A 48996-nucleotide genomic window follows, 5' to 3' on the forward strand; every position below is an offset into this window, starting at 1 on the left:
CCCCCATCGAGGGCGCTCCGGCGCCTTGCGATCGCACGCACCAGACGCCGCCGGGCCCGCCCTTCGGGCGGACGACGGGAATTTGACGACAGGACCTAGGCACTGCCGTTTGGATCATCCCGGCGTCACCGGGCCTGACGCGCCCGGCGAGCCGCGTCTGTCACATCTCCGCTCCGCGATCCGTCAAGTCAGCGACGGCCACATGACCACGGGCCCGCGACGAGAGGCTGTGACGGACCGATGAGCGACACCGACTTCCTTGCCCGGCGTTTCGAGGCGCACCGCGGTCATCTGCGTGCCGTGGCGCACCGCATGCTCGGTTCGGCCGCGGAGGCCGAGGACGCGGTGCAGGAGGCATGGTTCCGGGTGAGCCGCTCCGACACCACCCGGGTGGACAACCTCGGCGGCTGGCTGACGACCGTCGTCGGCCGGGTCTGCCTGGACATGCTCCGCTCCCGCAGGTCCCGCGCGGAGGAGCCCCTGGACGCCACGGCACCCCCGCCCACCGCGCCCACCGCCTCCGCGACCGTGCCCGACCCCGAGCAGGACGCCCTCCTCGCCGACTCGGTCGGCGCCGCCCTGCTCGTCGTACTGGACACCCTGACCCCTGCCGAGCGGCTGGCGTTCGTGCTGCACGACCTGTTCGGGGTGTCGTACGGCGAGGTGGCGGCCGTCGTGGACCGTACGCCGACCGCCGCGCGGCAGCTCGCCAGCCGGGCCCGGCGCCGGGTGCAGGGCGTCGACGCGTCCGAGGCCGTCCGGGCCGGGCAGTGCAGGCAGCGGGAGGTCGTCGACGCCTTCCTCGCCGCCGCGCGGGAGGGGGACTTCGAGGGGCTCCTCGACGTCCTCGACCCGGACGTCGTCGCGCGCACCGAGGTCGGGGTGACCACGGGCGCGGCGGCGGTGGCGCGGGGCGCGGCGACGTTCGGGCCCCTCGCCGGGGTGGCGCGGCCCGCGCTCGTCGACGGCGTGCCGGGGGGCGTGGTGTTCGCCGAGGGCCGGGTGGAACGGGCACTCAGGTTTGCGTTCGTACGGGATCGGATCGCCGTGATCGACATCGTGACGGACCCCGCGCGGGTGGCCCGGCTCGACATCAGGACGGTCTAGGGCGGCCGGTGCGTCCGGCTGGTTCGGTGCGACCGGTCCGGCCCCGTCGCTTCAGCCCGGCAGGTCCAGCTCCAGCACCCCCACCGTCTCCCCCTCGCTGGTCTCGCCGTCGGTGCGGAAGCCGAGGCCGAGGTAGAAGTTCTCGGGGCCGTTCGGGCCGGGGTGCCAGGTGACGTACAGCCGGCTGCCGCCCCGGCGGCGGATCTCCGTGGCGACGGACTCGACCGCGAACCGGCCGTATCCCCGGCCCTGTTCGTCGGCGGCGATGTTCAGGCGCCACAGCCCCGAGCGGAACAGGGTGCCGTCGCCGCGCCAGTCGATGTCGAAGAAGGCCATCAGGAAGCCGACCGGGCGGTCGCCGTCGACGATCAGGCGGGGCCAGGCGACGCCGGCCGGATGGACGTATGCCTCGGCCAGTGACTGCATCACGGGGGAGACCGCGAATTCCTGGTCGGGGCGGACCCGTATGGCGGTGGCGGCCTCGAAGTTCGCGGGTGTGATTTCCTCGAGGCGGAGTGCTGAAGTGGTCGACGTCATCCCGGCACGGTATGCCGGATGATCATTTGCCCGCCATGGAATTGTCTGTCGGCCCGGTCCGTCGAGTTCATACCGACCGTTGAGTTCTCCCAACCGCCGATTCATCCCAACTGCCGGTAACGGCCCCGGAAATACGTCAGCGGTCCGCCCTCCGCGCTCGGCAGTGAGGCCGACAGGACGCGGCCGATCACCAGGGTGTGGTCGCCGGCCGTCACGCGTTGCTCGGTGCGGCACTCCAGGGTGGCCAGGGCGCCGCCCACCAGAGGAGCGCCGGACTCCTTGCCGCGGACGTAGGGGATGTCGGCGAACAGCAGACGGTCGCTGACGCGGCCCTTCATGGCGAAGCGGCCGGCGATGTGGCGCTGACTCTCGGAGAGCACCGAGACCGCCCACAGGGGCTGTTCGGCGAGCAGGTCGTCCATGCGGGAACCCTCGCGCAGGCTGACCAGCACCAGCGGCGGGTCCAGGGACACCGACATGAACGCGGTCGCCGTCATGCCGACGTCCTCGCCGGCCGGGGCGTGCGGGTCGTCGGGGTCCAGCGGTGGCTCCAGCGCTGTCACCAGGACCACCCCCGCGGCCAGTCGCGACATGGCGGCCCGGAACTCGTCGTTGCTCACTCCCTCAGCATGCCCGGAGCCGCTCCGGGAGGCGGGGAGGACGGCGGTCACGGGCGGCGCGGGGGGAAGGGAAGTGTTCGGCACGCCGAAGACGCTAATGTCACACCCGCGCTCCGCACATCGGCCCTCCGCCCGAGAACGGACCTAGGACCGCGGACGGACAGCGGACCTTTCGCCGGCATCTCCACGGGCGCACAAAGTTTGCGTTCAGTAAACGCACAGGAAAAACGCAGAAACACCGCTCAATTGTTCACGTTTACCTGTGACTTGAGTCACAAGGGCCATTAATTGTTGACCCTGTGTACCGAGTGGGCAGCGCGCTGTGATTCAGTGGCTGGGAACTAGCAAGGGACGTTACGCCGAAGTAGAACCCTTGATTCGCTGCGAGGTCTCGGGGGGAGGGCGAGCATGGAGACCGAGTCGGAGCCGTATGTCCGTCTTGCGACCCTGCGACAACTGCACCAGGTCATGGCTGACATGAACACGGCCCGCAGCCTGGCGGACACACTGCAGACCGTCGCCGACGGTGTCGTCACCGGCCTCGGCTACGAGCTCGCGTGCGTCAACCTCGTGCGCCCCGACGGCGACCTCGTCGTCGCCGCCTTCGCCGGCAACCCCGCCGCCGAGGCCCTCATCACCGGCCGCGTCGGCTCCCGTGAGTCGTGGGAGCGCCGGCTGAGCATGGGCGAGCACTGGGGCGACCTGGTCTTCATCCCGCACACCGAGGGCTGGATCCTCGACGACGACGACGTCCCGCAGTGGTACACCGACGGCCCCGCGCCCCGCTTCGAGGACGAGTGGCATCCGTCGGACCGCCTGTTCGCGCCGATGTACACGCCCGGCGTGCAGGGCGGCGCCTGCGGCGAGCTGATCGGCGTCCTGTCCGTGGACCGGCCGCGCAACGGACGGCTGCCGGGCGCGTGGGGGCGCGAGGCGCTCCAGATGTACGCGTTCCAGGCCGCCATCGCCATCAGCAACGCACGTCTACGCGCGAATATGCAGCGGGCACTGGTCAGGCTGGAGCGCGACCAGCAGGCCCTGCGCGCCAGCGAGGAAAGCTTCAGGCAGGCCTTCGAGTACGCCCCCTCCGGCATGGCCATCGCCGAGATGGGCGGCGACCAGCACGGCCGGATCCTGCGCACCAACGACGCCCTGTGCCGCCTCCTCGGCCGCCCCGCCTCGGCGATGCGCCGCTACTCCTTCTCCGACCTCGTCCACCCCGAGGACATCGGCACGCTGCTGCGGACGTCCGCCGAGGGCGGCCGCGCGGAGCTCCGGCTGGGCCGCCGCGACGGGACGTACGTCTGGGTGTCGTTGCGCAACAGCGTCGTCGCCGACGCCGCCGACGGTCCCCGCTTCCTGCTCACCCACGTCGAGGACATCGAGGACCGCAAGCGCCGCGAGCTCCAGCTCGCCCACCGCGCCTCGCACGACTCCCTCACCGGCCTGCCGAACTCCGCCGAGCTGCGCTCCCGCCTCGCCTCCCGGCTGTGCGAGCGGCCCACCCACGCGGGTGCCCTGGAGTCCACGGACGCCGCCTACGGTCACCCGGCCGTGTACGACGCCAACGGCCACGGCTTCGACTTCCGGCCGGGCGCGGCGGCGTTCGACGGCTACGACCACCACGTCCACACGGTCGCGCCGGACGAGCGGGAGGGGCGCGACGACGGGACGAAGGGGCTCGCGGTGCTCTTCTGCGACCTCGACGGCTTCAAGTCGATCAACGACCGGTTCGGGCACAACGCGGGTGACGCGGTTCTCATCGAGGTCGCCAGGCGCCTCTCCCGCGGGGTCCGCGACGGCGACACCGTCGCCCGGCTCGGCGGCGACGAGTTCGTGATCCTCGCCGACGGACTCGGCCGGGCCGACGCCCAGGACCTCGCCGTACGTCTGCGCAACGAGATCATCCAGCCGATCCGGGCCGAGGGACGGGCGGTCCGCGTGGGCGCCAGCTTCGGCATCGGGTGGGCACACTGCGGCATGACTGCGGACGAAGTGTTGAAGTCCGCTGACGAGCGGATGTACGTAGAGAAACGATCTCGTCCCAAACAGCACAGACGCGCCGGGTAACGCCCAGGTCAGCGAGCTGATGCGATCCGGGTCACCCGTTTGAGGCAGCAGGAGCGGGTAGGCTCGCCATTCTTCAGACCTATCGCATCCGCCCGCACCTGGTGAGGAGTACCAAGGGATGACGTCCGGCAACAACGGCGCCAGCACGCCCGAGGACGACGACCCGTTCGGCTACCTCTACGCCGACGGGCAGGCCAACGGCGCCCAGCCGCCGTCCGGTGGCGGAGGCTACGGCTACCCGGGCTCGGTCAACCGCGTGCGCGCGGTCGGGCAGCGCCAGTACGGCCAGCAGCAGGCGACGGCGCCCCACGGCCAGGTACCGCAGCAGCAGGGTGCGTACGGCCAGCCGAACGCGCACTACGCGGCTCCGGAGACGTTTCCCGGCGGTGCCCCCACGGCCCAGCAGCAGCCGGCGTACAGCGGCGGCAGCGGGTCGGGTGCGGGGCGTGGCGGGGGCCCCAACACCAAGGGACTGCTGATCGGGGCCGTCGCGGTCGTCGCGGCGGTCGTCATAGGCATCAGCGTGGCCATGATGAGCGGCAACGACGACGACAAGGACAAAGGCAACGAGGCCCAGTCGACGCCGACGCAGTCCCAGCAGAGCACCGCGCCCAGCCCGTCGAACAGCAACAGCGCTGCCGCCGAGGACGACCTGCCGACGATCGACGCCAAGGCCCTCGCGCTCGGCGGCGGTGCCACCACCGCGTCCGACATCAAGGGCGCCAAGGCGGACGGCGGCGTCTATGTGACCGGCTTCAACGCGGTCGGCTCCTCGGTCACCTGGACGGTCAACGGCATCCCCAAGTCCGGCAAGTACACCGTCTACGTCGGCTACAGCGTCCCGGGCAAGGACCAGAACGCCACCCTTGCGGTCAACGGCACGCCGGCCAGTACCCCGGTCGACCTGAAGAACTGGGCTCACGGCCCCGAGGGTGACTACGAGAAGGGCTGGACGAAGACCTACAACTGGATCCAGCTCAACAAGGGGACCAACACGATCAAGGTGTCCTGCGAGCAGGGCAACCAGTGTGACGCCCTCATCGACCAGATGTGGCTGGTCAAGGGCTGGGTCAAGTCGTAGCCATCAGGCGGCGGTGACCTCGGCGGTCACCGCTACTTGCCCCAGCAGCTCGTCGTAAGCGCCCCGGTCGAACTCCCCGGCCACGGGCGCCGCGACGCTCGCCGCGCTCAGCGCCGCCGCGCGGGCCAGCCGGTCCGGCCACGGCAGCCGTTCCACCAAGCCCGACAGCAGACCCGCGACCGCCGCGTCGCCCGCGCCCGTCGGGTTGCCGCGGAGCCGGGTGGGCGGGGTGGCGCGCCAGCGGCCCTCAGGGGCCAGGGCGAGCAGGCCGTCCTCGCCGAGGGAGGCCACCACCGCTCGGGCGCCCCGTCGGCGCGCGTCCTGTGTCGCGCGGGACGGCTCGTGGGAGCCGGTCAGTTCGGCCAGTTCCTCGGCGTTGGGCTTGATGATGTCCGGCCGGGCGGCGACACCCCGGCGCAGCGCCTCTCCGCTGGTGTCCAGCAGTACGGGCACGTCGGCGGCCTTCGCTGCCCGCACGAGACCGGCGTACGCACCCACCGGAACCCCGGGCGGCAGGCTGCCGCACAGAGCCACCGCGGACACCGACGCGAGCAGATCCACGTACGCCTCCTGGAAGGCGGACCACTCGGCGGCGCTGATCGTCGGGCCGGGTTCGTTGAGCTGGGTCGTGTCGCCGGTGTGCTCGTCGACGACGGCGATGGTGCGCCGGGTCGCTCCGCTGACCGGGACCAGCGCGTCCACCACGCCCGGTGTGTCGGTGAGCCGGTCCTGGACCGTGCGTCCCGTGGCACCGCCCGCGAAGCCCGTGACCGTCACCTCGTGGCCGAGGGCCGCCAGCACCCGGGCCACGTTCAGGCCCTTGCCGCCGGGGCGTTCGGTCACCTCGGAGACGCGGTGGGACGCGTGGGGCCGTAGCGCGCCGACCCGGTAGGTGATGTCGAGAGCGGTGTTCAGCGTGACCGTGAGGATCACCTGGGCCGACCTCCCCCGAAGTTCGGAATGTGTTCGCCGTCTGTCTGCCGGACGCTCCGCCCGGAGGCCTTGATCATGCCAAACGGGCGGCGGCCGTCCCAGTCTCGCAGGACAACCACCGCCCCCAACAGCCGGACACATCACCCCAGTTGCGGCTCAACCACCCATTCGCCCCGGCGCATCACGCCCTTGAGGTCGAAGTCGGCGTCCAGGATCACCAGGTCGGCGTCCTTACCGGGCTCCAGGGAGCCGATGCGGTCGTAGCGGCCGAGCAGCTTGGCGGGGTTGGCGGACAGGGCCGCCACGGCGTCCTCGACGGGCAGCCGGTCGATGGTCACCGCCCGCTTGAAGGCGCGGTCGAGGGTGAGGGTGGACCCGGCGATCGAGCCGCCCTCGACCAGGCGGGCCACACCGTCGGCGACCTCGACCTCCAGCGGGCCGAGCATGTAACGCCCGTCGCCGAAGCCGGCCGCGTCCATCGCGTCCGTGATGAACGCGACCCGGTCCGCGCCCGCGTGATGGAACGCCAGCTGCAGGGAGGCCGGGTGCAGGTGGGTGCCGTCGTTGATCAGCTCGACCGTGATGCGCTCGTCCTCCAGCAGGGCCGCGATCGGGCCCGGCTGGCGGTGGCCGAGCGGCGGCATCGCGTTGAAGAGGTGGGTGGCCACCGTCGCGCCCGCCTCGATCGCCTCCACCGTCTCCTCGTACGTCGCGTCCGTGTGCCCGATCGCCGCGATGACGCCGTGATCGGCCAGGAGGCGAACGGAGTCGATGCCGCCCGGCAGTTCGGTGGCGAGGGTGACCATCGTCGCGTGACCGCGCGCCGCGTCGATCAGCTTGCGGACCTCCGCCGGGTCCGGGTCGCGCAGCAGCTCCTCGGAGTGCGCGCCCTTGCGGCACGGGGAGATGAACGGGCCCTCGAAGTGGATGCCGGCGATGTCGCCCTGCTCGGCGAGCTCGGAGAGGAGGCCGGCCCGCTGGGTCAGGAAGTCCATGTCGCCGGTGACGGTGGAGGCGACGAGGGTGGTGGTGCCGTGCAGGCGGTGGGTGTGGATGCCGGTGACTACGTCGTTTGGCGTGCCCGAAGTGAACGAGGCCCCACCGCCGCCGTGGTTGTGGATGTCCACGAAACCGGGGACCAAGTAGTGGCCGGTGAGCTCGATGCGGTGGGCGTTCTCCGGGGCTGTGCCGGTGATCTGGGTGCCGTCGATGACCACTTCGCCGTCTTTGAGGGTTCCTGTGGGCATGACCACGTTGGCGCCGGACAGGACGAGGGGCACCTGGCTCGTCGCGGGCTGCGAGTGCGTTGTGGCTGGTCGCGCCCCGCGGCGGAGCCGCATATTGGCGCTGTCCCGCGCCCCTGGGTCGGCTGCCATTAGGGGGTTACCTCCGTACGGTCGGTGTTGTCGAGGAGATCCCAGGCGAGGAGGCCGGCGCCCAGGCACCCTGCCGTGTCGCCCAGGGCCGCGGGGACTATGGACGGCAGCTTCTGGAAAGTCACCCGCTGCCGGACCGCGTCCCGCAGGGGTGTGAACAACGTTTCCCCCGCCTCCGCCAGGCCGCCACCGATGATCAGTGTGCGTGGGTCCAGCAGGGTGAGGGCGGTGACCAGGCCGTCGGCCAGGGCGTTCACGGCCTCCTGCCAGATTCGTACGGCGTTCGGGTCGCCGGACGCGACGGCCTTGGCGCAGTCGGCGGCGTCCGCCTCGGGGTCACCGCAGGCGGCGGCCCATGCCTCGCTCACCGCCGCGGCGGAGGCGAACCGCTCCAGGCAGCCGCGCTGTCCGCACGGACAGGGGGTACCCCCGGGCCGTACGACGATGTGGCCGATCTCGCCGGCGAAGCCGTGCGCGCCCGCCTCCACCCGGCCGTCGATGCCGATGGCGCCGGCGATGCCGGTGCCGAGCGGGACGAAGAGGAAGCGGTCGGCGCCCCGGCCCGCGCCGATCCGGCCCTCGGCGAGACCGCCGGTGCGTACGTCGTGGCCGAGGGCGACGGGGGCGCCGCCGAGCCGTTCGGTGAGCAGCTCGCGCAGGGGCACGTCGCGCCAGCCCAGGTTGGCGGCGTAGGCGGCGATGCCCTGCTCCTCGTCGACGATGCCGGGGACGGCGACGCCGACGGCGGCCGCGGGCTCGCCGAAGTGCCGTTCGCCGTACGCGCGCAGCTCGACGGCGAAGTCGAGGATGCCCTCGACGACCGCGTCCGGCCCGCGCTCGCGGCCGGTCGGGCGGCGGGCCTGGTGGAGCAGGGCGCCGCTCGCCCCGGCCAGGGCGGCCTTCATCCCGGTGCCGCCCACATCGAGGGCGATGACATGTCTCACGGGGACAGTGTGTCTTGCGCACCCGCGAGAGGTCTAGTCCACTTACGTGGTGTAGACCTTACGGAGGCAATATGTATGACGTTTCGAAAGTTTTCGAACGTGGGTGTGAGGCGGTTTTGCGTGCAGCGGCGTAGGCGTACGGGACGTACGGGGCGTACCGGAACGATCGCGGCGGTGTCCGCGCTGGGCCTGACAGCGGTTCTCGGTGGCTGCGGGGTGACCGGTGGCTCGGACGAGGTGACGCTGAAGCTGGTCGCCGCGGACTACGGGGACAGCCCGGCGAACAGCTCCCAGAAGTACTGGGACAAGCTCGTCAAGGCCTACGAGGCCGAGCACCCCGGCGTCTCGATCGACGTCACGGTGTACTCCTGGAACGACGTCGACGCCAAGGTCAAGGCGATGGTCGACGCCGGGGAGGCGCCGGACATGGCGCAGATCGGCGCGTACGCCGACTACGCCGCCAAGGATCTCCTCTACCCGGCCGACGACCTGCTCTCCATCCCCGTCCAGGCCGACCTCGTCTCCCAGCTCGCGGATGCGGGGCAGGTGGACAGCGTGCAGTACGGCATCCCCTTCGCCTCCTCCACGCGCCTGCTCTTCTACAACAAGACCCTCTTCGAGAAGGCCGGTCTCAACCCGCCGACCACCTGGAAGGAACTGGCCGCCGACGCCGCGGCGCTCAAGGCGGAGGGCGTGAAGTACCCGTACGCGCTGCCGCTCGGTCCCGAGGAGGCGCAGGCCGAGACGATGCAGTGGCTCCTCAGCGGCGGGGGCGGCTACACCGACACCGACCTCGGCACGTACAGCATCGACTCCACGGAGAACGTCGCCACCTTCGACTGGCTCAAGAACAACCTGGTCGGCAAGGGGCTCACGGGTCCGGTGGCGCCCGGCGAGCTCAACCGGGCCGACGCGTTCGCCGCCTTCGCGGCCGGGGACGTCGGCATGCTCAACGGCCATCCCTCGCTGATGCAGATGGCCGAGAAGAAGGGCGTGAAGTTCGGCATGGTGCCGATGCCCGGTGTCGAGGGGCCCACCAAGATGTCCATGGGTGTGGCCGACTGGATGATGGCCTTCAAGCAGAACGGGCATGCCGAGCAGGTGGGCGAGTTCCTCAACTTCGTCTACGACGAGCAGAATGTCCTGGACTTCTCCCGGGAGTACGACCTGCTTCCCGTCACCAACTCCGCGTCCACGGTGATGACCGCGGCCAAGGAGGACGCCGATCTCAAGCCGTTCCTGGAGGAACTCCCGCTCTCCGAGCTCTACCCGGTCGGCCGGACCTCCTGGGCCGCGGTCAGCGCCGAGATCAAGAAGCAGATCGGCACGACGGTCACGTCCGGCAGCAGCCCGTCGCTGATCCTGGGGCAACTGCAGTCGACGGCGACGCGGGCGGAGAGCGCGGAGTAGTCGCCGGTTGTCAGTGGTGGGGGCTACGGTGCGGCACATGAACCAGGACCGGCCCGAGCAGGCCCTCGCCGACCGCGAGCGGAACATCCTCGCCCTGGAGCGCCGGGGCTTTCCGGGCCCCGGCGCCAAGGAACGCGCGATACGCGAGGAACTCGGCCTGGCCCCCGTCCGCTACTACCAGCTCCTGAACGCCCTGCTGGACGACCCGCGGGCCCTGGCCCACGATCCGGTGACGGTGAACCGGCTGCGGCGGGTACGGGAGGCGCGGCGGGCGGAGAGATGAGGGAGGGGTACGCCGGGTGCTCCCTGGATAGGGTCGGCGTATGGGCAGTCACAAGGATCGTCTGAAGGATCTGACCGGCTCGGACTCGGCCAACCGGGACTCGACCAGTTCCGTGGACCCCCTGCCGGAACCCTCGACCCAGCCCGGCCGCGACGGGCTGGCCGCCATCCTCGCCCGTCCCGCGCGGGCGCTGGTCGCGCTCGACTTCGACGGGACGCTCGCGCCGATCGTGCCGGACCCGGAGAAGGCCCGGGCCCATCCCGACGCCTTGCCGGCGCTCGCCGCGCTCGCCCCGCAGGTCGCCGCCGTCGCGGTGATCACCGGGCGCCCGGCCGACGTCGCCGTGCGGTACGGCGGTTTCGCCGGGGTCCCGGGGCTGGAGCACCTCGTCGTGCTCGGGCACTACGGCGCCGAGCGCTGGGACGCCGTCAGCGGTGAGGTCACCGCGCCCGACCCCCACCCCGGCGTCGCCACCGTCCGTGCCGAACTGCCGGGCGTCCTCGATGCAAGCGGTGCCGGACAGGGCACCTGGATCGAGGACAAGGGGCACGCCCTCGCCGTGCACACACGCCGCGCGGCCGACCCGCAGGGCACCTTCGACGCCCTGCGCGAACCCCTCACCGACCTCGCCACCCGCAACGGCCTCATCGTCGAGCCGGGCCGCATGGTCCTCGAACTGCGCCCCCCCGGCATGGACAAGGGCGTGGCGCTGACCGAGTACGCCCGCACCCTCGGCGCCGAATCCGTCCTCTACGCCGGCGACGACCTCGGCGACCTCCCCGCCTACGCCGCCATCGACAAACTCCGCTCCGACGGCACCCCCGGCCTCCTGGTCTGCAGCGGCAGCGAGGAGGTCACCGAGCTGTCGGAGCGGGCGGACGTCGTGGTCGACGGGCCGGAGGGGGTCGTACGGCTGCTGCGGGCGATCGCGGATCGGGCGAGCTGACGCACCGATCGGCGGCACGGGCGGGCCGACGCGGCCACCCGTGGCACGGGGCGGGTGACGCAGCCACCCCTGGCTCGGGCGGGCTGACACAGCCCCCCTGGCTCGCGCGGGCTGACCGGCACTCTGTTGGGCCCACCGTGCTCAGGCGGGCTGACCGGGCTCCGTCAGGTTGCCGGCCGGTTGGGCTCAACCGTGCTCACCGGCCGTCCCCGGCTGGCGGGCCTCAGCTGGGCCGGTCGCGCTCAGGCGGGTCCACCGTGCTCAGGCGGGCCGGCCCTCCGCCCCCTCCTCAAGCGCGTGCAGCTGGTCCAGGAACCACTGGGCCGGCGGAAGGGCGGTCGCTGCCGCTGCCAGTCGCTTCGAGCGTTCCGCCCGTTCCTCCGGCCGCATCGTCAGCGCCGCGTGCAGCGCCCGCGCGGTGCCCATCACGTCGTACGGGTTCACTGCGATCGCGTCCTCGCGCAACTCCTCGAAGGCCCCGGCCTCCCGCGACAGCACCAGCACGCACCCCTCGTCGGAGACGACCGGCACCTCCTTCGCGACCAGGTTCATGCCGTCCCGGATGGGGTTGACCAGCGCCACGTCCGCCAGCCGGTACGCCGCCAGCGACCGTGCGAAGTCGTCCTTGACGTGGAGCACGACCGGGGTCCAACCCGGCGTCCCGTAGCGGGAGTTGATCTCCTCCGCCAGCCGCTGCACCTCCGCCGTGTACTCCCGGTAGACCGCCAGGTCCTGCCGCGAGGGGTACGCGAACGCCACGTGCACCACCCGCTCGCGCCACTCGGGGTGGTCGTCGAGCAGTTGCCGGTACGCCAGCAGGCCGCGCACGATGTTCTTGGACAGCTCGGTGCGGTCGACCCGCACGATCGTCCTGCGGGCCGTGCCGTCCGGGGCCGAGCCGATCTCGTCCCGCAGTGCCGCCATGCGCTCGGCCACGTCGGCCTCGTGCGACCTGGCCCGCAGGAACTCCGCGTCCGCTCCCAGCCCGTGCACGCCGATCCAGGTCTTGCGCAGGGGCGGACGCCCGGTCGGGGTGTGCTCGATCCAGCGCGGCTTGCTCGGGACCGGGACCATCGGGACGATCCGCTCGCCGTCCACGGCGCCCGCGCAGTTCATGAAGGCGTACGCCCACCGCCAGGTCAGGAATCCGAGCCGGTCCGCGCCGAGCATCCCCCACACCAGCTGCGCGCGGATGTCGTCCGGCAGCATCCGGAAGTACTCCGGCGGCGCCCACGGCGTGTGCGAGAAGTGGCCGATCCGGACGTCCGGCCGCAGCTCCCGGAGCATGCCCGGCACCAGGCACAGGTGATAGTCCTGCACCAGCACCGCCGCTCCCGGCGCCGCCCGCTCGGCCAGCGCTTGCGCGAACGCGCGGTTGTACGTCTCGTACGACGCCCACCGGCGCCGGAACTCCGCGTCGAAGACCGGCTCCAGCGGCGTCTGGTAGAGCATGTGGTGGACGAACCAGAGGACCGAGTTCGCGATGCCGTTGTAGGCCTCGGAGTGCACCTCCGCCGGGATGTCCAGCATCAGCACGCCGTCCTCGCCGACCCCGCGCCGCACCGCCTCGCGGTCCCCGTCGGACAGTGCCGAGCACACCCACAGGGCACCCGCGTCCGGCCCGATCGCCGACAGCCCGGAGACGACTCCGCCGCCGCCCCTCCTCGAGTGCAGCGAGCCGTCCTCGCGCACCTCGTACGAGACCGGGCCGCGGTTCGACGCGACCAGCACCCTGGCAGCACCCTGCGCATCCTGCGTGGAAGCCATACGCCTCAACCTAGCCCGGCCCGGAACCGCTCAAACGTGCGGTTCACCTCTCTGGCAGGGGCCGTATACGACCTTCGGAATCTTCAGGCCACCTTGCGGGAGGCGTACTCCGCGATCTCCACCATCGGCGGCCGCTCCTCGGTGTCCACGGAGTACGTACGCGGCTCGAACCCGTCCTCGCCCCGCTCGAACTGGGTGAGGGAGGGGCGGACGAGGTGACCGCGGGCGAGCCTGAGCTGTGCGGTGCGGTAGATGGCGGCCGACATCCGGCCGAGCGCCTGCCCGTCCTGGTGCCGGTGCTTGCGGACGCCCACGTCCACCTGGGCCAGCGCGTCCAGGCCCACCAGGTGCAGCGCGTCGATCAGCATGCCCAGCTCGACGCCGTACCCGACGGGGAACGGAAGCTGTTCCAGCAGGCTGCGGCGGGCCGCGTACTCGCCGCCGAGCGGCTGCACGAACCCGGCCAGCTGCGGCCAGTGCATGTTCAGCAGCGGGCGGGCCATGAGTTCGGTGACGCGTCCGCCCTGGCCGGCAGCGCCGCCGAGGGGGCGGTCGTACATGCCCTTGACCAGGTCGATCCCGGGGTCGGTGAGCAGCGGGCCGACGATGCCGGAGACGAAGTCCGAGGAGAACTCCTTCAGGTCGGCGTCGATGAAACAGACGATGTCCCCGCTCGTGACGAGCAGGGAGCGCCACAGGACCTCGCCCTTGCCGGGCACGGTCGGGACGCGTGGGAGGATCTCGTCCCGGTGCACCACGGTCGCGCCCGCGGCGGCGGCCACCTCGGAGGTGCGGTCGGTGGATCCCGAGTCGACGACGACGATCTCGTCGACCAGCGGAACCTGGTGCATGAGGTCATGACGGATGATCGCGACGATGTCGCCGACCGTCTCCTCCTCGTTGAGCGCGGGCAGCACGACGGAGACCGACTGACCCGTACGCTGTTTGGCGGCCAGGAGCTGGTGCGGCGGGCGATCGGTCACGGACCAGGAGCGGGTGCTCAGCCAGCGCTCGACTTCTTCCAGCACAGTCTGCGGCTCCTCACTGTTCGTGATCACATCTGCTAACCGTGTGATCCATCTCGCGGTTCGGACGACTATCTCAACTGTCCTGGCCTTCGGTTACAGTCTTGAACAACGCGGATGACCATCGCATGTCCGGGGTCAACCGTTGTTAACAACCACATACAGCTCATCCAGAGGGGCAGAGGGAAACGGCCCGATGAAGCCCCGGCAACCCTCCAGCCGGTCTCGTAGATCAGTGTTGATCGTCGTCGATCACAGTTGATCGTCTCCGCGAGGCTCCCGGCTAGGGAAGGTGCCAAATCCGTCTCACGGCGAGATGCGTCGTGAGGAAGATGAGGAGAAAGGGCCTCGCCTCACATGGCTGTGCAGACTGTTGCAAGCACCACCGACTCCACCGTAGACCTCGGTCCCGCCGCGGCGCTGTCCTGCCGCGAGTGCGGTCACCGGGTACCTCTCGGACCGGTCTTCGCGTGCGGGGAGTGTTTCGGCCCGCTGGAGATCGCTTACGACTTCTCGGCCTACGACACCGAGGAGCTCCGCAAGCGGATCGAGGCGGGACCCGCGAACATCTGGCGTTACGCCCCCCTGCTGCCCGTCCCCGCCGACGTGGCCACGAAGCCGAACATCAACCCGGGCTGGACCAAGCTCGTCAAGGCCGACAACCTCGCCCGCGAGCTGGGCGTCACCGGCGGTCTGTATGTGAAGGACGACTCCGGCAACCCGACGCACTCCTTCAAGGACCGCGTCGTCGCCCAGGCCCTGGAGGCCGCCCGCGCCTTCGGCTTCACCACCCTCTCCTGCTCCTCCACCGGCAACCTGGCCGGCGCGGTGGGCGCCGCGGCCGCCCGCGCCGGCTTCCGCTCCTGCGTCTTCATCCCGCACGACCTGGAGCAGGGCAAGGTCGTCATGGCCGCGGTCTACGGCGGCGAGCTCGTCGGCATCGAGGGCAACTACGACGACGTGAACCGTTTCTGCTCCGAGCTGATCGGCGATCCGGCCGGCGAGGGCTGGGGCTTCGTCAACGTCAACCTGCGGCCGTACTACGCCGAGGGCTCCAAGACGCTGGCGTACGAGATCTGCGAACAGCTCGGCTGGCAGCTCCCGGACCAGCTGGTCGTCCCGATCGCGTCGGGTTCGCAGCTCACGAAGATCGACAAGGGTCTGCAGGAGCTGATCAAGCTCGGGCTCGTCGAGGACAAGCCGTACAAGATCTTCGGCGCGCAGGCCGAGGGGTGCTCGCCGGTGTCCACGGCGTTCAAGGCCGGCCACGACGTCGTACGCCCCCAGAAGCCGAACACCATCGCCAAGTCGCTGGCGATCGGCAACCCGGCGGATGGTCCGTACGTGCTCGATATCGCGCGGCGCACGGGCGGTTTCGTGGAGGATGTGACGGACGAGCAGGTCGTGGACGCGATCAAGATCCTGGCCAGGACCGAGGGCATCTTCGCGGAGACCGCCGGTGGTGTGACGGTGGGTGTCACGAAGAAGCTCATCGAGGACGGGGTCCTCGACCCGACCAAGACGACTGTCGTCCTCAACACCGGCGATGGGCTCAAGACGCTTGACGCGGTGGCCGGTACGGGGCTGACTGCGACCATTCGTCCCAACCTGGACTCGTTCCGCGAGGCCGGGCTCGCATAGTCGTTTGTCTGCGGGCCGGTGGGGGCTGCTCGCGCCCACGCGGCGGTAGCCGCACATTCAACACAGCCCCGCGCCCCTAGGCCCGTTTACCTGACCGGAGGTTCCAATCGTGAGCGTCACCGTCCGCATCCCCACCATCCTGCGCACCTACACCGGCGGGCAGGCCGAGGTCGCCGCCGAAGGCGCCAACCTCGCCGAGGTCATCGCCGACCTGGAGAAGAACCACACCGGGATCGCCGCCCGGGTTCTCGACGACCAGGGCAAGCTGCGGCGGTTCGTCAACGTGTACGTCAATGACGACGACGTTCGTTTTGAACAGGGGTTGGAGACGGCGACGCCGGACGGTGCGGGTGTCTCCATCATTCCGGCCGTCGCCGGTGGCTGACACTGACCGACTCTGACCGAATGACCGATCATTACCATCGGTAACAGCGGTCACTAAGGGTTCATCGAATTGCCCCCTCCGTGAGAGAAGCGGAGGGGGCAATTCTGTGTGGTTGAGCGAGGTACAGTTGGGGAACGCGTCGCCGATCCACGGGTCGGCAGCCTTGATAAGCCTTTGATTTCTGCCGCAAGCCCGACAAGAAGTAGCCAAAGTGTGCGGGTTTCTTGCGGCTTTTGTTCCTTTTGTCAGGTCCGACTTGACCTGAAGTCAGGGGAATTGTCCCCACATTCCCGACCGGTCGTGCCCGGATTTCTCGTCCGATTGACCTGTTGCAGACGGCAGTTGGGCAGATACATTCAGCCGCGGTCGACGCGTTCCGGCGCACGCCCCCGACCGATGGGGGGTGAGGTCTGACCCGGATCCGCGAAGTGTGGATCTGTGCAAGGGCCAGTAATAGGGGAGTTAGGCATGGCTCAGGGCACCGTCAAGTGGTTCAACGCGGAGAAGGGGTACGGCTTCATCGCGGTCGACGGTGGTGCGGATGTTTTCGTCCACTACAGCGCGATCCAGATGGACGGCTACCGCACCCTGGAGGAAGGTCAGCGGGTCGATTTCGAGATCTCGCAGGGCCAGAAGGGGCCGCAGGCGGACATGGTCCGTCTGGCGACCAGCTGAAGCACGCGTCGACTAACAGCAGCGACGTTCTTCTTCGAAGGACCCGCACCCCCCGGGGTGCGGGTCCTTCGCCATCTCCAGGGCCTGGACGAGAGCTGTCCGGCCCCTGTCCGACCGCTGCCCGGCCCCTGTTCGCGCCGGGCCGAGCACCCCGCCCGATCCCCGAGAGCCGCTTGCCCCCGCCCGTCACCCGACCACCACCCCTCAACGAGCGCTCGCTTCGCGAGCGCGCCTTGCACTCTCATGGGTCGAGTGCTAATCATTGCGTTAGCACTCTGAAGGTGAGAGTGACAAAGAAGGACCGGGTCGGTGAGGCCCGCAGGCCGGGTGGGGCAAGGAACCACAAGGCAGGCGAGCCGTCCGTCGCGGGCGCGGGCGCGGTCCGAAGGAATCACCCCCAGTCCTGGAGGGACCACTTCACATGGCCAAGATCATCGCGTTCGACGAGGAGGCGCGGCGCGGCCTCGAGCGCGGCATGAACCAGCTCGCGGACGCCGTGAAGGTGACGCTCGGCCCCAAGGGTCGCAACGTCGTCCTCGAGAAGAAGTGGGGCGCCCCCACGATCACCAACGATGGTGTCTCCATCGCCAAGGAGATCGAGCTCGAGGACCCTTACGAGAAGATCGGCGCCGAGCTGGTCAAGGAAGTCGCCAAGAAGACGGACGACGTCGCCGGTGACGGTACGACCACCGCGACCGTGCTCGCCCAGGCCCTGGTCAAGGAAGGCCTGCGCAACGTAGCCGCCGGCGCCAACCCGATGGCTCTCAAGCGCGGTATCGAGAAGGCCGTCGAGGCCGTCTCCGCCGCCCTGCTCGAGCAGGCCAAGGACGTCGAGACCAAGGAGCAGATCGCCTCCACCGCCTCGATCTCCGCCGCCGACACCCAGATCGGTGAGCTCATCGCCGAGGCGATGGACAAGGTCGGCAAGGAAGGCGTCATCACCGTCGAGGAGTCCCAGACCTTCGGTCTGGAGCTGGAGCTCACCGAGGGTATGCGCTTCGACAAGGGCTACATCTCGGCCTACTTCGCCACCGACATGGAGCGTATGGAGGCCGTCCTCGACGACCCGTACATCCTGATCGCCAACTCCAAGATCTCCGCGGTCAAGGACCTGCTCCCGCTCCTCGAGAAGGTCATGCAGTCGGGCAAGCCGCTGCTGATCATCGCCGAGGACGTCGAGGGCGAGGCCCTGTCGACCCTGGTCGTCAACAAGATCCGCGGCACCTTCAAGTCCGTCGCCGTCAAGGCCCCGGGCTTCGGTGACCGCCGCAAGGCCATGCTCAACGACATCGCCATCCTCACCGGCGGCGAGGTCATCTCCGAGGAGGTCGGTCTCAAGCTCGAGAACACCTCCCTGGACCTCCTGGGCAAGGCCCGCAAGGTCGTCATCACCAAGGACGAGACCACCATCGTCGACGGTGCCGGCTCCTCGGAGCAGGTCGCGGGTCGCGTGAACCAGATCCGCGCCGAGATCGAGAACAGCGACTCGGACTACGACCGCGAGAAGCTGCAGGAGCGCCTGGCGAAGCTCGCCGGTGGCGTCGCCGTCATCAAGGCCGGTGCCGCGACCGAGGTCGAGCTCAAGGAGCGCAAGCACCGCATCGAGGACGCCGTGCGCAACGCCAAGGCGGCCGTCGAGGAGGGCATCGTCGCCGGTGGTGGCGTGGCCCTGCTGCAGGCCTCCGGAGTCTTCGAGAAGCTGGAGCTCGAGGGTGACGAGGCCACCGGTGCCGCCGCCGTCAAGCTGGCGCTCGAGGCCCCGCTGAAGCAGATCGCCGTCAACGCCGGCCTCGAGGGCGGCGTCGTGGTGGAGAAGGTCCGCAACCTCACCCCGGGTCACGGCCTGAACGCCGCGACCGGTGAGTACGTCGACCTGGTCGCCGAGGGCATCATCGACCCGGCGAAGGTGACGCGTTCCGCGCTGCAGAACGCCGCGTCGATCGCCGCGCTGTTCCTCACCACCGAGGCCGTTATCGCCGACAAGCCGGAGAAGGCCGCCGCGCCCGCCGGCGGCGGTATGCCGGGCGGTGACATGGACTTCTGATCGGCGTCGGGGGCTTCGGCCTCCGGTTGATCAACGTCCTTACCGAGGGCGGTACCTCCTGTTGCGACAGGGGGTGCCGCCCTCGGTGCGTTGGCGGGTGCGGGCCGGTGGGGGTCGGTCGCCCCCACGCACCCGCAGCCGCCTGCGATCGGGAATGTGCCGTAGCGCATAGGCGGTTGCTTAAGTAGATGCAAGAATGCGCGCGCACATACCAACCGGTTAGCAGCGCCATCTCCCAAGGAGCCCTCCACGTGACCGTCACCGAGTCCGCCGCCTCCCGCGCGGCCCAGATTCTGTCCCGGCCGACCACGATCAACGGCCTCACCGTCCCCAACCGCATCGTGATGGCGCCGATGACCCGCATGTTCTCCCCGGGCGGCGTCCCCGGCGAGGACGTGGTGTCGTACTACTCCCGTCGCGCCGCCGCGGGCGTCGGCCTGATCGTCACCGAGGGCACCTACGTCGGCCACGATTCCGCCGGGCAGAGCAGCCGGGTCCCGCGGTTCCACGGTGAGGAGCAGCTGGCGGGCTGGGCGAAGGTGGCCGAGGCGGTGCACGCGGCGGGCGGCACGATCGTCCCGCAGCTGTGGCACATCGGCATGGTGCGCAAGCAGGGCCAGCCGCCGTTCGCCGACGCCCCCGCCGTCGGCCCCTCCGGTCTGCGCATCGGCGAGACCGTGACCACCGGCAAGGCGATGACCCGGCAGGACCTGGACGACGTCATCGGCGCGTTCGCGGAGGCCGCCGCGGCCGCCGAGCGCATCGGCTTCGACGGCGTGGAACTCCACGGCGCCCACGGCTACCTGCTCGACCAGTTCCTGTGGGAGGGCACCAACCGCCGTACCGACGCGTACGGCGGTGACCCGGTCGCCCGTACGAAGTTCGCGGCGGAGATCGTGGCCGCCGTACGCGAGAAGGTCTCGCCCGACTTCCCCGTCATCTTCCGCTACTCGCAGTGGAAGCAGGAGGCCTACGACGCCCGGCTCGCCGAGACCCCGGAGGAGCTGGAGGCCATCCTCACCCCCCTTGCCGCGGCCGGCGTCGACGCCTTCCACGCCTCCACCCGCCGCTACTGGCTCCCGGAGTTCGACGGCTCCGACCTCAACCTGGCCGGCTGGACGAAGAAGATCACCGGCAAGCCCACCATCACCGTCGGCTCGGTCGGCCTCGACGGCGACTTCATCGGCGCCTTCATGGGCGAGGGCTCCACGGTCAAGGGCATCGACGACCTCCTGGACCGCCTCGAAGCCGAGGAGTTCGACTTCGTCGCCGTCGGCCGGGCGCTGCTCCAGGATCCGGAGTGGGCGGCGAAGGTCCTGGCCGGCCGCTTCGACGAGCTGGCGCCGTACGACGCGGCCTCGCTGAAGACCCTGAGCTGAGCCCCAACTCGCGGCTAATGTCGGAGAGATGAGAATCCTTCATCTCTCCGACACTCATCTCGAACGCACCGACACACCCAATAAGTACGGCGTCAACGCCACCGATTCGCTGCGGCTGATGCTCGCCGAACTGCGCCATCTCCGGGACGTGGGCGCGGTCGTCGTCACCGGGGACATCGCCGACGACGGGGCCGTGGAGGCGTACACGGCCGTACGGGATCTGGTGGGCGAGTTCGCCCGGCGGCTTGGGGCACCGGTGTTCTACACGACCGGCAACCACGACGAGCGGGACGCCTTCGGCAAGGTGCTGGGCAGCGGGCACCCTGAGCCGGTGCTGGTGCTGGAGTCCGAGGCGTCGGAGCGGGCCGCGGTGAGCACGGTCGGGGGCCTGCGGTTGGTGACGCTGGACTCGCTGGTGCCGGGGAAGGTGTACGGCGAGCTGGGCGCGCGCCAACTGCAGTGGCTGAAGGGGGTGTTGAGCACCCCGGCCGAGCGCGGGACCGTCCTCGCCTTCCATCACCCGCCGATCAGCCTCGACATCTCGGCGACCCAGCCGTTCTTCGGATTGCGGAACCCGGGCGAGCTGGGGGAGGTGATCCGGGGCAGTGACGTACGGGTCGTGCTGACCGGGCACTACCACCTCCAGCTCTGCGGGCTGCTGGAGTCGGTGCCGGTGTGGGTCACGCCGGGCGTGGTCAACCGCATCGACCTGACGGCCGCGCCCGGAACGGAGCGAGCCGTGCGCGGGGCGTCGGCCTCGCTGGTGGAGCTGGACGGGGCGGCGGGGCCGATGTTCCACACCTTCCATGCGTGCGACCCCCGGGCCCACGAGACGGTGTACGAGCTGGGCGAGGAACAGGTGGCGGCGTTTGTGGAGCGGGAGGCGTGACCTGCGTCGCTTGAGTAAGTCAATCAACTGACTTAAAGTTGCCCCGTGCCGGGCAGGTGTGCCCCGCGCTCGTACGCCGACGGAGGCACCGCCATGTCCGAAAGCCCTGCCCCTCCCGCCGAGGCCGGGGGCTCGGCCCCGCCGCGGCCGAACGCCGTGGTGGCGGTGCTGGCCTTCGCCGGGATCGTCGTCTCGCTGATGCAGACGCTGGTCATCCCGATCGTCCCGGAGCTGCCCGGGCTGCTCGACGCCCCCGCGTCGGACACCGCCTGGGCGGTCACGGCGACGCTGCTCGCGGCGGCCGTGGCGACGCCCGTGATGGGACGGCTCGGGGACATGTACGGCAAGCGGCGGATGCTGCTGGTCAGCGTAGTGCTGCTGGTGAGCGGCTCCGTGGTCTGTGCCCTGAGTGAGTCGCTGGTGCCGATGATCGTCGGACGGGTGCTCCAGGGTCTGGCCTCCGGTGTGATCCCGCTCGGCATCAGCATCATGCGCGACGAACTGCCCGCCGAGCGCCTCGGCTCCGCGACCGCGCTGATGAGCGCATCCCTCGGCATCGGCGGCGCGCTCGGGCTGCCCGCCGCCGCGCTCATCGCGGACAGCTTCGACTGGCACGTGCTGTTCTGGACGTCGGCCGGGATGGGTGTCGTGGCGCTGGTGTGCGTGCTGCTGCTCGTGCCGGAGTCGAAGGTGCGCACGGGCGGGCGCTTCGATCTGGTCGGCGGGACAGGCATGGCGGCCGGGCTGGTCTGCCTGCTCCTCGGCATCTCCAAGGGCGCCGACTGGGGCTGGGGCAGTGGCACGACGCTCGGCCTGTTCGCGGCGGCGGTCGTGATCCTGCTCGCCTGGGGCTGGTGGGAGCTGCGCATCGAGCAGCCGCTGGTCGACCTGCGGACGACGGCCCGGCGTCAGGTGCTGGTCACCAACCTGGCCTCGATCGCGGTGGGCTTCGCGATGTTCGCGATGAGCCTGGTCATCCCGCAGATCCTCCAGCTCCCCGCGCAGACGGGCTACGGCCTCGGCAAGTCGATGCTGGTGGCGGGCCTGTGCATGGCGCCGTCGGGTCTGGTCATGATGGCCACGGCCCCGGTGTCCGCGGCGATATCCCGGGCCAAGGGCCCGAAGGTCACGCTGATGATCGGTGTCCTGATCGTGGCCGCCGGCTACAGCCTCAACATCGTCCTGATGTCCGAGGTCTGGCACTTCATCCTGGTGGCCTGCGTCATCGGCGCCGGTGTCGGCTTCGGCTACGGCTCGATGCCCGCGCTCATCATGGGCGCCGTGCCCGCGTCGGAGACGGCCGCCGCGAACAGCCTCAACACGCTGATGCGGTCCCTCGGTACGTCCACGGCGAGTGCGGTCGCGGGCGTGATCCTCGCCCAGATGACGACCGACCTCGGCGGGTACGCCCTCCCGTCCGAGAACGCCTTCAAGGTGGTCCTGGCGGTGGGCGCCGGCGCCGCGCTGCTGGCCTTCGTGGTGGCTTCGTTCATCCCGCGGCAGGCGGTGGCCGCGGGCGGGGAGCCGGTGGCTGAGGGCGCGGCCGAGCAGGTGGGGGCGGCGGCGAAGTAGTGGCTGGTGGTACCTACAGGTTCCCCAGCGGCTCGATGTCGACCTTCACCGGCGTGCCCCAGACGCGCAGTACCTCGTAGTCGGTGAACTCGTGCACCAGCCGGTAGGCCATGGCGGGGCGCGGGCCGCGGCGCTGGGCGGCGAGATAGAGCTCGGCCTCGCGGCGGTCGCGGCGCGGGGTGCCGCAGAGCTGCCACTCCTGGCCGTTCCACAGCTCCGGCAGCCAGCGCTGCTGGGGCTGGGGGCGGTCACCCCGGACGCCGTAGCGGGAGGGCGCCGTGTGCTCGGGGGAGCGGGGGACGGCGGGGCCGGTGCCGTTGAACTCGGAGCGGCGGGCGGCTCGGCGGCGGGTCTCGCAGAGCAGGCAGAGGTCGGGGGCGGCGGTGTCGACCGGGCCGTTCGGGTGCTCCGGGCAGCGGGTGGTCGGCGCGGCGCCGGTGACGCTCTCGTCGAGGAGGTCGAGGGCGCGGCGGAGGTCGGCCTTGACCTCGTGGAGTCTGGCGTCCGGGGTGTCGGCGGTGAGGGACTCACCGTGCTCGCCGAGTAGGCGCAGGGCTCGGCCGAGGGCGGTCAGCTGGGCGTGGTTCATAGGTGCCAGTGTGCCCCCGCAGGCGTCGGTGCACTGCGGGGGCCGGTCGTCGCTTCGGGTCCGGTCGGCGCGCTCCGGTCCGGTCAGCCCATGCTCTTCGCGCCGTCCAGGGACTCGCGGAGGAGGTCGGCGTGGCCGGCGTGCTGGGCGGTCTCGGCGATGATGTGCAGCAGGACCCTGCGGGCCGACCACTGGGCGTCGGGCTCGAACCAGGGGGCCTTGGGCAGCGGGTGGGCGGCGTTCAGGTCGGGCAGGGACGCGACCAACTCGTCGGTGCGGCGGGCCACTTCGGCGTAGTCGGCCAGGACGCCCTCCAGCGTCTCGCCGGGCAGCATGCGGAACTCGGCGACGCGGGCGGCCCAGTCCTCCTCGGTCATGGTGGTGAAGTCGCCCATGGCCGACGGGCCGTGCTGGATGAAGTCCACCCAGCCCCGCTCCACCGACGCGACGTGTTTGATCAGGCCGCCGAGGCAGAGTTCGCTGGCGGTGGTGCGCTGTCCGGCCTGCTCGTCGGTGAGGTCGCGGGTCGTGAAGCGCAGGAAGTGGCGGTGCTTGGCCAGGGCTTCGAGGAGGTCGGCGCGCTCGTCGGTGACGTCGGTGGCGGTGGCGGCGGCGGTGGTGGCGCTGGTGGTGTCCTGCATGTCTCGGCCCTCCATGGATTCCTGTTCCATCGGTCGAGACTCACGTTAGAAGGCATTGAGGTCAGGTTCTGACCTCTATGCCTGGCCCGCTGGACTGGGTCCGGCGGAATTTTCGTCCAAGACAGGATCGCCGAACTCGGCGACCGTAGAGGCATGCGCCGCCACCAGATGGGGTCCGCCCCCGTGCATCGCGAGGCCGAGGACGGCTGGGAGGTCGCCGTCCCTGTCGGCCGCCCGGCCCTCGACGGCGTCCGGATGGCCGGGTTCCGGGACCGCGTAGCCGCCGGGCTGGACATGCGGGTGCTTCCGCAGCCCGCCGTGGTCGTCGTCATCGGGCTCGGGGACGACCCGATGACGGTGCGGAGCGGCGCCGCGTCCCGGCCCGCGCGGAGCCTCGTAGCGTCGCTGTCGCCCGGCCCCGCCCGCATCCGCGGTGAGCGGGTCGAGTGCGTCGAGGTGTGCCTGTCACCGCGGGCGGCCTATGCGGTGCTGGGTGTCTCTCCGCGCGAACTGGACGGGACCGTCACCGGGCTCGAGGACCTGTGGGGGCGGCATGAGCGGCTCCTGCGCGAGCGGTTGGCCGACGCGGGGACGTGGCGGGAACGGCTCGGGTTGACGGACGAGTTCCTCGCTGAGCGGGCTGCGGGAGCGCCTTCGATGTCCCCGGAGGTCGCCGCCGTATGGGACACCATCGTGGCCCGTCGAGGCCGGGTGCGGGTGGCTGACCTCGCGGCCTCCTGCGGGTGGAGCCGCAAGCGGCTGTGGTCCAGGTTCAGCGCGCAGATCGGCCTCACCCCGAAGCGCGCCGCGATGCTGGTCCGCTTCGATCACGCCGCCCGGGCGCTCTGCGCCGGCGCGAGCATCAGTGACGTCGCGCTGGCCTGCGGATACGCCGACCAGCCGCATCTCCATCGGGACGTACTCGCCCTCGCGGGATGTACGCCGGGCGCGCTGGCCGGCATGGCTACGTCGGCGGGCTAGTCCGGTGCCGTAGCCATGCCGGCCGGCGCCTTGCGGGTTCACCGCGCCGTAGGTGCACCTTCCGGGTCCGCCGCGCCGTAGTCGCATCACACCCCCGTTTCCACCACCCACGAAAGGAAGCCGCCCGTGACGAACACGGCCGACACCGACGTCCGAGCACCCGACACCACTGACCGCGACCTGATAGTCCGGCTCGCCTTCGGCAGCATGGCCGCGCAAACCCTGCGCGCGGCAGTGCGGTTGGGGGTGCCCGTGCTGCTCGGCGAGACCCCGCGCCCGGCCGCCGAGGTGGCCGTCGCCGCCGGGACCGAGCCCCAGCCCATGACCCGACTGCTGCGTGCCCTGGCCGGCCTGGGCCTGCTGACGGAACACGCTCCCGACACCTTCTCGATGACCCCCGCGGGCGCCCTCCTCGACCCGGGCCACCCCGACTCCCTGACGTCGTTCGTGCGGATGTTCACCGAGCCGGCGATCGTACGCGCCTGGGAGCACCTCGACAGCAGTGTGCGCACCGGTGAGATCGCCTTCGACACCGTCTTCGGCACGGACTTCTTCAGTCACCTCGGCCAACACCCAGAGCTGTCAGCGGAGTTCAACGCGGCGATGAGCCAGGCCGTCGCGGAGACCGCCGCCGCGCTGCCGCGCGCCTTCGACTTCGGCCGGTTCACCAGGGTCACGGACGTCGGCGGGGGCGACGGCACGCTCCTGGCCGCCGTACTCGACGCCCATCCGCACCTCACCGGCGTGGTCCTCGACACGACGCAGGGCCTGGCCGAGGCTCCGAGGACGCTGGAGCGGCACGGCCTGACGGACCGCTGCTCACCGGTCGCCGGGGACTTCTTCAGGGGCGTCCCCGAAGGCTCCGACCTCTACCTGATGAAGAGCATCCTGCACAACTGGACGGACGACCAGGCGGTCACGATCCTGCGCCACTGCCGCGAGGTGCTGCCCCCTGGCGGGCTCGTCCTGATCGTGGAGCCGGTGCTGCCCGAAGTCGTCGACACCGGGGCCGGAGCCGAGGTCACAGACGGCGGGGTCACCTATCTGAGCGACCTCAACATGCTGGTGAACGTGGGCGGCCGGGAGCGCACCCGGCGGGACTTCGAGGAGGTGTGCCGCCGGGCGGGCCTGTCCCTCACCTCGGTCACCCCGCTCAAGGAAGCCGCGCCGTTCTCCCTCATCGAGGCCGTGGCGGACTGACCGCTGATTCACACCCCAAGCCGGCCTCTCCTCGACGACGTGCCGGGCGGTGAGCACCAGACGTGGAGCGATCAGGTACCCGGTCCCGATGCTGTCGGACCCGGTGTCGTCGCCGCCCCGGATGAGGACGAGTCGTCGACGGTCCAACTCAGACCTCGTCGTTCCAGGATCCCGACTGCCGACGGCCGATCTCGGGGTTGGTTCCTCCGGCGGCCCGGTCCTTGATCTGCAACTTCACGGTCAGCTTGTGGCCCGGGTCGTCCGAGCCGCGTGGGCAGCAGTGTGCCAACTGGTGGGGCGCATCGCCAAAGCCCCTCCGCAGCAGGGAGGTTGATCTCGCGCACGCCGTCGGTCGACAGGCTGGACGACCTGGCCCTCGGCGAGTTCCAGCCGTAGCCGCAGGGCGACGTGCGCCGGCGTGGCGTCGGGTTCCGAAGACGGCTCGGAACCCGACGCCTGAGCGCTCGGGCGGCATTCGGCCGCCCACAGGCGTCAGCCGAGCTTGGTCGCCTGCGCCTCGATCACGGCGGTCGGCTGCTCGAACGCCTCGCCGCGGGTGACCGAGGCGATGTTGAAGGACGAGAAGCCCGCGAGCGTGGTGCCCTGTCGGAAGACGACGACCTTGGTCTCGCCGGGGGTGCCGTCCTGCTTCGTGGCCACCGTCCAGGCGACGGCGTCCTCGCCGGCCGAGACCTTCTCCTCGCTGACCTTGGTGACCTGCTGCTTCTCCCCGTCGATCGTCATGGAGAAGCCCCCGGCGCACTTCTTGCCGGCCTCGCGCAGCGCGGCGAGCGCCTGCTCGGCGCCGTCGGCCTCGTAGGACCACAGGGAGGTCATCGTCTTGGTGATGTCGAGCGAGTCGAGGGTCGCCGCGGCGGCCTCCTCCTCCGTCATCTCCGCGAGCTCCTCCAGGGAGGGCATCTCCTTCTTGGCCGCCTCGGGCTCCTGGACCACGAGTCGCTGGACGCTCGCCGCCGGCTTGCCCGCCGGCAGGGCCGACAGCACCTGACCGACGGGGTCGCACTCGGCCTTGTCGACGGACACGGAACCGGGCTCGAAGACGTCCGCCTTCCCCGGCTTCGTGATCTCGTGGCCCTTCACATCGCCCTTGGCGACCACGAGCTTCTCCAACTCGGCGGCGGTGAGCGCCTTCGCCGCCGGCTTGTCGGAGTTGGTGCCGCCCTTGGCCCCCTGGTCGTCACCGCCCTGCTCGCCGCCACCGCAGGCGGTGACCAGAAGCGCGAGGGAGACCGCGGAAGCGGTCAGGACGGTACGACGAATGGCAGTGGCCGACATGGTGCTTCTCCCGTGCTCAACGCCCTGCGCCCGGTTGCGGCGCAGAGTTCACGGAGGCAAGACCAACGTGACCGGGGCAGGGTTGTGCGCGGCCTGAGGGTTTCTGTGGCCGGCTTGACGCAGGGGACGAACGCCGACGGCGCGACGCCCGGAATGCTCGCCTCAGTCCGATTCGGCGGCGCGATTCAGCCGGTCGTACTGCTCCCGGGTGAGCCGCACGGCGTCCGCCCCGAGGTTCTCCTCCAGGTGCGCGACGCTCGACGTCCCCGGAATCGGGAGGATCACCGGGGAGTGGGCGAGGAGCCAGGCGAGGACGACCTGGGTCGGCGTGGCGTCGACCTCCCCCGCCACCGCGGCGATCTCCGACGACCGCGCCCCGGACGTGCCCGCCGCCACCGGCCGCCACGGCAGGAACGCGATGTCCGCCGCCTCACAGGCCTTCACTACGGGTTCGTGCTCGCGGTCCAGGAGGTTGTAGCGGTTCTGGACGCTCGCGATGTCGACGACCGACAGCGCTTCGGCGAGCTCCTCGGCCGTCACCTCCGACAGGCCGATCCGCCCGATCTTGCCCTCGTCGCGCAGGTCGCGCAGCGCGCCGAGCTGGTCGGCGAGCGGTACGCCCGGGTCCAGGCGGTGCAGTTGGAGCAGTTCGATGCGGTCCAGGCGCAGCCGGCGCAGGGCCTCGTCGACCTGGGCGCGCAGATCGTCCGGCTCGCCGGCGTGCCGCCAGCCCTCACCGAACGTCGTGTGCCGGATGCCGACCTTCGTGGCGATCACGAGGCCTTCCGGGTACGGGTGCAGGGCCTCGGCGAGGAGATCCTCGTTCGCTCCCCAGCCGTACAGATGCGCCGTGTCGATCAGCGTGACGCCCAGTTCGACCGCGCGCCGGGCCACCGCGACGCAGGCCGCGCGGTCCTCGGCGGATTCGGGCCGCAGGTGCATGGCCCCGAACCCGAGCCGTCGTACTTCCAGATCGCCGCCGATGCGGAACGTCGTCGGTGCCGTCATACGGCCACGCTAACAGCGCGGTCGGCTCAGTTCCCCGCCCTTTTCAGCGCGGTCCGCAGCCGGCCGCCCGCCCCCGACAGCAGTCCGGTGGCCGTCGGCCCGTCCACGCCGGCCAGCAGAACCAGGATCGCCGTCTTGACCTCGCCGCCCGCCTCGGTCAGGGCCCGCTCGATGTCGGCGTCGGCCGCGCCCGTGGCCAGGGCGACGATACGGCGGGAGCGGGCGCGCAGCTTGTCGTTGGAGGCGCGGACGTCGACCATCAGGTTCCCGTACGTCTTGCCCAGCCGGATCATCGTGATCGTCGACAGCATGTTGAGGACCAGCTTCTGCGCGGTGCCGGCCTTCAGCCGGGTCGAGCCGGTCAGCAGCTCCGGGCCCACGACGATCTCGATGCCGTGCTCGGCCGCCGCGGCGAGCGCGCTGTCCGGGTTGCAGGACAGCCCGACCGTCAACGCGCCCCGCTCCCGGGCGTGTTGGACCGCGCCGATCGCGTACGGGGTGCGCCCGGATGCGGAGACGCCGACGACCGTGTCGGCGGAGGTGAGCGCGAGGGCTTCGAGGTCGGCGCGGGCGAGGTCCGCGGAGTCCTCGGCACCCTCGACCGAGTTGACCATCGCCTCCGGCCCGCCCGCGATGAGCCCGACCACCTGACCCGGCTCGGTGTTGAAGGTGGGCGGGCACTCGGAGGCGTCGAGGACGCCGAGCCGCCCGGCGGTGCCCGCGCCCGCGTAGATGAGGCGCCCGCCGTGTGCCATCCGCTCCGCGATGGCGTCGATGGCGGCGGCGATCTGGGGGAGGCGCGAAACCACGGCGGCGGGCACCGAGGCGTCCTCGCCGTTCATGAGCCGGGCGATGTCGAGGGTGGGGAGCTGGTCGATCTCGGCGAGCTCGGGCCGGAAGGCCTCGGTGGTCAGGGCGTCCAACTCGGCGCGGAGATCACGGGGGTTGGATGTGGAGGTCATGGGGTGCGGCTCTTTCTCATGTGCACGGTCGGGCCTACGGTCCTATCGGCGATGCCGATGTGCCAGCGCCTCGTACGACGCGGCCAACGCGGGCGCCGCCGTCTCATAGGTCCGCTGGGCCACCCCCACGAACAGGCAGTCCACCACCAGCAACTGACTGGTCCGCGATGACATCGCCGCAGGCCGCAGCTCACTCTCCCGCGCCGTGGACGTCGTAAGGATGTGATCGGCGTACTGAGTCACGGGCCCGTCCGGCCGCCCGGTGATGGCAACCGTCGTGGCCCCGTGCTCGAACGCGACCCGCAACGGCTCGATGACGTCACCGGTGGACCCGGAGTGCGTGATGGCGATGGCCACGTCACCCGCCCGCAACTGCACCGCGTTCGTCACGGCGAGATGCGGATCACTGTGGGCTTGGGCTATCAGCCCTATCCGCAGCAGCTTCTGCGTCAGATCCTGCGCGACCAGCCCCGACGCCCCGACGCCGTACACATCGATACGGCGGGCCCCGGCGGCAGCCGACACCGCCGCTCCCAGCTGGCCCGTGTCGAGACCGGCGGCCGTGTCGGCGAGGGTCTGCTGCTCGTCGTAGGCGAGCTTGGCGACCACGTCGGCGATCGGGTCGTCCACCGCGATGTCGGTGGTGATGGCGGGGGCGCGGCCCGACTGCTGCTGGGCGGCGAGGCCGGCGAGGGCGAGGCGCAGGTCGCGGTAGCCGGGGTAGCCGAGGAGTCGGGCGGTGCGTACGACGGTGGCCTCGCTGGTGCCGGTGCGTTCGGCGAGGCCGGTGACCGTGAGGGCCGAGCAGCCCGCCGGGTCGTTCGCGACCGCTTCGGCGACGCGCTGCATGGAGCGGGTCATCGACGGGGCGAGGGTGCGCACCTTGGCCGCGAGGGCGGCGGGGGCGGGCGGGGGCCCTCCAGGACCGCTGCCGAAACTTTCCTTCACTTCCTGGGTCACGGATGAAAGATATTTTCGGCTCGGCGTTGTGGTCAAGAGTGCGCACAATGGGTCCATGGAACCCATCGGTCCGCTGGAACAGGCGCTGCACACGGCTCGCGCCCTGGTGCTCGCCGACCTGGTCGCGGGCGAGGTCGCCGAGGCGGACGTCGTCTCGCTGGTCGAGGAGTCGGTCGTACAGCGGCGCTGGTGGGTGGCGCAGTGGCCGGACGGGGCGGCGTACGTGGCCGGGCTCGTCGCCCAGGACGTACAGGACGCACTGCTGGACAACTACGGCCGCTGGCCGCTGTGCCCGGTGTGCCGCTCCGGCGAGCCGCACGCACTCGACATCGAGCCCGAGCTGGGGCCCGATCCGCACTGGGTGTGCCATGAGGCGGGGGTGCGGGTCGCGGCGGTCGGGGCGCTCGGATCCGCCATCACGGGCGGCGGGCCGTCCTCGTGAGGGAAACAGGCGTCCTGGTGGGGGAACAAGTCCTCCGCATGGGCGAACGGGTTGTCCCCGTGCGGGAAGACGCGCCGTCGTGACGATCTACATCGACCCGCCGACCTGGCCGGGCCACGGGCGGATGTGGTCGCACCTCGTCAGCGACGTGTCGTACGACGAGCTGCACACGTTCGCCGAGGAGCTGGGCGTGCCGCGCCGGGCTTTCGAGCGGGATCACTACGACATCCCCTCCCACCGGTACGCCGACGCCGTGCGCGCCGGTGCCGTGGAGGTCAGCAGCCGTGAGGTGGTGCGGTTGTTGCAGGGGGGCGGGGTTGCGCAGGCCGAAGGGGCGGGGACGGGGCTGACGCCCCCTCGGCCTCGCGTTCTCGGTCCCGGTCAGGCGAACTGGCCGGGCTGGTAGCTGCCCGCGGGCTGCTGGACCAGGACGTTCAGCCGGTTGAAGGTGTTGATGATGCCGATCAGGAGAACCAGGGCGCCGAGCTGCTCCTCGTCGTAGTGCTTGGCGGCGTTCTCCCAGACCTCGTCCGGGACCCCGCCGGCCGCGTCCGCGATGCGGGTGCCCTCCTCGGTGAGCTCCAGGGCGGCACGCTCTGCCTCGGTGAAGCAGGTGGCCTCCCGCCAGGTCGCCACCAGGTTGAGGCGCAGCCAGTCCTCGCCGGCGGCCACGGCGTCCTTGCTGTGCATGTCGGTGCAGAAGCCGCAGCCGTTGATCTGGCTGGCGCGCAGGGTAATCAGGTGCTGCGTGCTGACGGGCAGCGATGAGTCCTGCACCACCTTGCCGGCCGCGGCGAAGTGCTTGACGGCCTTGCCGATGGTCGGGTTCCCCAGGATGTTCAGGCGGGCGCTCATGGCCAACTCCTCTGCCGTTGTCGTCGGTTACGCAGATATGACGGAACGGCTCGGCGGGATGTGACGTGAGCGAAGGTGACGTGGGTCACGTGTGCGTGGCCTACCCCCTGCGGCGGATGTAGAGCCGGAGCGCCGGGTCCATGTCCCGCTCCTCGTGCGCGGTCCGCTCCTCCTCCACGGTCGCCCGTACGTAACCCGCGCGCGTGGCGACGCCCTGGGACGGAAGGTTGCCGGTGTCGATGGTCGCGCAGAGGAGCTGTACGTCGTCCCGGGCCAGGGACCACTCCGACAGTGCGCGCAGCGCCTCGCTCGCGTAGCCGCGTCCGCGCGCGCCTTCCACGAGGTCGTAGCCGACCTCGGCCCGGCCCTCCTCGTCGGGGGCGCCGTGGAAGCCCATGCCGCCGACCGCGAGGTCGTCCTCCTTCCGTACGAGGACGAACAGGCCGAACTCGGGCCGGTGCACGCCCGCCTCGTACGCCTTCAGCACCATCCCGGCGGCATCCCTCGTCCCCTCGAAGGGACCGCCCACGACCCACGAGAACCCGCCGTCACCGCCCGCGCTCAGGTCGGCGGCGGCCGCGGGGGTGACGCCCTGGAGGGTGAGGCGGTCGGTGGGGATGACCAGGTTGTTCTGCCAGCGCCACTCGGTGACGGGCCCGCGACCGGGCAGATCGCCGCGGCCGGTGGCCCACAGCAGGGTGCGCCAGTGGTCGGGGCCGGGCTGGACGCGCGGAAAGATCGTCGTGAGCACGAACTCGGGGAGTTCGGAGGGCGGTTCGTATGCCAGGCCGAGCCCCTCGGCGATGTCGTGCGTGTGGAGCAGCACCTCGGCGACGCCCATCGCGGCGAAGCCGTCGCGGTTCGCGCTGCGGAACGGGTAGGGGTGGAAGCCGCGCGCCTCGCGGGGGGTGATGCGGATGGTGGCGGTGAGCAATGCGCCGGTGGTCTCGATGACGTGGAGCAGGCCCTCGTTGTCGGTGCCCTCGTCGAGAGTGATCTCGAAGGGGACGTAGTCGTCCTGGGCGCGTCCGGCCAGGTTGGCGGCGTAGGCGATGAGGTCCTCCGCGATGTGGAACGCGGTGGCTTGGCAGTCCCACTCCAGCCGCCCGGCCCGGACGGCCGTCCAGTCCCGGTCCGCCGCCGTCCGCAGCAGTGCCACGCAGCCGGCCACGGCTTCCTGTACGCGTTCCCCGCTTATGTCTCGCATGCCGTGCAGGCTACGGCGGCGGGCTGGTCAGAGCGACAGCATTTCCAGCTCGGAGGAGAGGTTGTAGCGGGCCGTGGCCTCCCACTTCTCCTTGCCGTACGGCGTGCTGTACAGGCTTGGCAGAGCGAGGAGTTGGCGCAGGATCGCGGCGCGGCCCTCGCGGAAGGCGTCGTTCGGTACGAAGTGGTACTCCTCGCGGACGGCGGCCGTGTAGGCGGCGTACGCGGAGGGCGGCGCGGCGAGGATCGCGAGGTCGGCGTCGCACAGGACCTGGCCGTCGCGGTCGTCCGGAGCCGGGTCGTGGGTGGCGGTGAGGCGGACGAGGCGGGCCACCTCGGCGGTCCGCTCCGCGGGGACACCGGCCTCGGGGAGCGCGCGCTCGGCGAGCCGGGCGGAGCGCTCCTCGTTCTCTGAGCGGTCGGGGAGGTACACCGCGTCGTGGAACCAGGCGGCGAGACGTACGACGTCCGGGTCGTCGGCGTGTTCGGCCAGCTCGTCGATGTGGTCCAGGACCGCGGTGAGGTGGGTGAGCGTGTGGTAGCGGCGCTGGGGTTCCTGCCAGCGGGTGAGCAGGTTGTCGGCGTACGGGGCCGGGTCGGGGTTGGTGGTGGGGCGGACCGCGTCGATGGCTCGGGTGAAGCGGGTGCGGAGGGCGTCGAGGGCGTGGGGATCGGCCATGGCGTCATTGTGACGCGCGCGGTGGCGTCCTCCCGGGCGGGTGCGCGGGCCCCTAGGTCCTGTCGTCAAATTCCCGTCGTCCGCCCGAAGGGCCGGGCGGGCGGCCTCGCGCGGGGGCACCCCCATCGCGTCGCCCGCCGCGGAAGCGGCTGATCGACACGGCTCCTCCGCCTTGCAGCCGGCCGCACCAGACCCCGCTCACCTGCGCTGATGAGGTGCCGTTCCGTGCAGCCGGCCTGATCCGCCGGACAGGCCCTAGCGTGGACGCCATGACTTCTGCTGACGTGCACGAGGTACGGGATCCCGAGCTGCCGGGGCGGTTGCTGGTCGTCGAGCGGGACGCGCTGGTTCCGTTGTTGCGGGCGCGGGCGGACGCCGACTTCGCGTTGCCGACCGCCGCGTGTCCGGGGTGGTCGGTGCGGGATGTGCTGGCGCACTGTTCGGCCGCGTTGATGCGGGTGGTGGAGAACCGGTTCGAGAAGGGCGTGTTCTCGCCCGAGTCCAACGACCGGGACATCGCCGAGCGCGCCGGCTGGAGCAACGCGCGGGTCGTCGACGAGCTGGAGCGCGGGATGACCGAGGCCGGTCCGGTGATCGCCAAGGCGGGCGGGGCGCTGGACGGCATCGCCCTCGGGGAGTGGGTGCACGCCGGGGACGTACGGGAGGTGCTCGGTGAGCCGGGGGCGTACGCGGGTGCCGGGCTGCCGGACGCGCTCCGGCTGCTCGCGTGGCTGACCCGGGAGCGCCGGCATGTGCCTCTGCATGCCGACCTGGACGACGTCGACGAGCCCCTGCGCCTTGGTGAGGCGGCCGCCCCACGGCCGCCGGCGCGGTACATCGGGTCCGCCGCCACGCTCGTACGGCTGTATGCGGGGCGGCCGGTGGAGGGGGCGTCGTACGAGCTCGCGGGGGCGGAGGCGGGGGAGCTGAACATCTTCGGGTGACCGTTCCGGCGACCGTCGGGAGTCGGCCAAGTGGGCGGCCCTCCTCCGCTGCGGCTGCTCCACCCCGTACCCTTGGATTGGACTAGACCTGTAGCCGCCGTCGAATGCCGAGGAATGGGGTCCCATGAGCAAGCGTGCAGTCCTGGAGGTGATCGCCCTCGGGGTCGAGGACGCGGTCGCCGCCCAGGCCGGGGGTGCGGATCGGCTGGAACTGGTCACCGACATGGCGGCCGACGGGCTGACCCCGGCGGTCGAGACCGTCGCCGGGATCCGCGCCGCCGTCGGCATCGATCTGCGCGTGATGCTGCGGCTCGCGGACGGCTTCGCGGTGGGGGACGTCGAGCGGGTGGTGCGGATGGCTCGTGCGATGCGGAGCGCCGGGGCCGAGGAGTTCGTGCTCGGGTTTCTCGATGTCGATGGCGGGGTGGATCTGGAGGCCGTCGAGCGGGTGGTGGGTGAGCTGGACGGGTGCCGGTGGACCTTCCATCGGGCCATCGACCGGGCCGCGGACCGGGACGCGCTGCGCAAGCAGCTGGATGGAATGCCGGGGCTGGACACGTATCTCACGGCCGGGTCGGCGGTGGGGGTGGATGACGGGCTTCCCACGTTGCTCGCCGAGGCGGCGCGGAGTGGGGAGCCCGGGTATGAGCAGCGGATTCTGGTGGGGGGCGGACTGCGGCTCGATCATGTGCCGACGCTGCTCGTCGCCGGGATCGACGCGTTCCACATCGGCGGGGCGGCGCGGCCCGAGGGCTGGGACGGTCCGGTTTCGGTGGAGGCCGTGGCCGAGTGGCGGGAGGCGTTGGACGAGGGGCTGCGGTAGGGGGCGTGGACCCGGCCGTACGTCCGCTCCCGGCCTGGACGGGCGTGGCATGAACTTGTCACTATTTGCGTATGACAAGTGGCTTCTCGGCTGAAACCCCGTCGATCGACGGCAGTGCGCATCTGTTGCTCGAGATGGCGTCCCTGCTCCACGCGGGCCGCCTCGACGGAGACGCCGGCACGATGGCGCGCTCACCCCGCTCGCATCCCGAAGTCGGCCGGAAGGTCGAGGAGTTCGCGCGCTTCGCGGACGACCAGTATCAGGACCTGGTGACCCTGCTGACCGCGCTGTCCACGAAACTGCGCGCCACGGGTTCGGCGTATGTACAGGTGAACGGAACGGTCCAGGCCGATCTGGACCGCATTCTCGCCGACGGCCGATACGTGGCCCCGAAGGACCGGTGACCGAGACCGCCATGACGACGTACCACGCCGATGTGGAGTTCCTGGAGGACTGCAACCCCGCGCTGATCGAGCGCAACGCCCAGGAGTTCACCCGCATGCGCGACTTGCTGGACTCCGTCGAGGACCCGGTGAAACGGGCGAAGGACGGCACCCGGTGGGAGAGCGTGCACCGGGAGTCCTACGACGAGCGGTTGGTGCAGGTCGCCTCGCTGGTCCGAGGGCTGTCCGACGGATTCGGGAAGGCGCGAGGCGCGCTGCTCGGATACGCGGACGCGGTGGCGGACGCCAAACAGCACCTGGAGACCGGCATCCAGCACGAGACACGCCTGGACCAGCTGGTCGCCTCGGTGGCGACGGCCGTCACGCGTACCGCGCAGGCCGCCGAGCCGATGCGGCGGTGGGAGGACATCCGTGAGACCACGGGGTTCCTCGACTGGATCGCCGAGATCGGGGTGGACGCGGACGCCATCCGGAAGGACGCCGAGCGCGAGTACGGCGCGGCGGAGGCGGCCTTCGCCCGCGCCCGGAGCATCGAGGAGAACGCACGCCGGGACTGCCTGGGCCGGCTGCGGACGGCGTACGCCGACCTGCCGGACTTCCGGGGCGGTGACTTCAAGGACGGTCAGGACGTCATCGGCTGGATCGCCCCGATGATCGAGGAGGCGGCACAGGCCGCCCGCATCGACGGCGACACCCGGCTGCCGGGCGGCGACCTGCGCAAGAACCCGTTCCCCGGCGCCGGCGACGCGCGCGTCTCTCCCGCACTCCAGGACATCCGCAACCAGCTCAAGAGCCTGCCGGAGGGCGACAGCCTCTGGCTGCTGGACGAGTTCGGCGGCCGCGAACGGTGGATCGGCAACAACAAGGAGCTGATCAACGCGGCGGCACAGCAGACCGGCCTGCCCCCGGACATGGTCGCCGGGATCGCGTGGAAGGAGATCGGCGGCAAGCCGTATGTCCTGGACAGCCTCACGGAGACCGCCCGGGAGGCGGCCGAGGGATGGGCGAGCCCCGTCATTCCCGACAACCTGCCGGGACCGCTGGCGGGCGACCGGGACAACACCTCGTACGGGCCCATGGCAGTACAGATCCGGCGCGCGGCGGAAGTGCTGGGCTACGATCCGGACCGGCTGAACGAGGACCAGCGCGACGAGATCCGCGGGGCGCTGAAGGACCCGGCGCAGAACCTGTTCATCGCCTCGAAGTACCTGGCGAACCTGAAGGCGGAGAGCGAGTTCGCCGATGTACCGGCCGATCGGATGACGGCGGCCCAGTACCGCGAGCTGGCCGCACGCTACAACGGCGGCCCGTACTACCAGAGCGAGCAGGCACAGGCGTACGCCGACGACTTCGAGAGGCACCGCGGCGAAGCGGGGCGGGCACTGCGGTGAGGAGACGTGCGAGGGCGAGCGCCACCGTCCTGGTGGCGCTCAACGGCCTGGCGCTGTGCCTGGTGGGCCTGGCCTACTACTTCATGCCGCAGTACCGCCTGGACCGCGACACCCTGGACAGCGCGGGCACCTGCGCCCTCCTCGGCGCCTGCACCGGAGGGCTCGCCCTGCTGCTCACCTGGCCGACCGTTGCCGCCGGATGGCTCAGGCGGGGGTGGTACCTGGTGCCGCTCGGCCTGTCGGTGCTCGCCGTGGTCCGCTATCTGTACCTGGATGTGGCGTACGACGCCTGGTAGCGCCCATCGCAAGGCGTCCCGTCAGCCTCCCAGTTGAGCCGGCAGCGGCGCCCCGTGCACGACGATCAACCCCGACACCGCTCGTGTCAGCGCCACGTACAACCGCCGCAGTCCCGTCCGCTCGTCCGGCTCGCCGTCCACCACCGCCCGGGGCTCGTCCAGTACGACATAGTCGTACTCCAGGCCTTTCGCGAGCGATGCCGGGACCAGCGTCAGGCGGGTCCGTTCCGTCGTCTCCTCACCGGGGCCCAAGTAGCCGATGCCCTCCGCCCCGAGCGCCTCCGACAGTGCCGGAATCCGCGCGTCGGCGGCGATCAGGCCCACCGACCCCTCGTTCTCCAGCAACTCCCGGCAGGCGGCGACGACTTCACCCGTGTCCGCCGCCGAACGCACCTCGAAGAACCCGGGGTTCTCACGGATCGACGCCACCGGCGTCAGGCCCGGGGCGATGTACGGCAGGAGGCGGGAGGCGTAGGTGATGACGTCGGTCGGGACGCGGAAGCCGGCCGTGAGTTCCTCGATGACGCCGTCCGACTTGCCGAGGTGGGCCAGCGCCTCGTCCCAGCTCCGGGTCGCCCAGGGCGTCGTGCCCTGCGCCAGGTCGCCGAGGACCGTCGCCGAACCGGTCGTGCAGCGGCGGCCAACCGCCCGGTACTGCATGGGGGAGAGGTCCTGCGCCTCGTCGATGACGACATGGCCGAGGGACGGGGTGCGGGAGAGGAGGTCGGCAGCTTCATCGATCAGCACCGCGTCCGCGGCCGACCACTTGGCGGACTTCACCGACCGCGCCGGCTTCGCCCACAGGATCGTCTTCTGCTCGTCCTCGTCGAGGATCCCGGCCGCGTGCTCGGCCAGGAAGTCGGCGTCGGCGAGCAGGCGCAGCACCAGTTTCGCCGGGTCGACCGGCGGCCAGATCTCCTTGACGGCCGCCTTCACCGCGCTGTTGCGGGCCACCGCGTCCTGCACCCGGTCGTCCGGCGCCTCGCCCGACCGCTCCATCTGCACCAGCACTGCGTGCGCGATGCGCTGCGGAAGGGCCTCGCGGGCGGCGCCGTAGCGGATGTCGCGGGCGAGCAACTCGCGGGCGATCTCCTCGAGTTCGTATGCCGGGACGCGCCAGCGACGTGATCCCCGTACCACGACCACCGCCTCCGTCGGCATGGTCACATGCGAGTAGACGGCCCGCCGTAGCACCTCCGCCATTCTCGCGTCTCCCTTGATCACCGCGGCCGCCGCGTCGTCGGTGCCGCGCACCTCCACATGGGCGACCAGGTCGTCCACCGTGGCCTGGCGGACCGTCAACTCGCCCAGCGCCGGGAGCACCTGCTCGATGTAGTGCAGGAAGGACTTGTTCGGCCCGATGACGAGCGTGCCGGTGCGGGCGAGCCGCTCGCGGTGGGCGTACAGCAGATACGCCACCCGGTGCAGGCCCACCGCCGTCTTCCCGGTGCCGGGGCCGCCCTGCACACACACGGTGCCGCCGAGCCCGGACCGTACGATCTCGTCCTGCTCGGGCTGGATGGTCGCCACGATGTCCCGCATCGGGCCGACGCGCGGGCGCTCGATCTCCTGCTGGAGCAGCTTGCTGGTGCGGGCGGCCTCGGCCGGGTCGGACAGGTGCTCGTCCTCGTACGCCGTCAGATCGCCGCCCGTGTAACCGAAGCGGCGGCGCAGCGCGATGTCCATCGGGTCCTTCTTGGACGCCCGGTAGAACGGCTGGGACACCGGCGCCCGCCAGTCGATGACCATCGGGTCGCCCTCGGCGTCGTGCACGTGCCGACGCCCGATGTAGAAGCGCTCGCCCTCCGCGCCTTCCGCCCCCTCGGCCCCGGGAGCGTGCAGATAGTCGAGCCGGCCGAAGAACAGCGGGGTGTCGCTGAGGTCGGCCAGCGCCTTGATGCGCTCGTCGATCTGGTGGGCGAGGACTTCGGCGTTGACCCAGTTCGCGGTGACGTCGCTGATGTCGAGGGACTCGACGTCCTCGCGCATGGCACGCAGGGCGGCGCGGGACTCGGCGAGGTGGGAGCGCTCTCGGGAGAGCGGGTCGAGGGGGTCGAGTGGGTCGTCGACGGGCGTGGACAAGGCGGTGCCTCCGGAGGGCCTGCGAGAGAGACGGGTGGCGCTGCGATGTGCCGACCGGTTTCCGTCCGGGCGGCGGCGCTCCGTGAACGGAGGCGGGCAAGAGCGGAGATTTTAGGTGAGTGCCCTCCTCGGATGCCAACGGATTTTCCACCCCTTGTGCGACCCCTAGGGGACGCGGCCCTCCCCCTGGGGGTAGGGGGTACGTCCGGAGGCGTACGGGGGAATCCGGGGCTTGGCACCGCAGACCGATGCGTACTTCGTGCCTGCGAATCCATCATGGAGACATGAGCGCAGCAACCATCCACCCAGCCCCCATGGGCCCCCGAGGAGCGACAGCGCTCCAGGGGAGCAAGCATCGCCATCGCCTCGGCGAAGCCCTGCGTGCCGTCAGGGTGTTCGCAGGTGCGGCCTTCGACGTGATCATCCTCGGTGAGTACGGCGAGGAAGCGGGCGTCCGCCACAAGTAACCGTCTAGGGTCACCGGGTGACCCGCCGATCACATTCCGCAACCAATCCCGCCGATCTCGCCCTTCTCGCCGTTTCCGCCCTCTCCGTCACGTGTTTCACGGCCCTCTGCCTCCACCAGCACCTCCCGATGGCCGACGCGCTGGTCTACCGGGCCGAAGGACGGGCGGTCCTGCGCGGCGGCGCCGACCTCTACGGCTTCACGGTCACCGAGTGGCACCTCCCCGCCACCTATCCGCCCTTCGCGGCACTCCTCTTCGTGCCGACGGCGCTGGTCCCCGTCGCCGCCCTCAAGGCGGTCTTCCTGGCGGGCAACGCGCTCCTGCTCGCCGCCCTCGTCCACCTCTGCGCGCGCCTGGCCGACCTGACCCTCCGCCTCCCGGTCTTCTGCGCCACCACGGCCCTGGCCCTGTGGCTGGAACCGGTCTTCCAGACCGTCCTGTTCGGCCAGATCAACCTCGCCCTGGCCTGCCTGGTCCTGTGGGACCTGACCCGGCCGCCGGGCGCGCGCGGCAAGGGCACGGCCGTCGGTGTCGCCGCCGGGATCAAGCTCACCCCGGTGATCTTCATCGGGTACCTGCTGCTGCGCGGGCGCCCACGGGAGGCGGGCGCGGCGACCGCGGCCTTCGTGGGGACGGTCGCGCTCGGCGCCCTCGCCCTGCCCTCGGCGAGCCTCGACTTCTGGACCCGCCGCCTCTACGAGACGGACCGCGTGGGCAAGGTCTGGATCATCGACAACCAGTCCCTGCGGGGGCTGATCGCCCGGGCCCTGGGCGATCCGGCGCCGGGCGTCCTGGCCTGGGCCCTGCCCTGCGCGGCGATCGCGCTCACGGGCCTCTGGCTGACCGCACGGGTCACCGACGAGCGCCACGCCATTGTGCTCACGGCGTTCACCGCGCTGCTGATCTCGCCGATCAGCTGGTCGCATCACTGGGTGTGGTGCGTCCCGCTGATCGCCGTACTCCTGGCGGACGGCCGTACGCGACTGGCTTGCGCGGTCGTCGCGCTCTTCACGGCCCGCACGATGTGGCTGCTCCCGCACGAGGGCGACCTGGACCTCCGACTGCCCTGGTGGCAGCAGCCGTTGGCGTCGCCCTACCCGGTCCTGGCCCTCGCCCTCCTGGCCGCCTACTCCCCCGCGAGGATCTCGTCGGCGTCCACGATCCGGTACGCGTATCCCTGCTCAGCCAGGAAGCGCTGGCGGTGGGCGGCGAAGTCCTGGTCGATCGTGTCGCGGGCGACGACCGAGTAGAAGTGGGCCTGGTGGCCGTCGGCCTTCGGCCGCAGCACCCGCCCCAGCCGCTGCGCCTCCTCCTGCCGCGACCCGAAGGTGCCCGAGACCTGGATGGCGACCGTGGCCTCCGGCAGGTCGATGGAGAAGTTGGCGACCTTGGACACGACGAGCACGCTGATCTCGCCCTCGCGGAAGGCGTCGAAGAGCTTCTCGCGCTGGGCGTTGGAGGTCTCGCCCTTGATGACCGGGGCGTTCAGGTGCTCGCCCAGTTCGTCGAGCTGGTCGATGTACTGGCCGATCACCAGGATCTGCTGCCCGGCGAACTTGCGGACGATGGCCTCGGTGACCTTGCGCTTGGTGTCGGTCGTCGCGCAGAACCGGTACTTCTCCTCCTGCTCGGCGGTGGCGTACGCGAGCCGCTCGGCGTCGGTGAGATTGACGCGGACCTCGACGCAGTCGGCGGGCGCGATGTACCCCTGCGCCTCGATCTCCTTCCACGGCGCGTCGAACCGCTTCGGGCCGATCAGCGAGAACACGTCCGACTCACGCCCGTCCTCCCGGACGAGGGTCGCGGTCAGTCCGAGCCGGCGCCGGGCCTGGAGATCGGCGGTGAACTTGAAGACGGGCGCGGGCAGCAGATGCACCTCGTCGTAGACGATGAGTCCCCAGTCCCGGGAGTCGAAGAGCTCCAGGTGCGGATAGACGCCCTTCCGCTTCGTCGTCAGCACCTGGTACGTGGCGATGGTGACGGGGCGGATCTCCTTGCGCGTCCCGCTGTACTCGCCGATCTCCTCCTCGGTGAGCGATGTCCGCTTCACCAGCTCGTGCTTCCACTGCCGGGCCGAGACGGTGTTCGTGACGAGGATCAGCGTGGTCGACTTCGCCTGCGCCATGGACCCGGCGCCGACGAGGGTCTTCCCGGCACCGCAGGGCAGGACGACGACCCCGCTGCCGCCGTGCCAGAAGTTCTCGACAGCCTGCTTCTGGTACGGCCTGAGCGCCCAGCCGTCCTCGGCCAGCTCGATCGGGTGCGCCTCGCCGTCGACGTACCCGGCGAGGTCCTCGGCCGGCCAGCCCAGCTTCAGCAGCGTCTGCTTGATCTGCCCGCGCTCGGAGGGGTGCACGGCGACGGTGTCCGGGTCGATGCGGTTGCCGACGAGCGGAGCGATCCGCTTCGAGCGCAGCACCTCCTCCAGGACCGGCCGGTCGGTGGTGGTGAGGACGAGGCCGTGCGCGGGGTGCTTGGAGAGCGTCAGGCGGCCGTACCGGTCCATCGTGTCGGCGATGTCGACCAGCAGCGCGTGCGGCACCGGGTAGCGGCTGTACGTCACCAGCGCGTCCACGACCTGCTCGGCGTCGTGCCCGGCCGCGCGCGCGTTCCACAGGCCCAGCGGCGTCACCCGGTAGGTGTGGATGTGCTCCGGCGCCCGCTCCAGTTCCGCGAACGCCGCGATCGCCCGACGGCAGTCGTCTGCCTGCTCGTGGTCGACCTCCAGGAGCAGTGTCTTGTCCGACTGGACGATCAGTGGTCCGTTCACGCGCGTCAGCCCTTCCGCTCGACCACTCGGCCAAACGTCCAGTGTGCCTGATCGTCCCCGGAGTCCTACAGGATGTCTTTTCATTCGTGTGAGTGGCGCGGTTTCACCTGTACGGCGGCGGCTGCGAAGAATGCCCACCGTGCAGGCCATCACTCGTGATCCGTCACCGACCACCACCACCCTCGGGTACGCCCTGTTCGCCACCCGCTGGCTGCAGGCCCCGCTCTACTTCGGCCTCGTGGCCGCACAGGGGGTGTACGTATACAAGTTCTTCAACGAGCTGTGGACGTTAGTGCTCCGGTGCGTGACCGGGCAGGCGACCGAGACGTACGTCATGCTCGCCGTGCTGAAGCTCGTCGACGTCGTGATGATCGCCAATCTGCTGATCATGGTGATCGTCGGCGGCTACGAGACGTTCGTCTCCCGCATCGGCCTGCAGGGCCACCGCGACCAGCCCGAATGGCTCTCGCACGTGAACTCCAACGTGCTGAAGGTCAAGCTCGCCACCGCCATCGTGGGCATCTCCTCGGTCCATCTGCTCCAGATGTTCGTGGACGTCCACCACACCTCGCGCCACTCGCTGCTGTGGGGCACGGTGATCCACATGGCGTTCATCGCCTCGGCGGCGATCCTGGCGTACATGTCGGGGCCGATGGCCGCGCACGCCGAGCGCGGAGACCGGCACACGCACCGCGAACACGCTCCCGACGAGCCCGCCGAGAAGGCCTTCATCCCGGCCCAGGTCACCACGCGTGAGGACGAGCCGAGCGCCGAGGAACGGTTGCGCGCCGCCGGTTTCCCAGCCCGGAAGCTGCTGGAGGACTTCGACTCCGAGCACCCGCGCTCCTTCGACCGGGAGGCCGTGGCCCGGCTCGGCAAGCTGGACTTCGTCGCCGCCCGCCGCAACGTGGTCTTCGTCGGCCCGCCCGGCACCGGCAAGACGCATCTGGCCGTCGGCCTCGGCGTGCGCGCCTGGCAGGCCGGCCACTCGGTGCTGTTCGCGACCGCCGAGGAGTGGGCCGGCCGGCTGGCCGGTGCCCGGGACGCCGGGCGGCTCGCCGAGGAGCTGGCCGCGCTCGACGAGCACGCGGTGCTGATCGTCGACGAGGTCGGCTACACCCCCTTCGACGCGGACACCACGGCCCTCTTCTTCCAGCTGGTCGCCCACCGCTACGAACGGGCCTCGCTGATCGTGACCGGCGACCGGCCGCTCGACCGCTGGGACGAGATCTTCGGCGGCCCCGCCGCACTGGCGATGGTGGACCGGCTGGCCCACCACGCCGAGGTCGTACGGATCGACGGGGACAGCTACCGGATGCGGCGGGCTACTTCAGCGTGGGCAGATTGAGGTTGTTGACCAGCGGCTGGGCGAACAGGTGCCCGTCGATGTTGACGATCGGCTCGCCTCCGGACCCGGCGGCCGGAAGGGGCAGGGGCAGGGCGGAGGCGGGGGCCGCGGCGGCCAGTACGCCGAGGAGGAGGGCGGCGGCGACGGTGGCGAGGCGGGTCGGGGTGGGGCGCATGAGTGCTTGCGGACCTTTCTGAAGCCGGGACGGGAACGGTGGTGAGCCGGACGGGCCGGACCCCGGGGACGGGGGCCGGCCCGCTGCGATGAGCCGGCTCGCGTCAGACCGGCGGCGTCTCGACGAGGAACCCGGCGATGTCGATGCCGATCGCCGCGGCCTGGGAGGCGAAGGCGCCGATCATGGCGGCGGTGGCGGTCAGCACGGTGGCGATGCGACGCGCAGTGCGCATGGAACAACTACCTCTCTGTTGCGCTCACTTGAGCGTGATCAGGACATCGGGTGGCTGCCCTGCGCGACGCGAGGAGATGCGGAAGCCCCGGCAAGCTCCCTCAAGAGTGGGACGGGCCCGGCGTGGCGTGCATGAAATGCCGCGCACACCCGAACGGGTGGGACCTCAGATCTGGTCGTCCGCCAGCTCCGCCACTCCCGTGATCCGGTGCAACGGATACGTCCGCACCTCGTCCGCGGTGTGGTCGTACGCCGTCACGAACCCGCCCTCGACCCGCACCGGCGCGATCACCCGCTGACTCGCGGCGCCCTCGGCGTTGACGTACCCGATCCACAGCGCCTCGCCGGTCAGGACGGCGGCCTGCATGGTGGCGAGGGTCTCGGCGGAGGTCGTCCGGGGCAGCTCACCGCCGGTCACCGCGGGGGCGCTCGCGCTGGGCTTGCGCGGGGTCGTGGAGGCGACGTCGCCCGCGCGGATGGCGCGGATCGCGGCCGTCAGCAGCGTGGCGTCCGGCGTCGGCGGGCCGTCCGGGACCGGTTCGGGGGCCGTGCGCGGCGGGGTGCGGTGGGCGTCGGCGCGGGTGATCAGGACGTCGCCCTCGGCCGACTCGGCGGCCGGCGCGAAGCCCATCGCGCGCAGGCCCTCCAGCAGCGTGGCCGGATCGGCCTGGGCGGCGAGCACCGTCGGCGCCAGCCGGCGCAGGCGCAGACCCGCGGCCCGCTTGTCGGCGAGGATCTCGTTCAGCATCGCGTCGTCGTCGCAGCGGACGTACGCCGAAGCGGCGCCCACCCGCAGATGACCGTGCTTACGGGCCACGTCGTCGATCAGATACGCCAGCGGCTGCGGCACCGGCGTCCGCGAGTGCTCGGCGAGGAAGGCGTGCAGATCGGAGGCGCTGCGCCCGGCGTCCAGGGCGCGGCGCACCGAGCCGGGCGTGAACCGGTACACCGTCGCCCCGCCCTTCGACTCCACGTCCGCGAGCACGTCCAGCATGTCGGCGAGCGGCCGCCGCAGCGGCCCGGGCGCCACGGCCGTGAGGTCGGCCTGGAGCAGGACGTGGTCGAGCGGCTCGGGCAGGAGCGGGCTGAGCAGGCGGGCGGCGGCAGCGGTGGCGACGGCCTGCTCGGTGGGGGAGAGGGGCTCGGCGGCCGGAGCCGGGCGGTGATGCACGGGGAGCTTGTCACCGGGACCGACCGGCCCTTCGGACGTGTGCTCCGGCAGCCGCGCCCCCAGCAACGCCCGCCCATGCCCCGACAGCGCCCCCCGCCCCGTGACGCCCAGCATCTCCGCCTCGCTCAGTGCCCACCGGGCGAGCCGGCCGCGCAGGTCGTCGTCCTGCTGGGGGCCGCGCAGCGGACGCTCCCAGCGCAGCCGCGCCAGCACCGACTCGGCGGACGGGGACTGCCCCTCCGGGAGGCCGGCGAGCAGGCTGAGCACCCGGTGCCGTACCTCCGGCGCGGCGGAGCGGTCGAGGCCAGGGCCGAGCGTGGACAACGTACGGTCCTTGGCGTCCCGCCCTCCGACGAGCCCTGCCGTACGCGTCGCCGTCAGCCACGCCTGCGCCAGCCGGGCCCAGCGCTGCGCGGGGGGCTGCTCCAGCCACTCGTCGTAGGCGGGCGTCGCCGCGTACCGCTCGTCGGCCTCGCCGTCGGAGGCCAGCAGCCCGGCGGCGTAGGCCAGCTCGACCCAGAACGCGGCGACGGGCTCGGCCACGTCCAGGGCGACGGCGGTCCGCTTGAGGTCGCGCACGCTGAGCCCGCCGGCCCGCAGCACGGCCGGCCCGCCCTCGTCCCAGTCCTTCAGCAGTTCCTCGACGGTCGCCAGCGCCGTGTAGGCCTGTCCGGCCGCCGTCGCGTCCACAACCTGGGGACTGTGCGTCGAGGCCGCCTCGATGGACGGCGGCAACGGCTCGGTGGCGCGGTGCGCGCGGCCCGCGCGCAGGTGCAGGGCCACCTCGCGGGGGAGTACGACCGTGCCGGGCGTCGTGGGCAGCAGGAGGCCGCGGTCCAGGAGCCAGCGCAGGCGCGGCGCCGGGTCGGCGGTGACCTGGCCGTACGGCGGCCCCCAGAGCAGACGGGAGAGGACCTCCAGGGACTCCTCCGGGGCGTCGGCGAGCAGGGCCCTCATGCGTCGCCGGTCGCTGAACAGGGCGGTGAGCGAGGCCACGGCGGACACGGCGTCGTGCGTCGAGGGCAGCCCGGCCGTCGTGACGATCTCCTGGATACGGCCCGGGGACATGCCCGCGGTGGCCTCCTGCACGGTCGGCCCGAGCCCCGTCGGTGACGGATGCTGCGGCGCGGGAGCCAGCAGTTCGCGTGCCGTGCGGACGAGGCGCAGCCGGTCGTCGCCGCCCCACACCAGGGCCTGGTCGCGCAGGGTGCCGAGGGCGTGCGGCAGGGCGCCCGCCACGGCCGGGTCGCCCTCGTCGCCGGCCATCAGGCCGAGCAGCTCGTCGTACGTCGCCGGGTCCGCCGCCACCGCCAGCGCCTCCGCCGTCTGCAGCGCGAAACGGTCCAGCCGCTCCAGGGCGCGCACGACGGAGGCCCGGGTGCCGGCGCGGGTCGCCAGCTGAGTGAGGTCGGTCGGGACGGGCGTGATGAGGTCGGGCCGGCTGCGCAGGAGCAGGGCCAGCGAGGCGTCGTCCCGTGCGCGGAGCGCTTCCGCGAGGGAACGGGGCGGTGTAGCCGGGTCGCTCATCCTGCCCACGTTAGCGGGTGGGCAACGGGGCGGGGGGTGCGTCGGTCGCCCGGAACGCCACTCGACCGGCGAACAGAACGTTTCACAAATGACCCCCGGATGAACATCATCCGGAGGATTCCGGCACCACTGGCAGCACCCCGCACCCACTGGTCACCCTGGGCTCCCTGTCAACTACTTCACGGCCAAGGGAATTCGGGGGTCCCGGCGGTGAGCGAACAGGTCGAGCAGTGGGTCGCGATCCTGAGTCTCGCGTTCCCGGTCGCGGCGTTCCTGTGGGAGTTCGCCATCGTCGGCCGCAAGCGGCTCGGCTACCGCGTGCAGATGGACACCCTCGCGGCGGACGCGGCCGACAAGCCGTACGCCGACGTGCTGGGGGACATGCGGCACGACGGCCACCAGCTCAAGGACCCCTCGTTCGTCCTGCTGCGGATCGAGAACGCCGGATCCGCCAAGATCGTCTCCGAGGACTATCTGGCCGACCCCGCCGATCCCTACGGCATCAAGGTCACCTTCCGCAACCGCCGGGTCGCGGCCGTGGTCCTCACCGATCCGAGCAACAACGCGCTGCGCGACTTCTTCTTCGAGGAGGTGACGGAGGGCGACAACGTCCGTGTCGTCGCCAAACCGGGCTTCCGACGCAACAACAACGCCAGGGACCGCACGGGCACCATCCGGCTGCCGAAGGTGACGCTGCCCCGAGGTGCCGAGTACAAGGTGCTCGTCGTGCTGGAACGCTGGCCCGAGGACGACAGCAGGGACCCCTTCCCGGACCCGGACGTCCAGGGCACCGACGGGCACGACCGCTGGTACGACCCGCTGGTGCGGTTCCTCCGGCTGAAGGCGACCAGGACCGAGAGCCATGTCTTCGCCTCCCGGCCCGCCTGGTGGGCCATGTGGATCCTGATCGCGGCCGTCGTCGTCCAGGCCTGCTTCACGCTGTTCCTCCGCGAGGACCGGCGGCCCCCGCTGGACTGCGTCGGCGGCACCCTGTACCTGCACGGCTCCACCGCCTTCGCGCCCGCCGTCGAGGCCGCCGCCCGCGACTACCTCAAGAGGTGCGACGGGGCCGATGTGCGCATCCCCCTCGCGGACGACACCTTCCGGGGCAGCACCGACGGTGTCACCGACGTGGACAAGGCCGGCCGGGACGCCGGGATCCAGGTCGGCGAGGGCCTCGGCGACCACATCGCCTTCACCGACGGCCTCGCCGCCGACGGTCACCCCAACCTGATACCCAAGCCCATCGCCTTCTCCGTGTTCACACTCGTCGTCAACAAGGACGCGAACGTGGAGAACCTGAGCCTGGCCCAGGTCCGCGACATCTTCGCCGGCCGGGTCCAGAACTGGTCCGAGGTCGGCGGCAACAAGGTGCCCGTCCACCTGGTCAACCGCGAACCCGGCTCGGGCACCCGCAAAACCCTCGGCGCCAAGGTCCTGGCCGGCAAGGAACCGCCCCAGTTCACGGAGACCGACTGCGCGGCCCTCAGCGAGAAACAGTACGGTCGCTGCGAGGTCAGCAGCACGGACGCCATGCTGGACAGGACCGCCTCGACCCCCGGTGCCATCGGCTACAGCGAGGCCGCCGGAGTCGAGGCCCACCAGGCCGCCGACAAGCTCGTCAAGCTGAAGATCGACGGCAAGGAATCGACGGCGGAAGGCGTCGAGGACACCAACTATCCCTACTGGCAGACCGAGTTCGCCTACACCTACGGCCCGGTCCCGGCCGCCTTCCTGAACTTCCTCACCCAGCAGAGCGGCCGGGACATCCTGCGCGAGCACGGCCACGGCCTCTGCTCGGAAGCGCGGAACTCCGATGAGTGCCGCCCGGTCTGACCCACACCACCCGCCGATATGACCCGCC

Annotated in this window: 46 protein-coding genes, 1 pseudogene and 1 riboswitch; of the genes and pseudogenes, 26 read left to right on the top strand and 21 right to left on the bottom strand. The window is 71.1% G+C overall.

Annotated features, from left to right (window positions below):
* Positions 1–240: 240 nt before the first annotated feature.
* Positions 241–1107, top strand: a complete 867-nt coding sequence (locus IF78_RS0138805; RefSeq protein ID WP_031478937.1) for a sigma-70 family RNA polymerase sigma factor — start codon at positions 241–243, stop codon at positions 1105–1107.
* A gap of 51 nt (positions 1108–1158) precedes the next feature.
* Here IF78_RS0138805 and IF78_RS0138810 read toward each other — a convergent pair whose 3' ends face one another.
* On the bottom strand, positions 1159–1644 hold the full coding sequence (locus IF78_RS0138810; RefSeq protein WP_031478935.1) for a GNAT family N-acetyltransferase: 486 nt from the start codon (positions 1642–1644) through the stop codon (positions 1159–1161).
* A 101-nt stretch (positions 1645–1745) separates the two neighbouring features.
* A complete protein-coding gene (locus IF78_RS0138815) occupies positions 1746–2348 on the bottom strand; it encodes a flavin reductase family protein (RefSeq protein WP_078662758.1) in 603 nt (200 codons plus the stop codon).
* Positions 2349–2672: 324 nt separating this feature from the next.
* Between IF78_RS0138815 and cdgB the strand changes: the two genes are divergently transcribed.
* Both cdgB and IF78_RS0138825 read left to right on the top strand, forming a co-directional pair.
* Positions 2673–4334 carry a diguanylate cyclase CdgB gene (gene cdgB, locus IF78_RS0138820; RefSeq protein WP_031478931.1) on the top strand — a complete coding sequence of 554 codons (1662 nt, stop codon included), beginning with the start codon at positions 2673–2675 and terminating at the stop codon, positions 4332–4334.
* Positions 4335–4452: 118 nt separating this feature from the next.
* Positions 4453–5415, top strand: a complete 963-nt coding sequence (locus IF78_RS0138825) for a CBM35 domain-containing protein (protein WP_031478929.1) — start codon at positions 4453–4455, stop codon at positions 5413–5415.
* Positions 5416–5418: 3 nt separating this feature from the next.
* On the opposite strand, the gene IF78_RS0138830 is transcribed toward IF78_RS0138825, so the two are convergent.
* The 3 genes from IF78_RS0138830 to IF78_RS0138840 all read right to left on the bottom strand — a co-directional run bounded on the left by IF78_RS0138830 (position 5419) and on the right by IF78_RS0138840 (position 8668).
* Positions 5419–6348 (bottom strand): 1-phosphofructokinase family hexose kinase, encoded by a 930-nt coding sequence (locus IF78_RS0138830; RefSeq protein ID WP_031478927.1) that lies wholly within the window; start codon positions 6346–6348, stop codon positions 5419–5421.
* A 140-nt stretch (positions 6349–6488) separates the two neighbouring features.
* A complete protein-coding gene (nagA, locus tag IF78_RS0138835; protein WP_078662759.1) occupies positions 6489–7724 on the bottom strand; it encodes an N-acetylglucosamine-6-phosphate deacetylase in 1236 nt (411 codons plus the stop codon).
* Positions 7724–8668, bottom strand: coding sequence for an ROK family protein (locus tag IF78_RS0138840; RefSeq protein ID WP_031478923.1), 945 nt, complete (start codon positions 8666–8668; stop codon positions 7724–7726). The genes nagA and IF78_RS0138840 overlap by 1 nt, the downstream gene beginning before the upstream one ends.
* A 120-nt stretch (positions 8669–8788) precedes the next feature.
* Between IF78_RS0138840 and IF78_RS0138845 the strand changes: the two genes are divergently transcribed.
* Genes IF78_RS0138845 through otsB form a run of 3 tightly spaced genes read left to right on the top strand, consistent with a single transcriptional unit; the run spans position 8789 to position 11307 of the window.
* A complete protein-coding gene (locus IF78_RS0138845) occupies positions 8789–10078 on the top strand; it encodes an extracellular solute-binding protein (protein ID WP_051828542.1) in 1290 nt (429 codons plus the stop codon).
* Positions 10079–10115: 37 nt separating this feature from the next.
* Positions 10116–10361 carry a DUF3263 domain-containing protein gene (locus tag IF78_RS0138850; RefSeq protein WP_031478919.1) on the top strand — a complete coding sequence of 82 codons (246 nt, stop codon included), beginning with the start codon at positions 10116–10118 and terminating at the stop codon, positions 10359–10361.
* Between the two features lie 40 nt (positions 10362–10401).
* Entirely contained in the window at positions 10402–11307 is a 906-nt protein-coding gene (otsB, locus tag IF78_RS0138855) for a trehalose-phosphatase (RefSeq protein ID WP_051828544.1), read from the top strand.
* A 261-nt stretch (positions 11308–11568) separates the two neighbouring features.
* On the opposite strand, the gene IF78_RS0138860 is transcribed toward otsB, so the two are convergent.
* Positions 11569–13074: an alpha,alpha-trehalose-phosphate synthase (UDP-forming) gene (locus tag IF78_RS0138860; RefSeq protein WP_031478915.1), complete on the bottom strand. Its 1506-nt coding sequence runs from the start codon at positions 13072–13074 to the stop codon at positions 11569–11571.
* An 83-nt stretch (positions 13075–13157) separates the two neighbouring features.
* Positions 13158–14102 carry a glucosyl-3-phosphoglycerate synthase gene (locus IF78_RS0138865; RefSeq protein WP_031478913.1) on the bottom strand — a complete coding sequence of 315 codons (945 nt, stop codon included), beginning with the start codon at positions 14100–14102 and terminating at the stop codon, positions 13158–13160.
* Positions 14103–14262: 160 nt separating this feature from the next.
* Positions 14263–14438, top strand: a riboswitch (SAM riboswitch).
* An 18-nt stretch (positions 14439–14456) separates the two neighbouring features.
* On the opposite strand from IF78_RS0138865, the gene thrC reads away from it, so the two are divergent.
* The 7 genes from thrC (at position 14457) to IF78_RS0138900 (ending at position 22684) form a co-directional block, all read left to right on the top strand.
* On the top strand, positions 14457–15740 hold the full coding sequence (gene thrC, locus IF78_RS0138870; RefSeq protein WP_031478911.1) for a threonine synthase: 1284 nt from the start codon (positions 14457–14459) through the stop codon (positions 15738–15740).
* 109 nt (positions 15741–15849) lie between these two features.
* Positions 15850–16125, top strand: coding sequence for a MoaD/ThiS family protein (locus tag IF78_RS0138875; protein ID WP_031478909.1), 276 nt, complete (start codon positions 15850–15852; stop codon positions 16123–16125).
* Positions 16126–16593: 468 nt separating this feature from the next.
* Positions 16594–16800 (top strand): cold-shock protein, encoded by a 207-nt coding sequence (locus IF78_RS0138880; RefSeq protein WP_019057200.1) that lies wholly within the window; start codon positions 16594–16596, stop codon positions 16798–16800.
* 421 nt (positions 16801–17221) lie between these two features.
* Entirely contained in the window at positions 17222–18844 is a 1623-nt protein-coding gene (gene groL / locus IF78_RS0138885; RefSeq protein WP_031478905.1) for a chaperonin GroEL, read from the top strand.
* A 251-nt stretch (positions 18845–19095) separates the two neighbouring features.
* Positions 19096–20223, top strand: a complete 1128-nt coding sequence (locus IF78_RS0138890; RefSeq protein ID WP_031478904.1) for an NADH:flavin oxidoreductase — start codon at positions 19096–19098, stop codon at positions 20221–20223.
* A gap of 28 nt (positions 20224–20251) precedes the next feature.
* Positions 20252–21112 (top strand): metallophosphoesterase family protein, encoded by an 861-nt coding sequence (locus IF78_RS0138895; protein ID WP_031478901.1) that lies wholly within the window; start codon positions 20252–20254, stop codon positions 21110–21112.
* A 93-nt stretch (positions 21113–21205) separates the two neighbouring features.
* On the top strand, positions 21206–22684 hold the full coding sequence (locus IF78_RS0138900) for an MFS transporter (protein WP_031478899.1): 1479 nt from the start codon (positions 21206–21208) through the stop codon (positions 22682–22684).
* A 13-nt stretch (positions 22685–22697) separates the two neighbouring features.
* Here the strand turns inward: IF78_RS0138900 and IF78_RS0138905 are convergent, their stop codons facing one another.
* Both IF78_RS0138905 and IF78_RS0138910 read right to left on the bottom strand, forming a co-directional pair.
* Positions 22698–23273, bottom strand: coding sequence for a hypothetical protein (locus tag IF78_RS0138905; protein ID WP_031478897.1), 576 nt, complete (start codon positions 23271–23273; stop codon positions 22698–22700).
* 83 nt (positions 23274–23356) lie between these two features.
* Complete coding sequence (locus IF78_RS0138910; RefSeq protein WP_031478895.1) at positions 23357–23914, bottom strand: DinB family protein; 558 nt, start codon at positions 23912–23914, stop codon at positions 23357–23359.
* A gap of 153 nt (positions 23915–24067) precedes the next feature.
* On the opposite strand from IF78_RS0138910, the gene IF78_RS0138915 reads away from it, so the two are divergent.
* A complete protein-coding gene (locus IF78_RS0138915; protein WP_031478893.1) occupies positions 24068–24895 on the top strand; it encodes a helix-turn-helix domain-containing protein in 828 nt (275 codons plus the stop codon).
* A 126-nt stretch (positions 24896–25021) separates the two neighbouring features.
* Entirely contained in the window at positions 25022–26095 is a 1074-nt protein-coding gene (locus IF78_RS0138920; RefSeq protein WP_031478891.1) for a methyltransferase, read from the top strand.
* 492 nt (positions 26096–26587) lie between these two features.
* Here IF78_RS0138920 and IF78_RS0138930 read toward each other — a convergent pair whose 3' ends face one another.
* The 4 genes from IF78_RS0138930 to IF78_RS0138945 all read right to left on the bottom strand — a co-directional run bounded on the left by IF78_RS0138930 (position 26588) and on the right by IF78_RS0138945 (position 30321).
* Positions 26588–27391: a hypothetical protein gene (locus tag IF78_RS0138930; RefSeq protein ID WP_031478889.1), complete on the bottom strand. Its 804-nt coding sequence runs from the start codon at positions 27389–27391 to the stop codon at positions 26588–26590.
* 162 nt (positions 27392–27553) lie between these two features.
* Positions 27554–28399: an aldo/keto reductase gene (locus IF78_RS0138935; protein ID WP_031478887.1), complete on the bottom strand. Its 846-nt coding sequence runs from the start codon at positions 28397–28399 to the stop codon at positions 27554–27556.
* A 26-nt stretch (positions 28400–28425) separates the two neighbouring features.
* A complete protein-coding gene (murQ, locus tag IF78_RS0138940; protein ID WP_031478885.1) occupies positions 28426–29361 on the bottom strand; it encodes an N-acetylmuramic acid 6-phosphate etherase in 936 nt (311 codons plus the stop codon).
* Positions 29362–29403: 42 nt separating this feature from the next.
* A complete protein-coding gene (locus tag IF78_RS0138945) occupies positions 29404–30321 on the bottom strand; it encodes a MurR/RpiR family transcriptional regulator (protein ID WP_031478883.1) in 918 nt (305 codons plus the stop codon).
* A 55-nt stretch (positions 30322–30376) separates the two neighbouring features.
* Between IF78_RS0138945 and IF78_RS0138950 the strand changes: the two genes are divergently transcribed.
* Together IF78_RS0138950 and IF78_RS0138955 are read left to right on the top strand one after the other, a co-directional pair.
* Positions 30377–30763: a hypothetical protein gene (locus IF78_RS0138950; RefSeq protein ID WP_031478881.1), complete on the top strand. Its 387-nt coding sequence runs from the start codon at positions 30377–30379 to the stop codon at positions 30761–30763.
* A gap of 79 nt (positions 30764–30842) precedes the next feature.
* Positions 30843–31169: a DUF4031 domain-containing protein gene (locus IF78_RS0138955; RefSeq protein WP_078662763.1), complete on the top strand. Its 327-nt coding sequence runs from the start codon at positions 30843–30845 to the stop codon at positions 31167–31169.
* Here IF78_RS0138955 and IF78_RS0138960 read toward each other — a convergent pair.
* The 3 genes from IF78_RS0138960 to IF78_RS0138970 form a co-directional block, all read right to left on the bottom strand.
* The gene (locus IF78_RS0138960) at positions 31145–31618 is read right to left on the bottom strand and encodes a carboxymuconolactone decarboxylase family protein (protein ID WP_031478877.1); all 474 of its coding nucleotides are present in this window, start codon (positions 31616–31618) and stop codon (positions 31145–31147) included. The two genes, IF78_RS0138955 and IF78_RS0138960, sit on opposite strands and share 25 nt — an antisense overlap.
* Positions 31619–31718: 100 nt before the next feature.
* Complete coding sequence (locus IF78_RS0138965; RefSeq protein WP_031478875.1) at positions 31719–32825, bottom strand: GNAT family N-acetyltransferase; 1107 nt, start codon at positions 32823–32825, stop codon at positions 31719–31721.
* A gap of 27 nt (positions 32826–32852) precedes the next feature.
* The gene (locus IF78_RS0138970; protein ID WP_031478874.1) at positions 32853–33503 is read right to left on the bottom strand and encodes an HD domain-containing protein; all 651 of its coding nucleotides are present in this window, start codon (positions 33501–33503) and stop codon (positions 32853–32855) included.
* Positions 33504–33772: 269 nt separating this feature from the next.
* On the opposite strand from IF78_RS0138970, the gene IF78_RS0138975 reads away from it, so the two are divergent.
* The 5 genes from IF78_RS0138975 (at position 33773) to IF78_RS0138995 (ending at position 37361) form a co-directional block, all read left to right on the top strand.
* Positions 33773–34447, top strand: a complete 675-nt coding sequence (locus IF78_RS0138975; protein ID WP_031478873.1) for a maleylpyruvate isomerase family mycothiol-dependent enzyme — start codon at positions 33773–33775, stop codon at positions 34445–34447.
* 124 nt (positions 34448–34571) lie between these two features.
* The gene (locus tag IF78_RS0138980; protein WP_031478872.1) at positions 34572–35270 is read left to right on the top strand and encodes a copper homeostasis protein CutC; all 699 of its coding nucleotides are present in this window, start codon (positions 34572–34574) and stop codon (positions 35268–35270) included.
* Between the two features lie 71 nt (positions 35271–35341).
* Positions 35342–35674 carry a hypothetical protein gene (locus tag IF78_RS0138985; RefSeq protein ID WP_031478871.1) on the top strand — a complete coding sequence of 111 codons (333 nt, stop codon included), beginning with the start codon at positions 35342–35344 and terminating at the stop codon, positions 35672–35674.
* Entirely contained in the window at positions 35671–37065 is a 1395-nt protein-coding gene (locus IF78_RS0138990) for a hypothetical protein (RefSeq protein ID WP_234439763.1), read from the top strand. The genes IF78_RS0138985 and IF78_RS0138990 overlap by 4 nt, the downstream gene beginning before the upstream one ends.
* Positions 37062–37361, top strand: coding sequence for a hypothetical protein (locus IF78_RS0138995; protein WP_158751636.1), 300 nt, complete (start codon positions 37062–37064; stop codon positions 37359–37361). The genes IF78_RS0138990 and IF78_RS0138995 overlap by 4 nt, the downstream gene beginning before the upstream one ends.
* Before the next feature lie 21 nt (positions 37362–37382).
* Here the strand turns inward: IF78_RS0138995 and IF78_RS0139000 are convergent, their stop codons facing one another.
* The gene (locus tag IF78_RS0139000; RefSeq protein ID WP_031478868.1) at positions 37383–39443 is read right to left on the bottom strand and encodes a HelD family protein; all 2061 of its coding nucleotides are present in this window, start codon (positions 39441–39443) and stop codon (positions 37383–37385) included.
* Between the two features lie 284 nt (positions 39444–39727).
* Here IF78_RS0139000 and IF78_RS0139005 point away from each other — a divergent pair, with 284 nt between their 5' ends.
* Together IF78_RS0139005 and IF78_RS47020 are read left to right on the top strand one after the other, a co-directional pair.
* Positions 39728–39910 (top strand): hypothetical protein, encoded by a 183-nt coding sequence (locus IF78_RS0139005; RefSeq protein ID WP_031478867.1) that lies wholly within the window; start codon positions 39728–39730, stop codon positions 39908–39910.
* 128 nt (positions 39911–40038) lie between these two features.
* A pseudogene (locus IF78_RS47020) lies at positions 40039–40761 on the top strand (glycosyltransferase 87 family protein); the annotation flags it as partial.
* A gap of 275 nt (positions 40762–41036) precedes the next feature.
* Here the strand turns inward: IF78_RS47020 and IF78_RS0139015 are convergent.
* Complete coding sequence (locus IF78_RS0139015) at positions 41037–42680, bottom strand: DNA repair helicase XPB (protein WP_031478865.1); 1644 nt, start codon at positions 42678–42680, stop codon at positions 41037–41039.
* Between the two features lie 130 nt (positions 42681–42810).
* On the opposite strand from IF78_RS0139015, the gene istB reads away from it, so the two are divergent.
* Positions 42811–44028, top strand: coding sequence for an IS21-like element helper ATPase IstB (istB, locus tag IF78_RS50540; protein ID WP_031478864.1), 1218 nt, complete (start codon positions 42811–42813; stop codon positions 44026–44028).
* On the opposite strand, the gene IF78_RS0139025 is transcribed toward istB, so the two are convergent.
* From IF78_RS0139025 to IF78_RS0139035, 3 genes are all read right to left on the bottom strand, one after another.
* Positions 44006–44203, bottom strand: coding sequence for a hypothetical protein (locus IF78_RS0139025; RefSeq protein WP_031478863.1), 198 nt, complete (start codon positions 44201–44203; stop codon positions 44006–44008). The genes istB and IF78_RS0139025 overlap by 23 nt on opposite strands.
* Before the next feature lie 103 nt (positions 44204–44306).
* Entirely contained in the window at positions 44307–44435 is a 129-nt protein-coding gene (locus IF78_RS50545) for a hypothetical protein (RefSeq protein WP_267882946.1), read from the bottom strand.
* A gap of 165 nt (positions 44436–44600) precedes the next feature.
* Positions 44601–47132, bottom strand: coding sequence for a helicase C-terminal domain-containing protein (locus IF78_RS0139035; RefSeq protein WP_031478862.1), 2532 nt, complete (start codon positions 47130–47132; stop codon positions 44601–44603).
* 210 nt (positions 47133–47342) lie between these two features.
* On the opposite strand from IF78_RS0139035, the gene IF78_RS0139040 reads away from it, so the two are divergent.
* Positions 47343–48968, top strand: coding sequence for a substrate-binding domain-containing protein (locus tag IF78_RS0139040; protein WP_031478861.1), 1626 nt, complete (start codon positions 47343–47345; stop codon positions 48966–48968).
* Positions 48969–48996: the final 28 nt, after the last annotated feature.

The sequence above is a fragment of the Streptomyces bicolor genome (genome assembly GCF_000719285.1).
Taxonomy (GTDB): Bacteria; Actinomycetota; Actinomycetes; order Streptomycetales; family Streptomycetaceae; genus Streptomyces; species Streptomyces bicolor.

What these genes read in the sequence shown, in the direction of transcription:
- IF78_RS0138910 (WP_031478895.1), bottom strand. Translation starts at nt 23,914, where the DNA reads ATGCAGGACACCACCAGCGCCACCACCGCCGCCGCCACCGCCACCGAC.
- IF78_RS0138850 (WP_031478919.1), top strand. Translation starts at nt 10,116, where the DNA reads ATGAACCAGGACCGGCCCGAGCAGGCCCTCGCCGACCGCGAGCGGAAC.
- IF78_RS0138930 (WP_031478889.1), bottom strand. Translation starts at nt 27,391, where the DNA reads ATGTCGGCCACTGCCATTCGTCGTACCGTCCTGACCGCTTCCGCGGTC.
- cdgB (WP_031478931.1), top strand. Translation starts at nt 2,673, where the DNA reads ATGGAGACCGAGTCGGAGCCGTATGTCCGTCTTGCGACCCTGCGACAA.
- IF78_RS0138970 (WP_031478874.1), bottom strand. Translation starts at nt 33,503, where the DNA reads ATGGCCGATCCCCACGCCCTCGACGCCCTCCGCACCCGCTTCACCCGA.
- IF78_RS0138825 (WP_031478929.1), top strand. Translation starts at nt 4,453, where the DNA reads ATGACGTCCGGCAACAACGGCGCCAGCACGCCCGAGGACGACGACCCG.
- IF78_RS0138895 (WP_031478901.1), top strand. Translation starts at nt 20,252, where the DNA reads ATGAGAATCCTTCATCTCTCCGACACTCATCTCGAACGCACCGACACA.
- IF78_RS0138935 (WP_031478887.1), bottom strand. Translation starts at nt 28,399, where the DNA reads ATGACGGCACCGACGACGTTCCGCATCGGCGGCGATCTGGAAGTACGA.
- IF78_RS0138975 (WP_031478873.1), top strand. Translation starts at nt 33,773, where the DNA reads ATGACTTCTGCTGACGTGCACGAGGTACGGGATCCCGAGCTGCCGGGG.
- IF78_RS0138915 (WP_031478893.1), top strand. Translation starts at nt 24,068, where the DNA reads ATGCGCCGCCACCAGATGGGGTCCGCCCCCGTGCATCGCGAGGCCGAG.
- IF78_RS0138980 (WP_031478872.1), top strand. Translation starts at nt 34,572, where the DNA reads ATGAGCAAGCGTGCAGTCCTGGAGGTGATCGCCCTCGGGGTCGAGGAC.
- IF78_RS0138860 (WP_031478915.1), bottom strand. Translation starts at nt 13,074, where the DNA reads ATGGCTTCCACGCAGGATGCGCAGGGTGCTGCCAGGGTGCTGGTCGCG.
- IF78_RS0138965 (WP_031478875.1), bottom strand. Translation starts at nt 32,825, where the DNA reads ATGCGAGACATAAGCGGGGAACGCGTACAGGAAGCCGTGGCCGGCTGC.
- IF78_RS0138900 (WP_031478899.1), top strand. Translation starts at nt 21,206, where the DNA reads ATGTCCGAAAGCCCTGCCCCTCCCGCCGAGGCCGGGGGCTCGGCCCCG.
- IF78_RS0138805 (WP_031478937.1), top strand. Translation starts at nt 241, where the DNA reads ATGAGCGACACCGACTTCCTTGCCCGGCGTTTCGAGGCGCACCGCGGT.
- IF78_RS0138950 (WP_031478881.1), top strand. Translation starts at nt 30,377, where the DNA reads ATGGAACCCATCGGTCCGCTGGAACAGGCGCTGCACACGGCTCGCGCC.
- IF78_RS0138985 (WP_031478871.1), top strand. Translation starts at nt 35,342, where the DNA reads ATGACAAGTGGCTTCTCGGCTGAAACCCCGTCGATCGACGGCAGTGCG.
- IF78_RS0138905 (WP_031478897.1), bottom strand. Translation starts at nt 23,273, where the DNA reads ATGAACCACGCCCAGCTGACCGCCCTCGGCCGAGCCCTGCGCCTACTC.
- groL (WP_031478905.1), top strand. Translation starts at nt 17,222, where the DNA reads ATGGCCAAGATCATCGCGTTCGACGAGGAGGCGCGGCGCGGCCTCGAG.
- IF78_RS50545 (WP_267882946.1), bottom strand. Translation starts at nt 44,435, where the DNA reads ATGCGCACTGCGCGTCGCATCGCCACCGTGCTGACCGCCACCGCCGCC.
- IF78_RS0139005 (WP_031478867.1), top strand. Translation starts at nt 39,728, where the DNA reads ATGAGCGCAGCAACCATCCACCCAGCCCCCATGGGCCCCCGAGGAGCG.
- IF78_RS0138880 (WP_019057200.1), top strand. Translation starts at nt 16,594, where the DNA reads ATGGCTCAGGGCACCGTCAAGTGGTTCAACGCGGAGAAGGGGTACGGC.
- IF78_RS0138960 (WP_031478877.1), bottom strand. Translation starts at nt 31,618, where the DNA reads ATGAGCGCCCGCCTGAACATCCTGGGGAACCCGACCATCGGCAAGGCC.
- IF78_RS0138810 (WP_031478935.1), bottom strand. Translation starts at nt 1,644, where the DNA reads ATGACGTCGACCACTTCAGCACTCCGCCTCGAGGAAATCACACCCGCG.
- otsB (WP_051828544.1), top strand. Translation starts at nt 10,402, where the DNA reads ATGGGCAGTCACAAGGATCGTCTGAAGGATCTGACCGGCTCGGACTCG.
- istB (WP_031478864.1), top strand. Translation starts at nt 42,811, where the DNA reads ATGCCCACCGTGCAGGCCATCACTCGTGATCCGTCACCGACCACCACC.
- thrC (WP_031478911.1), top strand. Translation starts at nt 14,457, where the DNA reads ATGGCTGTGCAGACTGTTGCAAGCACCACCGACTCCACCGTAGACCTC.
- murQ (WP_031478885.1), bottom strand. Translation starts at nt 29,361, where the DNA reads ATGACCTCCACATCCAACCCCCGTGATCTCCGCGCCGAGTTGGACGCC.
- IF78_RS0139035 (WP_031478862.1), bottom strand. Translation starts at nt 47,132, where the DNA reads ATGAGCGACCCGGCTACACCGCCCCGTTCCCTCGCGGAAGCGCTCCGC.
- nagA (WP_078662759.1), bottom strand. Translation starts at nt 7,724, where the DNA reads ATGGCAGCCGACCCAGGGGCGCGGGACAGCGCCAATATGCGGCTCCGC.
- IF78_RS0139025 (WP_031478863.1), bottom strand. Translation starts at nt 44,203, where the DNA reads ATGCGCCCCACCCCGACCCGCCTCGCCACCGTCGCCGCCGCCCTCCTC.